Genomic DNA, 57,671 nt, shown 5'->3' with positions numbered 1-57,671 from the left:
GCGCTGCCCGCCGTCGAGGACGTGGACTACGCGCTGTCGCCCCCGCGCATCAAGCTGGACGAGGCCCTGGTGCACCGCGCGGTCGACGCCGGTGTCGAACTGCGCGAGGAGACCTCGGTCCAGGAGCTGCTGCGCGACGAGGACGGCACCGTGATCGGCGTCGCAGGCACCACCAAGGGCGCCGGCCGCTTCCAGGAGAAGGCCGCCGTCGTCATCGGCGCCGACGGCAAGAACTCCAAGGTGGCCCGGCTGGTCGGCGCCGAGCAGTACTGCGCCGAACCGGTGCTGAGCAAGAGCCTGTGGACGTACTGGGAGGGCATGCCGCAGTCGTCCCTCGTCCGTACCTACCGCAAGAACCGCCGGCACCCCTTCACCTGGCCCACCCATGACGGGCTGTCGATCGTCGGAGTGGCCTGGCCCACGGCGGAGTTTCCCGCACCGAACGGTGACGAGGCCACGGACCGGGCAGTCATCGCCGCTCTGGCCGATGCCGACCCGGACCTCGCCGAAGAGGTCCGGGCGGGCCGTCGGGCCGATCGCTGGCTCACCGGCTCCGTCCCCAACTTCCTGCGCACGTCGCACGGTCCGGGCTGGGCCCTCGTGGGCGACGCCTCAGCGACCCGGGATCCGATCACCGCCTCCGGCATCACGCACGCGGTGCTCAGTGCCGAACTCCTCGCGGACGCCGTGCACCAGGGGCTGTCCGGCGGCCGCGGCATGGACCTGGAGCTGGCGTCGTACGCCCGTGCCCGGGACGCGCTCGTCCGGGACCACTACGACTACACCCGCGACTACGCGCGCATCCTCGACCACACGGTGGAGGAGCGCGCGCTCATCGAGGCGATGAGCCGCAGCCCCTGGCATGCGCGCGGCATGATCGGCCTGTTCGCCACGGTCGTTCCACCGACGGAGTTCTACTCCCGTCGTACCTTCCGCGAGCTGTTCGACTTCCTCAACGAAGAGGGCGGACTGCCCCCGAAGATCCGCATGTTGCGCTGGCTGCTGCATGCCGTCCCCGGCCGGCCGGAGAGCACGGCCCGGCTCGCCGACCGGCTCCTCGCGGCCCGCCTCGGCCTGATGGGTGAGCTGCTTCTGCGCAGCCCGGCTGCCTGAGCCCGCGCCCAGGCCGCACCCTCTCCCTCACCCACCCTGACGACACGCACGCAACGCTCGCAACGCACGCAGCGTCGACGTCGTTGCGCGGCTGCCCGGGGCACAGCCCCGTGACACCTCGTTCTGGAGGAACCTCACCATGACCGGTACGCAGCAGTACACCGGCCCCGTCCTTCTCTTCCCCGGCCAGGGCGGCTTCGACGGTGTCGCGCTCCGCCGCGCGGCCGACGGCTACCCGCAGGTGCGGGCCGTCTTCGAACGGATCGACACCGTCACCCGGGAGGCACACGGCCGGGAGCTGTCCCCGACCCTGTTCCGCGACACCCCGGTGGAGCTCGCCGAGCTGCTCAAGGACGAGCCCTGGGTGTCGCAACTCGCCATCTACGGAACGGGTCTGGCGGCCCATCACATCCTGACCGAGCACGGCGTACGGCCGTCCGCCCTCATGGGCCACAGCCTCGGTGAGATCACCGCGCTGGTGGCCGCGGGCGGCTACTCCGTCGAGGACGGAGCCCGCATCGTCCTGAGCCGCACGGCCGCCATCGCCGGCCGGGACGGGGGCACCGGCGCGATGGTCGCGCTCGCCGCCTCGCCCGCCCGCAGCCGGCACCTGATCGCACTCGTCGAGAACGAGCGCCTGGCCGTGGCCACCGAGAACCACGCGGCCCAGACCGTGCTGAGCGGCCCCCGCGAGGCCATCGCCCAGGTCAAGGCCATCGCCGAGCACCTCAACATCGGCTGCGCCCCGCTGGACGCCGGATTCGCGTTCCACAACCCCGCACTCGCCTCGGCGACGCCCGACTTCGCCGCCGCCGTACATGGCCTGGCCCGCGGCCGGCTGGACACCCCCGTCTACTCGCCGATCCTCCAGCGCTTCTACGACCAGGACGAGAGCCTGGCCGACCGGTTGGCCGACCACTTCACCCTGCCCGTGCGGTTCTCCTCCGCCGTGGCCTTCCTGCACGAGCACGGTGCGCGCACCTTCGTGGAGGCCGGCGGACGCGCGGCCCTCACCTCGCTGGTGCCCAAGAGCCTGGGCACCGCCGACGGTCTCACCGTGCTGGCCACGCTGGCCATGGGCCGCGGCAACACCCTGCGCCTGTCCGACACCCTGGCCGAGCTGCGGCAGGCGGGGCTGGCGACCGGCGACGGCCTGGAGTCCCTGCGGCAGTATCTGGCGCCCGAGCTGTCCGCGGCGGAGTTCTCCACCTTCTGGACCACCACGGGCCACGAGGTCGCCGCACTGGTGAACCGCCGGCTGTCGGACTTCCGCACCGCGCTGGAGGACGGCGCCGGCGCTCAGGACAGCGCTCCCGTGGAGCCGGGTGCGTCTGCGGCCGGTGTTCCGGAGCGGGAGGAGGTGTTCGTGACGGTGCGGGGTCTGTACGCGCAGGCGTTGGAGTATCCGGAGGAGGTGTTCACGCCGGGTGTGCTGCTGGAGGCGGAGCTGGGCGTGGACTCGGTGAAGCAGGTCGAGTTGCTGTCGCGGGCGTCGGAGCACTTCGGGTTGCCGCCGCGGGGCTCGGACTTCCGGCTGGCGGACTACGAGACGCTCGACAAGATCGCCGACCTCATCCACCACGAACTGAACGGCCACCGCGGCGCCGCCGCCCAGGACACGGCTGCGGTCGAGCCGGCTGTCGTGGAGCCGGCCGGTGTGGAGCCGGGTGCGTCTGCGGCCGGTGTTCCGGAGCGGGAGGAGGTGTTCGTGACGGTGCGGGGTCTGTACGCGCAGGCGTTGGAGTATCCGGAGGAGGTGTTCACGCCGGGTGTGCTGCTGGAGGCGGAGTTGGGCGTGGACTCGGTGAAGCAGGTCGAGTTGCTGTCGCGGGCGTCGGAGCACTTCGGGTTGCCGCCGCGGGGCTCGGACTTCCGGCTGGCGGACTACGAGACGCTCGACAAGATCGCCGACCTCATCCACCACGAACTGAACGGCCACCGGCTCCAGGGCGCTTCGGCATGAGCGGGCCGACCGGAGGAACCACGTCCATGAAGGACCTCAGCGGCAAGATCGCACTCGTCACGGGCGGGGCCCGCAACGTGGGCAAGGCCATCGCGGCCACCCTCGCGGACCACGGCGCCCACGTCCTCGTCAACTACTTCCACTCGCACGAGCAGGCCAAGGAGACCCAGCGCGAGCTGCGCGCCCGCGGCGCCCAGGTGGACCTGCTGCGCGCCTCGGTGGCCCGGCCCGAGCAGGTCGACCGGATGTTCTCCGAGATCGAGCAGCGCTTCGGACGGCTGGACATCCTCGTCAACAACGCCGCCAACGGCGCGCTCGTCCCCGGCCCCGAGGTCACCGACGAGCTTCTCGACAAGGCCCTCGACACCAACCTCAAGGGCGGCCTGCGCTGCGCCCGGGCGGCCGCCGAGCTGATGCGGCGGGCCGGCGGCGGTTCCATCGTCAACGTCTCCGCCCTGGGCGGCTCCCAGCTCGTCATGGCCAACTACCTGGCCTGTGCGCCCGCCAAGGCGGCGGTCGAGGCCGCCGCACGCTACCTGGCCGTGGAGTTCGCGCCCTACAACATCCGGGTGAACACCGCCTCGGCGGCGATGCTCGTCAGCGAGGTCGCCGACGCCTTCCCCGACGCGGAGGCGATGCAGGAGGCCGTCGCGGCGAGCACCCCGCTCGGCCGGCTGGGCACGCCCGAGGAGTTCGCCGAGGTCGTCGCGTTCCTCGCCTCCGACCGGGCGCGCTGGATCACCGGCCAGGTGGTCCTGGCCGACGGCGGTCTGACCCTGGGCGCGCCCCTGCTGTCGCCGCCCGCGCAAGCGGCCACCGCCGGTACGGAGGGGGTCGCAGCGACCCCGCATGCCGCGCCGGCGGCGGCAACCGCCGGGATCGGTACGGCGAACACGTCGCCCGCGACCAGCCCCGCCCAGGCGGAGGACCCGGCCGCCGTCCAGGAAGACCCGGAGGACGACGAGATAGCCGTCGTCGGCATGGGCCTCGTCGTCAGCGGCGCCGACAGCCCCGACGCCTTCTGGCAGCTGCGCACCACCGGCCGCGAGCTGTTCATCGAGGTACCCGAGGACCGCTGGGACCGGGCCCGGTTCTCCTCGCCCGACCGGTCCGCCGAGGACAAGTCGTACCAGGACACCTGCGTGTTCATCACCGACTTCGAGCCGGGCCGCGCCGTCCTCGACGGCCTGTCCGGGGCACCGGACGAGACCGAGCTGACCACCCTGTGGCTGCGTCACTCGCTCGTCCAGGCCCTGGACGGGGTGCGCGTCGGCGACACCGACCGCTTCTCCTTCCACGTGGGCTACACCGCGGACGGCAGCCAGCACCTGGAGGAGGCGGGCGTGCTGCACGCCGCCCGGCACCTCACCGCGGGCATCGCCGACGGCCTGGACCTCACACCGGAGGCCCGCGCCCGCCTCGTCGGCCGGGTCGACAAGGTCCTGTCGGGCCGCTATCACCGGGGCGCCACCGACGCACCGCGGTTCCTGCCGCACCAGGTGGGCCGTACGGCGATGACGGGCATCCTGCCGGACGACACCCAGCTCCAGATGGTGGACACGGCCTGCTCCTCCTCGCTGTACGCGATCGACATCGGCATCAAGGGCCTGCTGATGGGCAAGCAGGACATCGCCGTGTGCGGTGGGGCCTTCGCGCTGGCACCGCGCGGGACCGTGCTGTTCTCCAAGCTGAAGGGGCTGTCCCAGCGCGGCGCGGTGCACGCGCTGGACGCGGAGGCGGACGGTGTCATCTTCGCCGACGGCGCCGGCGTCGTCGTACTGAAGCGGCTCAGCCGGGCCAAGGCCGACGGCGACCGCATCCTGGGCGTGCTCAAGGCGTTCGGGTCCTCCTCGGACGGCAAGGGCAAGGCGATCTACGCGCCCAGCTCCACGGGGCAGAACCTGGCCGTGGAGCGGGCCCTGGAGGCCGGCGGCCTCGACGGAGCCGAGATCGACTGGATCAACGCCCACGCCACCGGGACCCCGGCCGGTGACCTCGCGGAGTTCACCACGCTCCGGGAGCACTACGGCAGTGCCCGGTCCACCGCCGTCACCTCGAACAAGTCGCTGATCGGGCACACCGGCTGGGCCGCGGGCGTGGTCTCGCTCATCGAGTCGATCCTGGCGTTGCAGGGGGAGACCATCCCCGGCCAGTACCGGTTTTCCTCCGCTCCCAAGATGTTCGAACTGGACCGCACCCGGCTGGAGATCTCCGGCAGCCCGCGGCGGTGGCCGGCCACGCCCGGCCGGACGCGCACGGCGGCGATCTCCGGCTTCGGGTTCGGCGGCACCAACGCGCACCTGATCCTCACCGAGGGGCAGCAGCGCCGTACCTCCGGCGGGACGCCGCACCAGCCGGCCGGCCCGGTCCGGGCCGAGACCGACCGCATCGCCGTCGTGGGCTGGTCGGCCAAGCTGCCCGGGGTCGAGGACCGCGACCAGGTCCTCCAGTGGCTGTCCGGCTCCCGGGACATCGAGCCCGGGTTCGGCGAGCAGTACCCGGCACCGCCGTTCCAGCAGGTGCGGATGCCCCCGGCCACCGTACGGACCATCGACCGCTGCCAGTTGATGATCCTGGCCTGCGCCCACGACCTGCGCGACCAGCTGGGCGACTTCTGGCAGCGGCACACCGAGCGGACCGGCGTCGTCGTCGGTCACATGGGCCCCACCCGGGCCGCCATGCTCTACGCCAACCGCTGCTACCTGGACGACATCGAGCACGCCCTGCGCCAGGACCCCGAACTCGCGGGCAGCCCGCAGCTCACACCCCTGCTGGAGCGGATGCGCGAACGGGTCCGCTCCCTGGTCCCGCCGTCGAACGAGGACTCCTTCCCGGGCATGATGCCCAACATCATCTCGGCCCGGGTGGCGAACTACTTCGACCTCAAGGGCCCCAACATCACGGTGGACGCGGGACTGGCCTCGACCGTGGCGGCGTTCGCGACGGCCGCGCGCTACCTGCGCAGCGGCGAGCTGGACTTCGTGCTCGCCGGCGGCATCAACGGCAACAGCCTGCCCGAACTCCGGGGGCTGCTCAGCGATGTCTTCGAGGAGCCGGTCGAACCGGCCGAGGGCGCCTTCCTGTTCGGGCTGACCACCGAGCGCGCCGCCAAGGAGGCCGGACTGCGCATCCTCGGCATCGTCGACGAGGCCGATGTGCGCGCCGACCTGGACGGTGCGGCGCAGAACGTCCTCGACTGCGGCTCGCGTGGCGGCTTTGGCCACTACCTCGGCGCCGCGGGCGGGGTGCAGATCCTGCGGGCTCTCCAGCGAACCGGCAGCACCACCCGGATCCGCTGCCGCGAGAACGGCCACGACGCGGCCACCCACCTCGTGGTCCATGCCGGGGAGGCGGCGTCCGGCCCGGACACCCCGGGCCCCCGGGAGACCACCGCGCTGGACGGTGCGTCCACCGACCTGGTCGAGCGGTACGCCGTCACGCTCGCCCCGGCTCCCGCCGCACCCCGCGGCCCGGTGGCGGCGGCGGTGCCCGACGGCGCGCTGATCCTCACCGACCGGCCGGACCTCGCCGAGCGTCTCGCCGCCACGGCCGCCGGCTGCACGGTGTTCAGCACCACGCCGGTCACGGGCGACCGGCCCGCCATACGGCAGGTGACGAGCACGACCGAGGACGTGCGTGCGGCCCTGGACACCCTGGGACGCCCGGTGCGCCATGTGCTCCTCGTCACCGACCTGACCGCGTCCGCGCCGCCGAGCACCGCGCTCACCGCGGACCACCCCGGCCTGACCGCCCTGCACGACCTTGCCTTCCTCGTCGTACAGCAGCGCTACGCCGACCTCGGCGAGGCGCCCGCGTCCGTGGTGTTCGCCCTGCTCGGTGCCGAGCCGGAGGGCACCACCCATCCGCTCGCCGGGCTCTTCACCGGCCTGCTGAAGTGCGTGCGCCTGGAGCGTCCGGACGCCGACTGCTTCGCCCTGCTGACCCCCACCGGGGACCCGGACGCGGCCGTGGGGCCGATCGCGGCGGAGCGCGCCTGTGAGCGCGCCTTCCCGGTCGTCCACCGCGACGGCGACCGGCGCCGGATGCCCACCCTCACCGCACAGCCCGCCACCGCCCGCGAAGGCGGGCCGGGCCCGCTGGACCGGGAGTCCGTGGTGGTCGCCCTGGGCGGGGCCCGTGGCATCACCGCCGAGCTGCTCACGGCCGTCGCCGAGCGCCACGGCAGCCGTATCTACGCGCTGGGCAGCAACCCGGTGGACGACTACCCGGCCGAGACCTTCGAGGGCACGGACGAGGAGTTCGCCGCGACCCGGGCCCGCTACATCCGGGAACAGCTCAAGGCCGGCGGCCGCAGCGTCGCCGAGATCAACCGCAGCTTCGACCGCATGGCCGACGCGCGCGCCGCGCGCCGCAACCTGGACCGGATGGCCCGGCACAGCGGAGCCGGCCGGGTGACCTACCTGCACTGCGACGCACGCGACGAGGAGTCGGTGCGCCGCGCCCTCGACACCGTGCACGCCGCGCACGGCCGGATCGATCTGCTCGTCAACGCGCCCGGTCTGAACCGCTCCGCCCTGATCCAGGACAAGGATCTGGACGAGTTCCGGCGCATCCGCGATCTGAAGCTGGTCGCGCACCGCAACCTGCACCGCGCGCTCGCCGGCCGGCCGCCGCGGATCTGGTGCGAGTTCGGGTCCCTGCTCGGCTACTTCGGGCAGCGCGGCGAACCCGACTACGCGTCCGGCAACGACTACCTGGCCACGGCGGCGGCCTACGCCGCCCGCGCCACCGGCACCGACGAGTTCGTCATCGGATGGACGCTCTGGGACGAGGTCGGGATGGGGGCCAACGAGCTGACCCGCGAGTACTTCAAGCGGGCGGGCTCCTACAGCCACATGCCGGTCGCCGAGGGCATCCGGCACTTCCTGGCCGAACTCGGCACCGCGCACCGCACCCCCGCGCTGGTGCACATGGGGGCCGCGGAACGGGCCACCGTCGAGTCGTTCTACCCCGGCTACCTCGGCACGGACGCACCCTCGGGCACTGCCGCGCCGGCGGCCAAGGACGCCTCGGCCACCGAGGCGAAGCCCGTCCGCGGACGGTTCTATCTGCGCCGTACGGTCGCGGGGGGCACCGGCGAGCGGGACGGCACCGGCACCATGACCTTCGAGTGCCCCTTCGACCTGGACACCGACGGCTATCTCACCGGGCACCTGGTGCGCGGCGTACCGACGCTGCCCGGCACCTTCGTCACCGAGATCGCGGCCGAGGCCGCCCTTGCCCTCGTCCCGGGCGGCTGTGTGGTCGCCCTGGAAGACCTGCGCTTCCTGCACTTCCTCCAGGTGCGGGAGAACGTCTCCCAGGCGCCCAAGCGGATCACGGCCCGGATCACCGAACAGGTCGACAGCCTGACCACCGTCGAGGTCTCCGTCACCCATGACGTGATCGCCCCGTCCGGGGTGCTGCTGGTGGCCGACAAGCCGCACTTCACCGTGCGCGTCCTGGTCGCCGACGCCTTCCCCACGGCCCCCAAGTGGGAGCGGTGGGACGCGGTGGGCGAGGAGCCCGTCGTCGACCCGTACCACGTGCCCTCCGCCCCGGTCCTGCTGAGCGGCCCGTTCCGGGCCACCACCGACACCCGGCGCCACCCGCTGGGCGCCCGCTCGGTGTTCCGGCCGGACCTCGACCCCGCCACCGGCCCCTGGAAGCAGTTCCTGATGCCGACCGTGCTGCTGGACGCCCTGGCGCGGACCGGGGTGCTGGACCCGGTGGACGGGCTCGTCCCGGTCGCCGCCCCGCTGTCGATCCGCCGGATCGACCTCTACCAGAGCGCCAACGACCTGGAACTCGCGCAGACCCACGGGGCGCTGGACCTGTACGTCACCCAGCCCGGGTTCTCCACCGCGCCGCAGTCCGGCAACCGGTTCGTCGCCGTGGCCCCCGGCGGGCACGTGGTGGCCCAGATGAAGGACCTGGACGCCACCGTGATCGGGTACCTCGACCCGGAGACCGGCGTGGTGCATCCGCCCGTGCAGGGCCCGGCCGGGACAGGGGGCCGTACCTCGTGACCACGTTCGCCGACTCGCCGGTCCGCACCGGCCCGCCCGGGGCCGGACCGACGCCCGCCGCCGCGGGACCCGACCCCATGACCCGACCGGTGCGCCGCATGCTCTGGCGGCTCACCCCCGCCCCGGCCGGCGACCGCGTCCGCGGCGTCGCCGGAAAACGCGTGCTCGTCCTCGGTGGCACCCCGGCCGACGCGGAGCGGGTGCGCGACGAACTGCGCGCCCGGGGCGCGACCGTGCTGCCCGGCACGGCCGCCGCCGGCCCGGTGCCCGACACCGTGGTCGACCTGACGCTCGCCGAGCGGTTCTCGGCCGACACCGGCAGCGGCCAGTGGCGTACGGCACTGCTGCGCACCTTCGACGCCCTGCGGCACTGCTATGCCGAGTGGAGCCGGGAGACCTCGGCCGACCGGCTGACCTACCTTGCCGTCACCTACCAGGGCGGCGGCATGGGATACCACCCCGACGACGACCTCGCCCAGCCGCTCGGAGGGCTGTGGGCGGGCCTGGCCAAGACCCTGCACCGGGAGCTGCCCAACTGCCGGGTCCGGGTCCTCGATGTCGCCCTCGGCGCACGCGCGGCCCTTCCCCGGCTGGTCGGCGACGAGCTGGGCCGTCCGGGCCTGAGCGAGATCGGGTACCGGGACGGCCGGCGCTGGACCCTGACGCCGGCCGCGGTGCCGCCCCGGCCGCCCGCCCTGCGCTTCGGCCCCGAGGACACCCTGCTGATCAGCGGCGGCAGCCGGGGGATCGGCATGGCACTCGCCCGGCGGCTGTGCGCCGAGTTCGGACTGCGCGTGGTGGTGACCGGACGCGGTCGGCTGCCCGCCGAGGACACCTGGGACGAGCACACCCCCGAGCGGCTCGCCGCGCACCGGACCGAGCTGTGGGCCGGACACCGGCAGGGGCGCGCCGTGGCGGACATCCGCCGCGACATCGGGCGCGCGGAGAGCACCTGGGAACTCGTCGGCCATCTGCGGTCGGCCCGTGACGAGGGTCTGCGCCTGGAGTACCGGCAGTGCGACTTCACCGACCCCGCCCAGGTGGAGGCGCTGGTCGCCGGGGTTCCCGACCTCACCGCCGTGGTGCACAACGCGGGCGTCGACCGGCCCACCCGGCTGCCCAACAAGTCCGACGATGATGTCGTCGCCGTGGTCGCGACCAAGGTCGACTCGTTCACGCACCTGGTGCGGGCCGTGCGCGGCCGGCCGCTGAAGGTGCTGTGCACGGTCGGCTCGCTCACCGGCCGGCTCGGCGGCATGGTCGGCCAGTTCGACTACGCGGCCGCCAACGAGTGCCTGGCCCGTCTGGGCCTGTGGGCCGAACGGCAGCTGCCCTTTCCGGTGATGACGCTCGCCTGGCCGACCTGGGCCCGACTCGGCCTGATCTCCAACTTCGAGGCCAGCCTGCGCTACATGGCCGCCCTCGACGTGTCCGAGGGGCTGGACCACTGGCGTGCGGAGCTGCTCGCCGGCAGTCGCGGCGAGATCACCTTCGTCGGCCCGCTGGGTCGCGCGCTGGACCCGGTGCAGGCCACCGGCTACCCGATGCCGACATGCCTGCCCGGCTACGCCGAGACCTATCCGAAGGTCTTCCACCTGGGCGAACCCGAGGTGTTCCAACCGCACGAACGTCTGTGCAGCATCGTCACGTTCGACCCGGCGACGAGCCCGGCGATCGGCGACTTCACCGTCCACGGCACGCCTGCGGTCCCGCTCGGCATGCTGCTGGAGAGCGCCGTCCGAGGGGCGGAGTGGGTGACCCCGGCCGACCTGCCCGACCACGCCCTGCACGCGGTGGAGGACCTGCGCCTGCCCTGGAGCGTGCTGGCGTGCGCCGACGGCCGTCCCCTGCGGTTGCGCCGGGACATCCGGGCACGGCAGGGCACGGACGACCGCTGGCTGGTGGACGTCACCTTCCGTCCGGCGGGACCGCCGGAAGCCGCCGCAGCGGCAGAGGGCGGCGCCGACGACGCGGAGACCGTGCGCCTGCGGCTGGTGTTCGGCGCACCCGGCGCGGCGGCCCAGGACGCGGCCACGCCGTCCGCACAGCGCCCGGCCGCACGCGGCGCGGACGGCGCCGACACGACCCTGCTCACCGACGCGCCCGTCCTGCGCTGGCAGGGGCTGGTGGTGCCGATGGCGCGCTGGCGTCCGGACGGCAGCCACCGGGTCGTCGCCGAAGTGGGCCGCTGCACGGCTCAGGACCTCTGGGTGGTGCCGCAGCCGCCCGCGTGTCTGGTGCCGGTCGCCGCGGTCGAGAACATCGTGCGCGCGGTCACGGAACGCGCCCCGGGTCTCTCCGTGACCCCCGATCCATTGACTGTCCGTCAGCTCTCCTTCCCGCCGGCCGAGCCGGCCGGCGCCCCCGGCCCGGAACGCATCCGGCTCGAAGGAGATCCCGTACTCGGTGTCTGGAGTGCCCGGCACGAGGACACCGGCCGGACCGTGGTCCGCATCCGCGGGCTCATGGCCAACCGCATCTGAACCGCACCACGAGCAGTCCGCTCTCAAGGAGTCCACGACATGAGTGACACCACGACCGTCAGCGCCAACCGCAAGGTGCTGGAGCACTACTACGAGGAGTGCCTGAACAAGGGCAACCTCGACGCCGTCTACGACAAGGCCATCCCGGACCACATCAGCCACGGCACCCGCGCCGACGGCTTCGAGGGCGTGGAGCACCTCAAGGAGTGGGTCCGGATCCAGCGCGCCTCCTTCCCCGACCTGCACGTCGTCGTCGACGAGTGGATCGAGGAGGGGGACAAGGTCGTCCAGCGGTTCACCGCGCGCGGCAGCCACTCCGGTGAGGACTACTACGGCATCCCCGCCAGCGGCCGGAAGATCGAGATCTCCGGGATCGTCATCGACCACTTCGTCGACGGAAAGATCGTCGAGAGCTGGTTCTCCATGGACGGCATGGAACTCGCCCAGCAGCTGGGCGCGCTGGGCTGACCCGGGCGCGGAGCCGGCCCACGGCTTCGCCCGCAGACACGGACGGCCGGGGGTGCGACCCGTCGATGCCCCGCCCCCGGCCGTCCGTCACCCACCTCAGCCCCAGGAAGGGGAAGGCACGATGACACAGCGCTCGACCGCCCTCGTCACCGGGTGCTCGTCGGGGATCGGACGGGCCACCGCCCTTCGCCTGCACGCCGCCGGCCACCGGGTCTACGCCACCGCCAGGAAGCCCGAGACCCTCGCCGAACTCGCCGCGCAGGGCCTGCACACCCTGGCCCTGGACGTCACCGACCCCGACTCCGCCAAGGCCGCGGTCGAGGCCGTCGAGGCGGAACACGGCGCGGTGGACGTGCTTGTCAACAACGCCGGGTACGGACTGTCCGGGACCTTCGAGGAGACCTCGCTGGAGCAGGTCCGCGACCAGTTCGAGACCAATGTCTTCGGCCTGGTCCGGCTCACCCAGCTGGTGCTGCCCGGCATGCGTGACCGCGGCGCCGGCACCGTCGTCAACGTCTCCTCCATCTTCGGACGGTACGCGGCCCCGGGCGGCGGCTACTACCACGCGAGCAAACACGCGGTCGAAGCCCTGAGCGACGCACTCCGGCTGGAGGTGGCGGCCTTCGGCATCCGGGTCGTCCTCGTCGAACCCGGCCCCGTGCGCACCCCCTGGGGGCAGACGTTCATGGACCGCATCCCGAGCGGACGGGCCCGCACCGACTCCCCCTACCGCGGCTTCCACGAACGGACCGCCGCCTACTACGACGCCATCTACAACGGCACCCGCAGAACCCTCGCCGGCACCTTCGCCATCGAGGCCGAGCAGGTGGCCGACACCATCGTCCGGGCCGTCAGGTCCCGTTCCCCGCGCTCGCGCTATCCGGTCGGCTTCCTCGCGGCCAGCACCATCGCACTGCGCCGGCTCACCCCGGACCGCATCTTCGACAACGCGTTCATACGACGCCAGTTCCCGGTTCCGTGAGCGCCGGACTCGGCAGCTTCCCAGGCGAACCAACGAGGTGACGAGAGAAATGACCACCCTGGCACCGAACCCCGCGACCGCACCGCGCGGCGCGATCGCCCCCGGCCCACGGGGGGTTCCGCTGCTGGGCAGCCTGCCCCAGTGGAAGTCGGACACCGCCCAGTTCCTGCTGCGCGCCCAGCGCGACCACGGAGAGGTGTCCCGGCTGCGCCTCGGCCCGTACACGGTGCATCTGGTGACGGCTCCCGACGCCGTGGGACGCGTCCTGAAGGAGAACAGCGCCAACTACACGCGCGGTGTCCTCTACGAGCAGTTCCGCCTCGTCATGGGCGACGGGCTGCTCACCACCGACGGCGACTACTGGAAGGCGCACCGGCGGGCGGTCCAGCCGGTCTTCCTGCGCAAGGCGGTCGCCGCCATCGGCCCCAACGTGGTGCGCGCCACCCGGGAGATGCTGGACGACTGGGAGGTCCGCGCCCGCCGCGGAGAACCCGTCGACCTGGTCACCGAGACCCTGCGTCTGACCCTCGTCACGCTCAGCCGTTCGCTGTTCGGCTACGACATCCGGCCCGCCGCGCCGATCCTGAAGGACATCGTCGACAACGTCATCGAGGTGATGTTCAAGCACGGTTCGGTCGGCGAGATGCTGCCCTCCTGGCTGCCGACCCGGCGCAACCGGCTCATCGCCCGCGACCGGCGGATCTTCACCCGGCTCGTCACCGAGATCCGGGACACCCACGCGGCCACCGGGGAAGGGCCGCTGATGGAACTCATCGAGGCGGCCACCGACCCGGTGACCGGCGCCCGCTGGACCGACGACGAGATCCGCGACGAGATGCTGACCATCTATCTCGCCGGACACGAGACCACCGCCGTCGCGCTGCTGTGGACGCTGGTCTCCATCGCCAACCACCCGTCCGTGGCCGAGGAGCTGGACCAGGAGCTCGGGCAGGTGCTGGGCGGCGGCGAACCCTCTCCCGAGGACGTGGAGCGGCTGCCGTACACCTGCCAGGTCGTGGACGAGAGCCTGCGGATGTACCCGCCGATCTGGATCTATCCCCGGGACGCCGTGGCCGACGACGAGCTGGGCGGTTTCCACATCCCCGGCGGCTCCTCCGTCCTGCTCTCGCCCCTGGTCTCCCACCGCAACCCCCGCTACTGGGACAACCCCGAGGCCTTCGATCCGCATCGCTTCGACCCCGGGCGGGTCAGGGAGCGGCCCAAGATGACCTACTTCCCGTTCGGCGCCGGTGCCCGCATGTGCATCGGCAACTTCATGGCCCTGCTCGAACTGCGGATGATCACGGCGATGATCCACCAGCGGTTCCGGCTGCGGCTGGTACCCGGCGACTTCCTGCGCTACGGCGACACCTCCATCTCGCTGCGCCCGATGACCCAGGTGCTCGCCCTCCCCGAGCCGCGTGAGGCAGGTGCCCGGGCATGACCACGGTCACCGGCCCTGCCGCCGCGGCCTCCTCCGCCGCGGCCGACGTCGACGCCGTCGTCGCGGCCGCCCGCGCCGCCCAGCCCGGCTGGGACGCCCTGGGCTTCGCCGGGCGGCGCAAGGTGCTCCAGGCCTGGTGCGCGCTGATCCTGCGCCGCTCGGACGAGCTGATCGACCTCATCCGCGCCGAGACCGGCAAGACGGCCGACGACGCCCGTCTGGAAGTCGTCCTCGTCGCCCACCATCTGCGCTGGACCGCCGCCCATGCCGCCCGGGTCCTCGGCCGGCGCAGGGTCTCGCCCGGTCTGCTGATGTTCAACCACGCGGTCGAGGTGACCCACCGGCCGCTGGGGGTCGTCGGTGTCATCGGGCCCTGGAACTACCCGGCGTTCATCCCCGTCGGTCCCGTGTCCGCGGCTCTCGCCGCCGGGAACACGGTGGTGCTGAAGCCCAGCGAGCTGACCCCCGCGACCGGCGAGTGGCTCGCCGCCACCCTGGCCGAGGTCACGGGCGACACCCGGGTGCTGCACGTCGTCACGGGCGACGGGGCGGCCGGGGCGGCGCTGTGCCGGGCCGCCGTCGACAAGATCTCCTTCACCGGCTCCAGCGCCACCGGACGCCGTGTCATGGCCGCCTGCGCCGAGAACCTGACCCCGGTGGTGATCGAGGGCGGAGGCAAGGACGCCATGGTCGTCGCCGCGGACGCCGACCTCGACGCCGCTGCCGACGCCGCGGTCTGGGCGGCGATGACCAACGCCGGGCAGACCTGCGTCGGCCTGGAGCGGGTCTATGTCGAGGAGTCCGTCGCCGACCGCTTCCTCGACCTGGTCACCGAGCGCGCCGCCGGCCTCCGCGTCGGCGACGGGCCCGACGCCGATCTGGGCCGCATCGTGCTGCCCAAGCAGCTGGACGTCATCGCCGCTCATGTGCGCGACGCCCTGGCCCGGGGAGCCCGTGCGGTCCTCGGCGGCCCGCACTCCATCACCGCGCCCTACGCCGCCCCGATCGTCCTGGCCGATGTGCCGGAGGACTCCACCGCCGTCACCGAGGAGACGTTCGGACCGGTGCTCGTGGTGAACCGGGTGACCTCCGTGGAGGAGGCCGTCGCCCGCGCCAACGCCGGCGGCTACGGGCTGGGCGCCTCCGTCTTCACCCGCGACCGGCACCGCGGCCGGAGCGTCGCCGCCCGGCTGCGGGCCGGCATGGTGTCCGTCAACGCGGTGATCGCCTTCGCCGGAATGCCCGCCGTCCCCTTCGGCGGTGTCGGCGACTCCGGCTTCGGCCGGGTGCACGGCCCGGACGGGCTGCGCGAGTTCAGCCGTACCCAGGCCGTCACCAGTCAGCGGTTCCGGCCCCTGATGCAGCCCACGTCCTTCCGCCGGCGCCCGGGCACGATGCCGGCCCTGGTGCGCATGGTGCGCACCCTCTACGGCCGGTGACCGCCCCGTCGGCCATCGCGCCGACGGCCCCGCGCACCTGCCCCGAAAGGAGCACGCAGAACGTGACCACGACCCTGACCACCGGGCTGGCCCGGCTGGCCGACCACGCCTCCCGGGCCCATCCCTACGATCTGCTGGAGGAGTTGCGGGAGGCGTCCCCCTTCACCGACCCCGCCAGCGGGATCGTCGTCGTCGGCAGGCGCGCCGACTGCGAGACCGTGCTGCGCAGCCCCCGCGTCAGCAGCAACCGCATAGGCGCGGGGATCACCAAGGTTCCCCAGCAGCCCAACCTCATGAACCTGGACGCGCCGGACCACACCCGGCTGCGCAGGCTCGCCGGAAAGGCGTTCAAGCCGAGGGTCATCGAACGCTGGCGGCCCCGGGTGCGGGCCATCGTGCGCGAGCTGCTGGCGGACATCGCCGCGCGCGGCACCGGCAGCGTGGACATGGTCTCCGCCTTCGCCTACCCGCTGCCGGTCCGGGTGATCTGCGAGATGCTCGGTGTGCCCCGTGAGGACCACCCGGTCTTCGAGAAGTGGGCGCACTCCATCGCCTACACCGTCGACCCGCAGCTGGTGCCCGATCAGTTCACCACCGAGGTCGAGCAGAACGTGGAGGAGGCCCGCGCCGGATTCGTCGGCTACTTCTCCCGGCTGATCGAGGAGCGCAAGCGGGAGCCGCGCGCCGACATCCTGTCCGAGCTGATCGCCGCCGAGGAGGAGGGCGACCGCATCACCGAGCGGGACCTGATCCTCACCTGCATCCTGCTGCTGGTGGCCGGGCACGAGACCACCGCCAACCTGATCCTCAACGGTCTTCTCGGCCTGTTGCGCAACCCCGGCCAGTTGGAGCTGCTGCGCGAGCGGCCCGACCTGGCCGAGGCCGCGGTGGAGGAGGTGCTGCGCTACGACGCGCCGACCCAGATGATCACCCGGATCGCCCGCGAGCCGTTCACCCTGGGCGACACCGAAGTGGCCGCCGGACAGCCGCTGTTGCTGCTGCTCGCCGCCGCGAACCGGGACCCCGGGCAGCACAGTGATGCCGACGTGTTCGACATCACCCGGCGCGATGCGGGGCATCTGGGCTTTGCCGCGGGCCCGCACTTCTGCCTCGGCTCGGTGCTGGCCCGCATGGAGGGCGCCGAGGCCCTGAACGCCTTCGCCCAGGCGTTCGTCGCCCCGGCGCTGGACGAGGCGTCGCTGCACTACCGGCCGCATGTGTCCGTCCGCGGCCCCGACCATCTGCGGGTCACCTTCCAGGGCATCCGGCTGGACGGGCTGCCCGGGACCGACGCGGCCGGCGGAAGCGAGGCCGGACATGGCTGAGCCGAAGTGGGAGGTCACCGTCGATCCGGCGCGGTGCGTGGGTTCCGGAGTGTGTGCCGCCGTCGCGGCCGCCCATTTCGCGGTGCACGAGCGCCGGTCCCGTCCGGTGCACCCCGTCACCGAGCCCGACGACGCGGTGCTGGACGCCGCCGAGACCTGCCCGATGGAGGCCATCGTGGTCCGGGAGGCCGGCACCGGCACGCTGCTGGCCCCGGTGGAATGACCGTGCCCGGGGCGGTCGGACCGCATGACCTCGTCACGGTGACCCACGGGCCGCACCCGCTGTGCGGCCGACGGCTGCGGGTGCGTGCCATCCGCGGCCGGTATGCCGAAACGCTCCTCTGCGAACGTCCCGGCGGAGGACTGGTGACCGTCCTGCGGTCCTGGACGGACCGGGCGCCCGGCGCCGTCGGCCAGGACCGCGAGCCGTGCTGCGAGACGCGTCCCGGCATCCCCGACGGCGGTGGCTTCCAGGTCTCCGAGTCCGCCCTGCACCGGCTGCGGGCGTCCTGGGCGCTGTCGGTGGAACGCCTCGTCGGGATGGACTGACAGAGATACCGGCGGCGCGCCCCCCCGGGAAAGAACGGACTCCTCCGACCGGCCCGCACGGGCCGGTCGGAGGAGTCCGTGATGTGCGCGCCGTACTAGGCGAGCGCCGTGAGCCGCTGTACGGCTTCCTCCAGCACCGCCGTCCGCTTGCAGAACGCGAACCGCACAAAGGGCGCGCCCGCCTTCCGGTGGTCGTAGAAGACCGCGTTGGGGATGGCGACGACCCCGGCACGCGCCGGCAGCGTCCGGCAGAACGCGAAGCCGTCGCTCTCGCCCAGCGGGCGGATGTCGGTCGTGACGAAGTACGTGCCCACGGGCCGGAACACCTCGAAGCCCGCCCGGGACAGGCCCGTCGCCAGCAGGTCCCGCTTGGCCCGCATGTCCTCCCGCAGCGCCTCGAAGTAGCTGTCGGGAAGCGCGAGCGCCTCCGCCACGGCGTACTGGAACGGCCCCGACGAGACGTACGTCAGGAACTGCTTCGCGGAGCGGACCGCCGTGAGCAGATGGGGGGCCGCCGTCACCCAGCCGACCTTCCAGCCGGTGAAGGAGAACGTCTTGCCCGCAGAACTGATGGCGACCGTCCGCTCGCGCATGCCGGGCAGCGCGGCGAGGGGCTGATGCCGGACGCCGTCGAAGACCAGGTGCTCGTACACCTCGTCGGTCACCACGAGGAGGTCCCGCTCCACGGCGAGCTTCGCGATGGCGGTGAGTTCGGCGTGGTCGAGGACGGTGCCGGTCGGATTGTGCGGGGTGTTGACGAGGAGCAGCCGGGTGCGGTCGGTGACCGCGGCCCGCAGTTCGTCGGGGTCGAGGCGGAAGCTGCCGTCGTACGGCCTCAGGGTGACCGGCACCCGGGTGGCGCCCGCCATCGCGATACAGGCCGCGTACGAGTCGTAGTACGGCTCCAGGGCGATCACCTCGTCGCCCGGCTCCAGCAGGGCGAGCAGCGCCGCGGCGATCGCCTCGGTGGCTCCCGCGGTGACCAGGACCTCGGTGTCGGGGTCGTAGGACAGGCCGTACCACCGTTGCTGGTGGGCGGCGATCGCCGTACGCAGTTCGGGCACCCCCGGCCCCGGCGGGTACTGGTTGCCGCGACCGTCGCGCAGGGCCCGTACGGCTGCCTCCCTGATCTCCTCCGGGCCGTCCGTGTCCGGGAAGCCCTGGCCCAGGTTGATCGCCCCGGTCTGCGTGGCCAGGGCGGACATCTCCGCGAAGATCGTCGTCCCGAACTCGGCGAGCCGGCGGTTCAGCGGGCCGCGCGGCTGGGTCCGCGGCGGTGTCGCGGCGGTCACGGGAGTTCCAGCGGCAGCTGCATTCCGTCCAGCGCCGTGGAGCAACGGCACCGGCGCTGTTCGGGCAGGCGCTTGACGGCTTCGAGGACAATGCCGCGCAGGTGTTCGATGTTCTGTGCGAACACCTTGAAGACCTCCTCCTGGGCGACGCTCTCCTCGGCGTCGATGCCGGCGTCCAGGTCCGTCACCAGGGCCACCGAGGTGTAGCAGAGGGCCAGTTCACGGGCGAGGACGGCCTCCGGGTGCCCGGTCATGTTGACCAGGGACCAGCCCTGGGCGGCGTACCACTGGGACTCCGCACGCGTGGAGAACCGGGGCCCGTCGATGACCACCATGGCGCCACCGTCGATCGCCTCGGCGCCGCGGGCGGCCGCCGCCTTCAGAACGGTGTCACGGCCGTCCGCGCAGTAGGGATCCGCGAAGGACACGTGGACCGCGTTCTCGTCGTAGTACGTCTGGATCCGGCCGCCGGTGCGGTCCACCAGCTGGTCGGGCACCACCACGGACCCGGGACCCAGCTCGCGGCGCAGCGAACCGACCGCGCACGGTGCCAGGATCTGACGGACGCCGAGGGAGCGCAGTGCCCAGAGGTTGGCCCGGTAGTTGATCTTGTGGGCGGGGAAGGCGTGGTCCTTGCCGTGCCGCGGCAGGAACGCCACCCGGCGGCCCGCGACGCTGCCGACGGCGACCGCGTCCGACGGCCGGCCGTAGGGGGTCTCCACCTCGACGCGCTCGGCGTCGTCCAGCAGCTGGTAGAAGCCGCTGCCGCCGATCACCGCCACCTCGGCCACGGGGGTGTTATCGGATGTACCGCTCATGTGATGTCATGCCTCTTTGTGTCGAGTTCGTGATGATCGGGGGATCAGGGCCGCGTCCGCAGGTCCGCCGCGCCGAGGGTGAGCAGCTGGCAGATGGCCTCGAAACACTCCAGACGGTTGCGCGCCTGCGCGAGGTCCTCACCCCACACGGTGATGCCGTGGTCCACGATGAGCAGTCCCGGAACCACCTCCGTACGGCTGCTCACGTGCTCGGCGACCTCGGCTGCGATCCGCGGCACGTCCGGCCAGTTCGGGAAGACGGGCACGTCGGCCCGGGAGGGATCGGCGAGGCCGAGTCCCTTGAGGAGCTCGAAGTGCGTGAGTTCCAGCGTCGTACGACGGGACCGGTCACCCGCGCGGCAGGCCACCACGGTGGAGTACGGCGCATGGACGTGGATGACCGCGCCGGCCCGCGTGGTGCGGTAGACCGCGGAGTGGATCGAGGTCTCCGCCGACGCGCGCAGTCCGTCGGGCGCCAGGACCGTCTCACCGCTCTCGGCGCCGACGACGACCATGTGCTGGGCGGCGAGTTCGCCCTTGCCCAGCCCGCTGGCGGTGATCAGCGCCTTGTCCTGGTCGCTTCCGGCCAGACGCACCGACAGGTTCCCGGAGGTTCCCGGCATCCAGCCGCGCAGGTACAGGTCGCGGGCGAGCGCGGCCAGATCGGCCGCGGCCCGGTGGTCCCCGGGGTGTTCGCGGACGTCCCGGGCGTCGTGCCCGGTGGATGTCGTCATGCCGGCACCTCGCAGAGGGACAGCACCTCGTGCGACGCCAGCCGCTCGGCCCCGCCGAGTCCGGTGAGCTCGACCACCACCGCCATCCCGGCGACCTGCGCGCCGCAGGCTTCGGTCAGTTCGGCCGCGGCACCGAGGGTGCCACCGGTGGCCAGCACGTCGTCCACACACAGCACCCGGTCGCCCGGACCGATGCCGTCCTTGCGCACCTCCAGCCGGTCCTCCCCGTATTCCAGCGCGTAGCTCGCCGAGTGCACCGCCCCCGGCAGCTTCCCCGGCTTGCGCGCCAGGGTCAGCGGGACACCGGCGTGCGCGGCCAGGGCGCTGCCCAGCAGGAAGCCGCGGGCCTCGACGGCCAGGACCCGGTCGTACCGGCCACGGAACTCGTCCGCGACCCGGGCCGCCATCGCTGCCAGCAGCCCCGGTTCGGCGTAGAGACCGCCCAGGTCACGGAAGACCACGCCCGGGGTCGGATGGTCGGGAAACTCCTCCAGCAGCCCCGCTATCCGCTCCGCCAGAGCGGTGGTCCCCGCTGCCCGGCCGGCCGAGTGGCCCGGCCGGAACACCCGCTGCTCGGTCACGATCGCGGTGATCAGTTCGGCGGGTGTGACGTCGAAGGCGGGGTTGTACGCCTTGGCCCCGGCCGGTGCGCTCGGGCTCCCCTGCCAGCCGGTGACCTCGGCGTCGGCCCGCTCTTCGATCACGATCCCGGAACCGTCGGCCAGCCCCTCGTCCCAGGTGGACTCCGGGGCCACGACCACGAACGGGACGCCGTGCCGGGCCGCGGCCACGGCGAGCCCGTAGGTGCCGATCTTGTTGGCGGTATCGCCGTTCGCCGCGATCCGGTCCGCGCCGACCAGGACGCAGTCGACCAGCCCCTGCGACATGGCCGCCGCGGCGGCCGAGTCGATGCACAGGCGGTACGGGACCCCGGCCTCGCCGAGCTCCCAGGCGGTCAGGCGGGCGCCCTGGAGCAGCGGACGGGTTTCGTCGACGAGCACCTCGGCCACGCGCCCGCGCGCCGCGAGTTCCAGGATCGCGCCCAGCGCCGTCCCCACGGCGGCGGTTGCCAGCCGGCCGGTGTTGCAGTGCGTCAGGAGCCGCAGCGGCCGGGCGGGCGCGATCGACTCCACCAGCTCCACGGTCCGGGCGACGGCGGCCGAGTTCACCGCGATGTCCTCGTCCAGCATGGCCATGGCCTCGGCCAGCACGGCCTGCGGACCCTCGTCCAGTCTGCCGAGCACGCGGCGTACGGCCCAGGCGAGGTTCACCGCGGTGGGGCGTGCCGCGGCGATGCGTGCGGCATCGGCCCGCACCGCCGACTCGTCCCGGCGCCCGCCGGCCCAGTGCCGGTGGGCACTCTGGGCCACGCCCAGGGCCCCGGCCAGGCCGATGGCGGGGGCCCCGCGCACGGCGAGCGACGTGATGGCCTCGATGAGCTGGTCGGTGTTCTCCAGCCGCAACTGCCGGTACTCGTGCGGGAGTCCGCGCTGGTCGACGGCCACGATCGTGCCGTCGTCCCAGGCGAGTGACGCCTTGGAGGTGAGGGCGGCGCTCATGCCGACACCGCCGCACGGAGCGCCTCGGCCCGGTCGACCCGCTCCCAGGTGAAGTCGGGCAGTTCACGGCCGAAATGACCGTAGGCCGCGGTCCGGGCGTAGATCGGGCGGAGCAGGTCCAGGTCGCGGATGATCGCGGCCGGCCGCAGGTCGAAGACCTCGGTGACCGCCCGCTGGATCTCCAGCACCGGCACGGTCTCGGTCCCGAAGGTCTCCACGAACAGGCCCACCGGCTCGGCCTTGCCGATCGCATAGGCGACCTGCACCTCGGCACGCCGGGCCAGACCCGCCGCGACGATGTTCTTGGCCACCCAGCGCATCGCGTACGCGGCCGAGCGGTCGACCTTGGACGGGTCCTTGCCGGAGAAGGCGCCGCCGCCATGGCGGGCCATGCCACCGTAGGTGTCGATGATGATCTTGCGGCCGGTCAGGCCCGCGTCACCCATCGGGCCGCCGATCTCGAAGCGGCCGGTCGGGTTCACCAGCAGGCGATAGCCGGCGGTCTCCAGCTTGATCCCGTCGTGCTCGCACTCGGCCAGCACATGCTCGACGACATGGGTGCGGATGGCAGGCGTCAGCTGCGCGTCGAGGTCGACGTCGGCCGCATGCTGACTGGACACCACCACCGTGTCGAGACGAACGGCCCGATCGCCGTCGTACTCGATGGTGACCTGCGTCTTGCCGTCGGGGCGCAGGTAGGGAACGGTGCCGTTCTTGCGCACCTCGGTCAGCCGGCGGGACAGCCGGTGGGCCAGGGTGATCGGCAGCGGCATCAGCTCAGGGGTCTCGTCGCTGGCGTAGCCGAACATCAGCCCCTGGTCGCCGGCACCCTGCCGGCTCAGCTCGTCGGAGTCGCCCGGCCGGTCGGCGTCCTTGGTGCGGACCTCGTGTGCCGAGTCCACCCCCTGCGCGATGTCCGGCGACTGAGCGCCGATCGACACCGAGACACCGCACGAGGCGCCGTCGAAGCCCTTCTGCGAGGAGTCGTAGCCGATCTCCAGGATCTTGTCGCGCACCAGCTGGGCGATCGGCGCGTAGGCCGTGGTGGTCACCTCACCGGCCACATGGACCTGGCCGGTGGTGATCAGGGTCTCCACGGCGACCCGCGAGGACGGGTCGGCGCTCAGCAGCGCGTCGAGGATGGTGTCGCTGATCTGGTCGGCGATCTTGTCGGGATGTCCCTCGGTGACGGACTCCGAGGTGAAAAGGCGGCGGGACACGGTGCTCCAGGGATGTGATGAGGAAAGGGGGGATGACGTCCGCTCAGCCGGCGCTGTCCAGCGCTTCCAGGCCGAGACTCTCGCGGATGAGCCGCTGCACCGTGGCACGCTCGTCGTTGAGGAAGAAGTGGCCGCCGGGGAACACCTGAACCCGGCAGTCGCCGCTGGTCAGTTCGGCCCAGCGGGCCAGCGAGCCGACCGGCGCCAGGGGGTCGGCGTCGCCACCCATGACCGTGACGGGACAGGTGAGCTTCTCGGGCTGCTGCCAGCGGTAGTTCTCGTACGCGGCGAAGTCGGCACGGATCGACGGCAGCATGAGCCGCATCAGATCGGCGTCCTGCCAGATCACCTCGGGAATGCCGTCGTAGGTACGACGCACCTCCGCCAGGAACTCCTGGTCCGGCAGATGCGAGACCGGGGGTTCGTCCTCCAGACGATGCGGTGCGGACGAGGCGGAGGCGAACAGGTGGCGGGGCGCGGTCGGCAGCAGCTGTGCGGTCTCGTAGGCGATGACCGCGCCCATGCTGTGCCCCAGGAAGGCGAACGGCCGGTCCAGCAGGGAGCCGACCTCCTCCGCCACCCGCTTCGCGATCAGGTGGATGTCGTCGAGCGGCTGTTCGCGCAGCCGGGACTCGCGGCCCGGCAGGTGCACCAGGCAGACCTCCACGTCGGGCGCCAGTTCCGGGATCCAGCGGGCGAACGAGGAGGGGCCGCCACCGCCGTGCGGTACGCAGAACAGCCGTGCCTGCGCGTCGGGGAGCGGCCGCGGGCGCTTGATCCACAGCGAGGTCGTCACGCGACCACCTGCGCGACCCGGCGAACCGTCATGATCTCTTCCAGGGCCGTACACAACCGGGCCAGCTCCTCCGGCGAGTTGTAGTAGTGGGGGGAGATGCGGAGCAGGGTGCTCAGGTCGCGCTGCTGCATGTCGACGCAGGCCGCGTTCTCCAGACACACCCAGGTGTTGATACCGGCGCGCTGGAGGCCCTCCCGGACCTCGTACGCGTCACGGTCCTCGAACGTCAGCGCGATGTTGGCGCAGCGTTCCCGGCCCCGGTCCGCCACGATGACGCCCGGGATGCCGGCGAGATCCTGGCGCAGCTTCCGCGTGAGCCGCCGGAGCAACCCCGAGGTGCGCTCCACTCCCCAGCCGAGCGCGTAGTCGATGGCCACACCCAGGCCGATACGGGAGGCGCAGTTCGTCTCCCAGGTCTCGAACCGGCGGGCACCGGGGGCCAGCCGGTAGGTGCCGGAGAGCCACTCGGCGCCGTCGAGGCCGAGAATGGCCGGCGTCAGCTGGTGGGCGATCTCCTGGCGCACATAGAGGAAGCCCGTCCCGCGCGGCCCGCGCAGATACTTCCGGCCGGTGCCCACCAGCAGGTCACAGCCGATCTCGGCCACGTCCACCGGCAGTTGGCCCACCGACTGGCAGGCGTCCACCAGGTAGGTGATGCCATGCCGACAGGCGACCCGGCCGATCTCGGCGACCGGGTTGATCAGGCCGTCGTGCATCGGTACATGGGCCACGGCTATCAGGCGCACGCGTTCGTCGAGCCGCTGCTCCAGCTCCGCCACGTCGACGAGGCCGTCCTCGTCGACCGGCAGGACCTCCAGCTCCAGATCCAGCCGCTGGGCGAGATGGAGCAGGGATATGTAGTTGCTGCCGTACTCGACCGCCGAGGTGAGAATCCGGTCGCCCGCGCGCAGCGGGATGCTGGACAGCGCCATGGCCCAGGCCCGGCTGGCGCTGTCCAGGATCGCGACCTCGAACCGGGTGCAGTTGAGCAGTGCGGCGATGGCGTCGTGCGTGTGGTCGATCGCCTCCTGGGCGTGCTCGGCCGCCTCGTACGAACCGATGCGGCTCTCCAGGTTCAGATGGCTCGTCATGGCGTCGACCACCGGCCGCGGTGCCAGCGCGGCACCGGCGTTGTTCAGATGGACCACGTGCTCCACACCGGGTGTGTCCGCGCGTGCCCTGGCCAGATCGAACGTGTCGTAGAACAAAGAGGACCCCCGTCTGGTGTTTCTGCGTGAGGCATGGCGAGTTGCAAGCTCCTGTGGACCGGCCCTAGCCGACCAGGTAACGGAGCGCCTCCTGCCCGGCGTCTTCTGCGGCGTCCGTGTCCTCGGCGACCGGGGCGACGGCCTGCCAGCTCACCTCGACCAGTTCGCCGACGGTGGTACAGCCCCAGAACTCCGCCAGGGGCACCTTCGTCCGGAGGGCGCTCTCCACCCGGGTGACCACCTCGAGCAGAGCCAGCGAGTCGCAGCCGACGGCCAGCAGCTCGTCCTCGTCCGCCACGTCGCCCGCCTCGGTGACCTCGGAGACGATCCGGCGGACCGTCACCCCGACCTCCTCACGGGAGAGCTGGACCTGCGGCTCGGCGCCGGTCGCCACGGCCTCCCTGCGCCGGGCGAACGAGGCGTTCACCCGCTCGATCCGCTCCGCCAGCGGAACCGTCGACACCACGCACTGGGGTTCGCCGGACAGGACGATCGCCCCCAGCAGTTCCCCACCCTGATCGGCCCTGATCGCGGTCCGGGCCGCCGCGGCACCGATCCGGGCGCTGCCGGACGCGTCGAAGCGCCACGAGTCCCAGTCGATGCTCACCCAGGGAGCACCCTGCGCCCGCCGTCGGTGGGCGTAGCTGTCGAGGTAGCGGTTGGCCGTCGTGTAGATGCCGAACGCGATACCGCCCAGGAGGGTGTCGAGGCTGGAACAGAGCAGACAGAAGTCGAGAGGCTGCGAGCGGGTGACCCGGTCCAGCACGGCGATGCCGGGAACCTTGGGCCGCAGCGCGGCGACCGCCCGTTCGGTGCTGGTGTCGGCGATGAGCGAGAAGTTCTGGCCCTCCTCGATACCGGCCGCGTGCACCACGCCGTTGATCGGCCCCCATCGCTCGTTGACCTCGGCCACCACCCGGCTCATCTGCTCTTCGTCGGCGACGTCCGCGGCGAAGGCGGCGACCTCCGCACCCAGGTCACGCAGCCGGCGAAGCGGATCCGGGGCGTCGTCACCCTGCGCCGGCGCGCCACGACGGGAGACCAGGGCGATCCGCACGTCGCCCGACCGGGCGAGCTGCTCCGCGATCACCTGCCCGATCCGCCCCGATCCACCGGTGATCAGATAGACCCCGCCGGACTGGAGGGGGAGCGGCGCACCGGTCTTGGCCTCGACCGGTTCCACGGTGCCGACCAGGCGATCCACCCCGCGGTACACCACTTCCAGCTCGTCGTCCGGGTTCGCGATCTCGGCCAGCAGCCGCGGCACCACGTCCGTCTTGGTGCTGCCGGTCGAGAAGTCGACGCAACGGCAGCGGATACCGGGGTGCTCCTGCGGGATGACACGGCACAGACCGAGCAGAGCGGAGGCCTCCAGATGGAGGGAGTGCGCGGCGCCCTGGGCGGCCTGGGCGTTCTCGGTCACCACCCAGAGCTCGGGAGTCTGGCGGGCTGCGGCGAGGGCCTGGACCACGGCCAGCATGGTCAGCGTGCCCCGTCGTATCCCGGCGTCCTGGCCGCCGAGCTGCGGGCCGTACGACCAGAGGTGGATCACCTTGCGGACCGGACCCGTCCCGGCCACGGTCCACTCGACCAGCCTGGCCGCGTCCCGCGCCTCCCCGGGGCGCACACTGACCCGGTCGGCGGCGAGGACCTGGAACCCGTCTCCCTGCTCGACGAGCACGGTGGTCAGACCCGCCGCGGCCAGCTCCGCGCGGAGCGCCTCCGTCAGCTGTCCGCCGTCGCCGAACACCAGGCATGCGCCGTCGGTCTCCGGCAGGTCGCCCAGATGGTACGGACGTGGCAGCGAGGTCCGGGACCAGGCCGGACGGTAGAGCCATTCGGCGAGCGGTGCCTGCTCCTCGGGCTCGAGCAGTCCGGCGGCGTCGGCGCTCGCCCCCGCGGCGCTCTCCACCCAGAGCCGCTCGCCCTGCCAGGGGTAGGTCGGCAGCGGAACCCGCCGGCGCCGCTCGTCCCGGTAGAGCACGGCCCAGTCCCTGGACTCGCCGCGTACCCAGCTCAGGGCGAGGCTCTCCGGCGTGACCTCGTCCGGCTCCGCGCCCTGCGCGCCGGTGTCGGGGCTGTCGCCCGTCTCGAGCCCGGGTATGTCCCCGGTGCCGTCGAGAGCGGCCGCCAGTTCCTCGGCCGAGCCCACCACGGCCGCCCAGCGGTGGGCCAGCGGGCGGCGGCCCACGGCGAGCGTGAACGCGATGTCGGCGAGTTCGGCGTCGGGCCGGGCGGTCAGCCAGGTGCGCAGCCGCCCCTTCACCTCCGCCAGCGCTTCCTCGGTCCGGGCGGACAGCAGCACCGCGTGGCGCCGCACCGCGCTCGGCGCGGCCGGCTGCGGCGCGGGCGCCTGCTCCAGCACGAAGTGGGTGTTGGTGCCGCCCATGCCGAAGCTGCTCACGCCGGCCCGGCGCGGGCTCTGTTCCCAGGGACGCAGTTCACGGTTGAGGTAGAACGGCGTCGCCTCGAAGTCGATGTCGGGGTTGCTCTCCTCGAGGACGGCCATCGGCGGCAGCTCGGCGTTCTTCAGACAGAGAATCGCCTTGAGCAGACCGGCGATGCCGGAGGCGAAGCAGAGGTGTCCGATGTTCGCCTTCACCGAACCCAGCGAGCAGTAGCCACGCTCGTCCGTGTGGCGACGGAACGCGCGGGTCAGCGCGCGCACCTCGATCGGGTCGCCGACGAGGGTGCCCGTGCCGTGTCCCTCCAGCAGCCCGATGGACTCGGCCGACACCCCGGCTTCGTCGAGCGCGGCCTGGATGACCCGGGCCTGCCCCTCGACGCTGGGCGCCGAGAAACCCGCCTTCACCCGCCCGTCGTTGTTCATGGCGCTGCCCTTGATGACCGCGTGGATGTGGTCGCCCGCGGCCAGCGCGTCCTCCAGGCGGCGCAGTACCAGCACGCCGACGCCGTCCCCCTCCACATACCCGGACGCCTTGCTGTCATAGGCCCGGGTGCTGCCGTCGGCGGAGAGGATGAAGCCTTCCTGGTGCTCGTAGGCGAGGGTCTCCGCGGTGCCGATGCTGGCGGCGCCCACCAGCGCCATCCCCGCCCGGCCCTCGCGCAGTGCCTCACAGGCGAGGTGTACGGCGGCGGCCGCGGAGGAGCAGGCGGACTGGACGTTGACGCTCTCGCCGGTCAGGCCGAGCTTGTAGGAGATCCTGGTCGGGACGGTGTCCGGACCGTTGGAGAGCTGGATCAGCATCCGCTCGGCGGCCGAGCGCTGACCGAAGTCCCGTCCCTCGTAGTAGGTGTTGGGCCCGACCGAGGTGTAGACGGCGACGTCCTGGCCCACGCGGTACGGGTCGTAGCCGGCGTCCTCCATCGCGTTCCAGGCGCACTCCAGCAGGTGCCGGTGTTGCGGGTCGAGCACCTCGGCCTCGCGCCGCGGGATGCCGAAGAACTCCGCGTCGAAGCGTCGGATGTCCTCCAGCACACCCCGGGCGAAGACCCAGCGACGGCCGCTGCTGTCCTCCTTGACCCGGGGAGAGCCGTGGCGGATGGATTCCCTGCCCGCGCGGATGTTGGCCCAGAAGTCGTCCAGGTCCGCCGCGTCGGGAAGGGTGGCTGCCATACCGATGACGGCGATCTCGGGTCGGTTCCGGCCTGTGGTCCGGTTCACTGTCGTCTATACCTCGGAGTTCTTGATGGCCTGGGCCAGGTACCGGACGGTCGGGTACTCGTAGAGCGCGGTGCTGGGCAGCCTGATGCCGAGCCGTGCCTCCAGCTGCGTCTGCGCCTGCTTGATCGAGAGTGAAGTCCCGCCCAGGTCGAAGTAGTTGTCGTCGATACCGATGGCCGGCGTCTTCAGGATGCCGGACCAGATCTCGCCGATGATCTGCTCCAGCTCGGAGACGGCGGGGATGAACGCGACGCCGAGGGGCAGTTCGTCCGCCGGCACACCGGCGCGCAGTGCGTTGCGGTCGGTCTTGCCGTTGCCGTTCATCGGCAGTCGGCCGAGACGGAACAGCTTCGACGGGATCATGTACTCGGGGAGGCGCTTGGCCAGCCGTTGCCGGAGGTCGGTGACGGTGGGGCTGGTTCCTTCGGCGGGGACCAGATAGGCGACGAGGACGCGTTCGGCGCCCTGCTGCCGGTCGACCACGGCGGCCTGCTGCACCTCGGGCGCCTCCAGCAGCGCCGACTCGACCTCGGTCAGTTCGACTCGGTTGCCCCGGATCTTCACCTGGCTGTCCAGGCGGCCCAGGATCTGGATCAGGCCGCCGGGCAGCGCACGGGCGAGGTCGCCGGAACGGTACACGCGCGCCCCCGTGCCGTCCTCGAACGGGTTCGGCAGAAAGGCCTTCTCGGTCAGGTCCGGCCGCCGGTGGTAGCCGTGGGCGAGGGCGTCGCCGCCGATGTACAGCTCGCCCAGCTCTCCCTCGGGCACCGGCCGGAGCTGTTCGTCCAGGACCCAGACGCGGGTGCCGGGCAGCGGCGGGCCGACCGGCGGCGGCGAGTACGCCAGGTCGGACTCCTCGAACACCTTGCAGCAGGTGAACACACCGGCCTCGGTGGGGCCGTAGCCGTTGGAGAAGCGGATGTCCGTCGTGTGCATCGCCTTGGCCAGGTGCGGGGTGGAGACCACCTCGCCGCCGATGACGACCTGACGCAGACCGGTACCCACGAGCAGACCGTCGTCGACGATCTGGTTGAACAGGGTCGGCGTCAGCCACAGCGTGGTGACTCCGTAGCGGCGCACGGCGTCGATGACGGCGTCGGACGAGACCCGCTGATCCGGCAACAGCACCAGTCTGCCGCCGTTCGCCAGGGCGCCCCACACCTCGAGCACCGAGGCGTCGAACGAGAGGGGACAGGCCTGGAGAAAGGTCTGCTCGGCGTCGAAGTCCCCGTAGACGCCGCTACGGACGATCCTGGCGGCGGCCCGGTGCGGGACGGCGACGCCCTTGGGGGTGCCGGTCGTGCCGGAGGTGTAGATGACGTAGGCGAGATTCTCGGCCGTGGGGTGGTCCCAGGACTCGGCGGAGCCGGTCCCGGAGATCTCGGGTGCGGCGTCCGCCCGGACCCGGGTGCCGTCGAAGGCGGCCAGCCGGCCGTCCGTCGTGGCAGAGGTCAGCACCACCTCCACACCGGCCTCGCCGAGAATGGTCGACACCCGCTCGACCGGGTCGTCGGTGCGCAGGGGCAGATACGCGCCGCCGGCCTGAAGGATCCCCAGCATGCCGGTCACCATGGCGATGGAGCGCTCGACGTAGAGCCCGACGACCACATCGGGGCCTACGCCCAGCTCGCGCAGTCGCGAGGCGAGAAGGCGGGCCCTGGAATGCAATTCTCCGTATGTGACGGACTCTTCACCATGGACGACGGCGGTGGCCTCCGGAGCCGTTTCTGCATGCTTCGCAAATTGTTCATGAAGGCAGGATGTCGACCTTCCCTGAACCCGTATATGAGCGTCCTGAATCATCCAGACATCTCCCCCGTTATGTCCCACATAAGCACGCTGAATTGTCGATCCGATCTGAAGTGGACAACAGGATTATTCGCTCCGTCAAGGAGATTCCCGAGGCGAGTGGCTTGAGTCACAACGTCGGCTCGGTCGAGTCAATGGCTTGTTTTTGCCCATCCGTAAAGGGTGGAAAACTGGACAAAGGGATCCCTGTTATCTGATTCGGGGACGCCGAGTCCGGCGGTAGGCGGAGGTGATTTTCGACGTGACACAAAGCTGAAACATTTGCCCTCGCGCAAGGTGTGGGGTACGTATAGTTTCACGGGGGAGGTATCCAGTTCGTATTCGGGCCGGGTGGTACGCCCCTACGTTCCGAACCACTGGAGACTTCAATGACTCTGCTGACCACATGGGTGGATTCCGAACCGCGGAAAGCCGTCCTCCGTACGACTGATCCATCCGAGATCGCTGCCGCTCTCTCGGGGATCGGTGTGCGCTATGAACAGTGGCCGGTCCGCGACGACCTGCCCGACGGCTCCGACAGCGCCACCGTGCTGGCCGCCTACCGCGCCGAGGTCGACAAGCTGGTGGCGGAGGAGAGCTTCACCACGGTCGACGTCGTCTCGCTGTTCCCCAGCGACGCACCGGACTGGCCGGACACCGCCAAGGCCGCCCGGGAACGGTTCCTGCGCGAGCACACCCACGACGATGACGACGAGGTCCGCTTCTTCGTGGCCGGTGCCGGCATCTTCTACCTGCATGTGAACGGCGAGGTGCACGCGGTCTACTGCGAGAAGGGCGATCTGCTCGGCGTACCGCGCGGAACCACCCACTGGTTCGACATGGGCACGGTGCCCGCGTTCACGGCGATCCGCTTCTTCCACGAAGAGGACGGCTGGATCGGCAACTTCACCGGCAGTGACATCGCCGCCCGCTTCCCCGACTTCGACGAGATCCACGCGGGGTACCGGGGAGAGACCCCTTGAGCCAGCGGTTCGAAGCGGACTGTGTCGTTCTCGACATCGAGGGCACCACGAGTGCCACGGGCTTCGTCGTGGACGTGCTGTACCCCTATGCGCAGGCACGGTTCGGCGCACTGCTCAGCGAGCGTGCCGACGACCCCGATGTCCGGGACGCCGTCGACCGGATCCGGGAACTGGCCGGGGAACCGGATGCCGACGCCGCACGGATCGAGCAGGTGCTGGGCGCATGGGTGAGTGAGGACCGCAAGGCCTCGCCGCTGAAGAAGCTCCAGGGCATCCTGTGGTCCGAGGGCTTCGCCAAGGGCGAGCTGGTCTCGCACTTCTACGACGATGTCATCCCGGCGATACGGGCCTGGCACGCCCGGAGGGTCCGGCTCTTCGTCTACTCCTCCGGGTCGGTCGCCGCCCAGCGGTCGTGGTTCGCGCACAGCCCCCACGGCGACCTGATGCCGCTGGTGGAAGGGCTCTTCGACACCGAGAACGCCGGGCCCAAGGTGTCGTCCGACTCCTACCGGGCGATCTCCAAGTCCATCGCCGCGGCCCCGGAACGGACTCTCTTCCTGTCCGACCGGACAGCCGAACTGGACGCCGCCCGGTCCGCGGACTGGCTGACGCTGCGGATCCGGCGCCCGGGGGAGCCGTACTACGAACAAGACACCGGTGAACACCCCGAGGCCCTGTCTTTCGCCGACATTGACGTCACCAGCGCAAGGAGTGCCCGATGACAGCGGAACACATCGATCCGGCCTCGGCCGGGTCCCAGCCGGTCGCGGTGGTCGTCGACAGCTACACCACGGCCAACCACCTGCCTCCGGCCTTCGCCCGGCTCGGCGTGGCCGCTGTGCACGTCCAGAGCACCCCCGAGCTGCTGACCTCCATGCCGGCCCCGAACCTGGCCGCCTACCAGGCCAACTTCATCTGCGACACGCCCGAGGACACCGCCGCCCGGCTGGCTCCGCTGGACCCCGTCTGTGTCGTGGCCGGCCAGGAGGGGCCAGGAGTGAACCTGGCCGACACCCTCTCCGCGCTGCTGGAGGTCCCGACCAACGGAACCGCTCTCTCCCTCGCCCGGCGCGACAAGTTCCTGATGATCGAGACGCTGCGCCGGGCCGGGGTCCGCTGTGCCGACCAGTTCCGCAGCAGCGATCCCGGCGACCTGGTGGCCTGGGCCGAGGAGCGCGGCTCGTACCCCGTCGTGGTGAAGCCGCTGCGGTCCGCGGCGAGCAACGGTGTGGCCGTGTGCGCAGGCCCGAGCGAGATCCGCAAAGCGGCCGAGGAGATCCTCGGCGTACCGGACTTCTTCGGTCAGCCCAACCGGGAGGTGCTGATCCAGTCCTACCTGGCGGGCGAGGAGTACAAGGTCGACATGGTCTCCTACGAGGGACGCCGGTACACCTGTGGCGTCTGGCGGTACGGAAAGAGGCTCGTCGGCACCCGCAACATCTACGACCGCGACTCCCTGTGCGCGCCCGATGAGGGTCCGGTGCCCGAGATCATCGCGTACGTGGACACCGTACTGGCGGCTCTCGGCATCGAGTTCGGCCCCAGCCATGCCGAGGTCATCGTCACCCCCGAGGGTCCCACCCTGGTCGAGGTCGGCACCCGGATCGCCGGGGGCACGGTCCCGGACTTCCACGACCTGTGCCTGGGTACCAACCAGGCCGATGCGACCGCCCTCGCCTACGCCAGACCGCAGGAGTTCCTGAGCCGTCTCGCCGGACGCTCCTACCGGCGGCTCCGGCACGCGAGCCAGTACCTGGTGCCGACCACTGCGGAAGGCGTGGTCGCGGGCGTCGACGAGCAGGTGGTCCAGGAGATCGAAGCTCTGGAGACGGTCTTCCGGCTCACCGTCAAGCTCACGGCGGGGGACCGGATCCGGCCGACCGTCGACCTGCCCAGCGCGACCATGGTGGTCCACATGGCCGGTGACCACCCCGCCGCCCTGGAACGCGACCACGAGCGCATCCGGCAGCTCAAGGACCGGGTCTACCGGCTCGCCTAGGGCCTTTCTTTCGGATCAGGTCGGCTTCGGCTGGCGGCGCCTTCTCGGCCGACCTGTGCGTGCCAGGGCCCGCGACGCCGGCACGATCCGAAAGAGAGGCCCTGGTTCGCACCGGAGCACGGCCGGGTCTGGTCCGCAGCCGCTTCCCACCCTTACCGAGCCACCCAGGCAGAACCACCCAGGAGACCTCAGCATGCCCACAGAACCGAACCCCTCTACGTTGCTGCTGGTCGGCGGGGCCCGAGCGATTCCGCTCAGCATCGACATGACGGTCCAGGCCCTGTCCCAGGCCGGTTCCCGCGGGATTCGTGCCCATGTGACCAGTGAGGCGGCCTCGCTGGCGGGCACGCCGGACGTCGTGGCGCTGGCGGACGCCGCTTCCGCGGTGGACTTCTCGCAGCCCGGGACGACCGCGCAGTGGGCCGCGGACCGGGTGGCCGAGGGCGACCGCTTCGACCTGGTGTTCGGCATCCAGGAAATGGCACAGACCGCGGTCGCCGAGACCGCCGAGGCGATCGGCGCACCGGGCAACCCGCCCGAGGTGATCCGGCGGATCCGCACCAAGGACGCCTGCCGGGAGGCACTTGCCGCGGCGGGGTTCCCGCAGCCCGCCGTACGGCTCTGCGCCGACCAGGCGGAGGCGGCCGCGTTCCTGAGGGAGACGGCCGGCCCCTGGATCGTCAAACCCCGCGACGCGATGGGCAGCGTCGGGGTGAGCCAGGTCTCCGACCCCGCACAACTTCCCGCGGCGCTGGCGCTGTTGCCGAGCGCCGAACCGTTCCTGGTGGAGGAGTTCGTCGAAGGCCCGGAGTACAGCGTGGAGGGCGTCTTCCAGGGCGGGAAGCCCACCATCCTCGCCATCACCGCGAAGGAGAAGGTCGCACCGCCGTTCTTCGTCGAGGTGGGGCATGTGCTGCCGGCCGAGCTGGATCCGGCCGTGCAGACCGAGATCGAACAGCAGGTCGGCGACGCTCTGACCACGCTGGGGCTGCGCTTCGGAGGCTTCCACGTCGAGCTGTGGCTCACACCGGCCGGCGTGGTGCTCGGCGAGGTGCACGGCCGGTTCGGCGGCGACTGGATCCACCGGATGCTCGCCCACGCCATCCCCGGACTGGAACTCTTCGGCGTCATCTACGACGACATGCTCGGCCGAGCCGGCACCTCCCACGAACTGCGGCCGGTACGCGGCGCGGCGGCCCGCTATCTGACACCACCTCCCGGCCGGCTGACGGCAGTCGAGGGCTGGGACGAGGTGCGGGCGCATCCGGCCGTGCTGTACGCCGCCCGCACGGTCGAGGTCGGTGACCGGATCAACCCGGTCCAGAAGTCCGGCGACCGGGTGGGAGTGGTGGTCGTCGGAGCGGACACCCCCGCCGCCGCCCGGGAACTGGCGCTGGAGCTGACGTCCTCCGTGCGTTTCGTGGTGGAGTCATGAGCACCACCACACCGGCCCGGCCGAGCAGGGGACCGGTGGCCAAGGCCTTCGGCTCACTCGGCCGTTCGCTGGTCCCGGGCTCGAAGCAGGGACGTATCGTGGCCGTCGGCGCGGCGGCGGACTCGATCGCCAACGGCCTCTATCTCGCCGCGGCGACGCTCTACTTCGTGCACTTCCTCCATGTGTCCGCCGTGGCCATCGGCAGCGCCATCGCGCTCGCGAACGTCGTCGGCCTGGCCACGCCGATGATCTTCGGTCCGCTGGCGGACCGGTACGGCTCGCGCACCGTCTACGTGGGGCTGACCCTGGTCCGGGCGGCCGGCTTCGTCGCCTACGGGTTCGTCACGAACTACGTCGGCTACCTGATCGTCACCTGCCTGGTCACCGGTGCCACCCGGGCCTGCTCACCGCTGCTCCAGGTCATCGTGGGCGAGTTCGAGGCGGGCACCGAGCGGACCCGGACGATGGCGTCGCTGCGTGCGATCGGCAACATCGGCCTGACCGTCGGGTTCTTCCTGGCGGCCGTGGTGCAGGCGGCCCAGTCCCGGATCGCCTTCATCGCGTTCTTCTGCTTCAACGCGGTCGTGTTCGTGGGCGTCGCCCTCTCCGTGGTGACGGCGGGACGGGTGGCCGCCCCCGCCGCTCCGGCGCCCGTCGAGGCCACGCCGCACGGCGCCGATACACCCGCCGCGCCCGCCAGGTCGCCGTACCGCGACCTGAGGTTCCTCGTCGTCACCTGCGCCAACGGCGTGCTGATGCTGCACGACTGCGTGCTGTTCATCCTGCTGCCGCTGTGGATCGTGCAGCGGGCCGGGCTGCCGGCCAGCGTCAGCTCCGGGCTGCTGGCCGTGAACACCGTGCTGACCGTCGTCTTCCAGATGGCCATCGGCCGGCTCGCCCAGGGCGTGGACAAGGCGCTGCGCATCCTGCGGTTCGCCTGTGTGTGCCTGGTGCTCGCCTGTGCCTGCTTCGCGGGCGCGGACGGGCGCAGCACACTGCCGGCGCTGGGCGGAGCGGTCGTGGCCGTCGCCCTCCTCACCGCGGGGGAGAACCTGCACGCGGTCGCGCGCTGGGAACTCTCGTACGAGATGTCACCGCCCAAGGCCCGCGCCCAGTATCTCTCCCTCTTCAGCACGGGCATGAGTGTGCAGCTCGTGGTGGGCCCCTTCCTGATGACCGCCGTCCTGCTGCCGATCGGTGCCCTCGGCTGGCTCGCGCTCGCCGGACTGTTCGCCGTGGCGACTCTGGTCACCGTGGTCGCGGCCCGGCCCGCGTCCGTGGCCACGGAAGGCAGCGGTTAGGATGCCGGCCGGGTGCCCCGGCTTCTGCTGTCCTTGTCTTCTTCAGGACAGACGGCATTTCCCAGAGCGAAGCAAGTGAAGAGCGAACTCGCGCGAGAGGCGGCTCGTCTTGGCTGTTGATTTCGATGCGCTCCGTAAGGACTTTCCGATCCTCGAGCGGAGGATCCGCGACGGAGCGCGCCTGGTCTACCTGGACTCCGGTGCGACCACCCATAAGCCGCTCCAAGTCCTCGACGCCGAGCGGGAGTTCTACGTGACGCGGAACGCCGCTGTGCACCGGGGCGCGCACCAGCTCGCGGAAGAGGCCACAGAGGCCTACGAGGAGGCGCGGGCGACGATCGCCCGATTCATCGGGGCCGCGGAGAACGAGATCGTCTTCACCAAGAACGCGACCGAGAGCATCAATCTCGTCGCCTACGGGCTCGGCAATTCCCGATTCGTCGGACCCGGTGACAAGATCGTGGTCACCGAAATGGAGCACCACGCCAACCTGGTGCCCTGGCAGCAGCTGGCCGAGCGGACCGGGGCCCGGCTCGCCTGGTTCGGGCTGACGGACGACGGACGGCTCGACCTGGACGGTATCGACCGGCTGATCGACGACCGCACCAAGGTCGTCGCCCTCACCCACCAGTCGAACGTCCTCGGCACGCTCAACCCGGTCCGGCTCATCGCCGACCGAGCGCACGCGGTGGGTGCGCTCGTGCTGGTCGACGGCGCCCAGTCCGTGCCGCACCGCCCGGTCGACGTCACGGAGCTCGGCGCGGACTTCGTCGCCTTCTCCGGCCACAAGATGCTCGGTCCCAGCGGGGTCGGCGTCCTGTGGGGCCGGCGTGCGGCTCTGGAGTCCCTGCCGCCGTTCCTCACCGGCGGTTCGATCGTCGAGATCGTGGAGATGGACCGGACCACGTTCCTGCCGCCGCCGCAGCGGTTCGAGGCCGGTGTGCCGATGACGGCACAGGCGGTGGGGCTGGCCGCGGCCGTCGACTACCTGAGCGCGGTCGGTATGGCCGAGGTGGCGGCGCACGAGGAAGCGCTGACCGCGCGCACCCTGGAACTCCTCACCGAGATCCCCGGGGTGCGGATCGTCGGCCCGACCGACCTCGTCGACCGGGGGTCTGCGGTCTCCTTCACCGTCGAGGGCATCCACCCGCACGACCTCGGGCAGGTGCTGGACGACCGGGGCGTGGCCGTCCGGGTCGGTCACCACTGCGCCCGCCCGATCACCCGCCGCTACGGCGTTCCTGCCACGGCCCGGGCCACCTTCTATCTGTACAACACCTTGGACGACGTGGACGCGCTGGCGGCCGGCGTCCGGGCGGCGCAGGCGTACTTCGGCTGAGACGGCGACCGGCAGCCCCCATCAGCCGTACGTGCGTGAGCAGGTGAGGTGGCGCCGCTGCGGGCAGGCGCCGAACCGGCGGCGCGCCGAGCGCGGGCGGGTCACGGGGCCGTGCTCCGGGTGAGGATCACGGCGTACCGGCACTCGGTGTCGGTGGTGTTGGCGAAGACGCGGTCGGTGGGCTCGCCCAGCTCGACGGTGTCGCCCGCGTCGAGTTCGTGCACCGTGCCGCCGTCGTGGAAGGTGAGGCGGCCGTCGAGGACCCAGACGAGCTGTCGTACGAAGGCGAAGGCGGCGGCCGGATACGGCACCCGGGCGCCGGCCGGCAGCCGGATCTCGGCGACCTCGGCGGGGAAGCGCGCGCTGGTGATCTGGCGGCGCCGGTAGCCGGTCGCCGGGTCGCGCCACTCCGCCCGGTCCGCCACGCGGAGTACGCCCGCCACCGGCTCGCCGTCGTCCGGTGTCCCCTCGGCGAGGGCGAGCAGCGAGGCCACGCTGAGCCGGAAGGCGGCGGACAGCTTGCCCAGCACGACCGCGGTGGGGCTGCTCTCCGCGCGCTCGATCCGGCTGATCATCGCCTGCGACACCCCGGAGGCCTCGGCGAGCTGGGCCAGCGTCCACCGGCGGCGTTCCCGTTCGGTCCGGACACGGGCTGCGATCCGCTCCACCAGGGGATCTACTATGTTGGACATGGCTGCAATATACGCAAGAGACGGTGCCGTCGTGACGGTGCGTCCCGCCCGGCCCGGCGACGCGGAGGCCGTCCGCGCGATCCGCAACCACGCCATCGAGCACTCGACCGCCCTGTGGACGCAGACCCCGCAGACCTCCGCCGAGGCGGTCGCCTGGCTGGCCGCCCACCTCGCACGCGGTTCGGCCTTCGTCGCCGAGACCGGTGGCGAGGTCGCCGGGTTCGCCGTCTACGGCCCCTGGCGGCCGCTGGACGGCTACCGCCACACGGTGGAGAACTCGGTCTACGTCCGCGAGGGCCGGCACGGACTCGGCATCGGCTCCGCCCTGCTGGCCGCCGTCGTCGCCGCCGCCCGGGACGCCGGCCACCATGTCATGATCGCCGGCATCGAGGCCGGGAACACCGCCTCGATCCGGCTGCACGAGCGGTTCGGGTTCCAGCACGCCGGCACGGTCGCCGAGGCCGGCACCAAGTTCGGCCGCTGGCTGGACCTGACGCTCATGCGGCTGGCGCTGGACTGAGCCGAGGGCGCGTGCCCGGGGCCGCGCGGCCACCGGCGTTCGCCGCCGACGGCCCCAACCCTGCACGTCCGTACGCATGTTGCCCGGTCCACGCGGCAACAAGCGTACGGCGTACGGAGATCCACGACACCTCGGCAAGTGCTTGACGGAATTTCCACCACCGGGTGACACTGCTGCTGCTTTTGACGTCCCTCGCTACGTCAGTGCACAACCTGGAGAGCTCATGTCCGTGGAACAGCCCGCCCTCCCCTTATCACGAAGCGCCACCGAGGTTCGCCAAAGCGACCTACCCGCCGTGCTCGACGGGTTCGACCTCAGCGATCAGGACCGGTTCGGCGACGGTTTTCCCCACGAGGTCTTCGCCCGGCTCCGCCGGGAAGCCCCCATCCTGCTGCACCCGCCCGGCCGTACCCGCGACGGCGAGAACTTCTGGGTGCTCTCCCGCTACGCCGACGTGGTCGAGGCCGCGGCCCATCCGCTGCTGTCCTCCCAGGGCGGCGGCGACCGCAAGGGCGGCGGAACCCACCTCGACGACCTGCCCGCCGGCACCTACTCCGGCGCGATGCTCAACATGATGGACGACCCGCGCCACCGGCTGCTGCGCGACCTCGTCACCCCCTCGGTCACCGGCCCCGTACTGGACGCCCTGACCCCGCTCATCACCGAACGCGCCGAGCGAATCGTCTCCGAGGTCGTGGAGCGCGGCTCCTGCGACTTCCAGAACGACGTCGCCGGCCGGTTCTCCGTCGAGGTCATGGCCGCACTGCTCGGCGTACCGCGCGCGGACTGGCCGCAGTTCGTCGACTGGACCGAAGTGGTGATGGGCTACGAGGACCGTGAGTCCGGCGAGGCCTCCTCCCGCAGCCAGGCCGCCCTGCTGGCCATGTACGAGTACGGCGTGAAACTGATCGCAGAGAAACGGGCGAACCCGGCACAGGACTTCCTGTCCCTGGTCGCCGTCGGCGACCTGCCCGCGGACCAGGGCGAACCGCCGCTGCGCGAGTACGAACGCGAGGTGTTCGTCAACCTGCTCACCCTGGCCGGGAGCGAACCCACCCGCAATGTGATCGCGGTGGGACTTCAGGCCCTGGCCGAACGGCCGGACCAGTGGCAGGCGCTGCGCGCCGACCGCTCCCTGCTGGGCAGCGCGGTCGAGGAGATGATGCGCTGGTCCACGCCGACGCCGTACAACCGGCGGACCGCCACCGAGGACTTCACCTTCCGCGATGTGCAGTTCCGCCGCGGGGACAAGGTGACGCTGTGGTGGTCCTCGGCCAACCGGGACGAGAGCGTGTTCACCGACGCCATGACCTTCGACGTGCGCCGGGACCCCAACCCGCACCTGGCCTTCGGCTGGGGGCCGCACAGCTGCCTCGCCACCGATCTGGCCCGCCTCGAACTACGCACGCTGTTCGGCGCGTTGCTCGACCGGGTCGCCGAGGTGCGGCTCACCGGCCCGGTGCCCTGGGCCAACAACAGCAAGCACACCGTGGCGCTGCGCGTGCCGGTGGAGTTCGTCCGGGCCTGACGCCGGCCGGGCCCTGGCGGCAACGCCCTGAGCGGAGAGACGCCGAGCACACGGGCGTCGAGTAGACAGGCGGCGAGCGGAGAGGCACCGGGCGGAGCGGCCCCTTGGCGGGGCCCAGGCCGCCCCATGCCCTGCCGCACGCGGCGGACGCCGTGACCACGACCGCCGCGGCGGTCCGGGGAACCGTGGTCACGGCGCGCCCGCCGCCCGCACGCGCCGGGTGGGGAGCGCCCGTACGACCGGACGCTCCGGCCTGCCCGCGACGCCGCCGGCGCGGTCCGCCCCGAGCGCGCGCCTGCCCGGCAGTTCCGACGTGTCGCCGTCGAGGCGACCTGGGGGGAAATTCAGGTGGGTAACCGAGTGGGTAACGCTGCTGTCCAGGAACCGGTCGCGATCGTCGGCCTGGCCTGCCGGCTGCCGGGGGCGCCGGATCCGGCCGCGTTCTGGCAGCTGCTGCGCGACGGCCGGGACGCCCTCGGCGAACCCGGTCCGCGGCGCTGCCGTCCGGACGGCCCGGCCGCGCCCGCGCTGCCCTCCGGCGCGCCGGTACGGGCCGGATTCCTGGACCAGGTCGACTCCTTCGACGCCTCCTTCTTCGGCATCTCACCGGGTGAGGCCGCGGTGCTGGACCCCCAGCAGCGGCTGGCGCTGGAGCTGGCCTGGGAGGCCTTCGAGGACGCCGGGATCGTCCCCGGCGACCACGGCACCGACGGCGGCACCGGGGTGTACATCGGCGCCACCTACGACGACTACGCCGCCCTGCGCGGCACCCGGCTCAGCCCGCACTCGGCGACCGGCCGCAACCGGGCGATGATCGCCAACCGGGTCTCCTACGCCCTGGGCCTGGGCGGACCGAGCCTGGTGGTGGACAGCGCCCAGTCCTCCTCGCTGCTCGCGGTGCACCTGGCCTGCCGCGCGCTGGCGGCGGGGGAGTGCACGGTGGCGCTGGCCGGCGGCGTCCAGCTCAACATCACCCAGGACGGCTATGACCTGACCCGGGCGCTCGGCGCGATCTCACCGGACGGCCGCTGCCACACCTTCGACGAACGGGCCAACGGGTTCGTGCGCGGCGAGGGCGGCGCCGTGCTGGTGCTCAAACCGCTCGCGGCGGCCCTGGCCGACGGGGACACCGTGCACGCCGTCATCCGGGGCAGCGCCACCAACAACGACGGCGGCGGAGACACCCTCACCGCCCCCCGCCAGGAAGCCCAGACGGAGGTGGTGCGGCTGGCCTGCGCCGCCGCCGGGATCACCCCGGACGAGCTGCGCTACGTCGAACTGCACGGCACGGGAACGCCGTTGGGCGACCCGGTCGAGGCCGCGGGGCTCGGCGCGGCGGCCCGCCGCGCACAGCCGCTGGCGGTCGGCTCGGTGAAGACCAACATCGGCCACCTGGAGGGCGCGGCCGGCATCGCCGGACTCCTCAAGACGGTCCTCTGCCTGTCCCACCGGGAACTGGTCCCCAGCCTGAACTTCCGCACCCCCAACCCGCGCATCCCGCTGGCCGAGCTGGGGCTGCGGGTGGTCACCGAGACCGGGCCGTGGCCCGCCGGGGACGGCCCGCTGCTGGCCGGGGTGAGCGCGTTCGGCATGGGCGGCGCCAACTGCCATGTCGTCCTGGCCGAACCGCCGGCCCCGGAGACGGCGCCGCCCAGCGAGACCGGGCGGTACGACGGCCCGGTGCTCGTGCCGCTGTCCGCGCGGTCCCCGGCGGCGCTGACCGAGCTGGCCGGCCGGCTCGCCGAACCGGCCGCCGCGAACCCGGTGGATGTGGCCTACTCGCTGGCCACCACGCGCACCCCGCTGGACCGGCGCGCCGTGCTGGTCGCCGAGTCGGCCGAGGAGGTGCCCGGCCTGCTGGCGGCGCTGGCCGGCGACACGGCGAACGCACGGGTGGTGCGCGGCACCCCGGTCGAGGGGCGGACCGTGTTCCTCTTCGCCGGCCAGGGCAACCAACGGCCGGGAATGGGCCGGGAGATCTACCGGCGCCACCCCGTGTTCGCCGCCGCCGTGGACGAGGTCTGCGCCGGCCTGCGCCCGCATCTGCCCCGGCCGCTGCCGGAGGTGCTCTTCGCCCCGGAGGGCTCCGCCGAGGCGGCGCTGCTGGACGAGCCGCTGTACACCCAGCCGGCGCTGTTCGCCGTACAGGTCGGGCTGTTCCGGCTGGTGGAGAGCTGGGGGATCACCCCGGACGCGGTGCTCGGCCACTCCTTCGGCGAGCTGGCCGCCCTGCATGTCGCCGGGGCGATGTCCCTGTCCGACGCCTGCGCGCTGGTCGCCGCCCGCGGCCGGCTGATGCAGGACATCCCGCCCGGCGGGGCGATGGTGCTGGTGGAGGCGTCCGAGGCCGAGCTGCTGCCGGACGTCGAAGGCACCGCCGGACTGGTGTCGGTCGCCGCCCTCAACAGCCCCACGGCGACCGTGATTTCGGGCGACGAGGACGCCACGCTGGCGATCGCCGGCCGCTGGGCCGCGCAGGGCCGGCGGACCCGGCGGATCCAGGTCCCGATGGCCAGCCACTCGGCCCATGTGGACGGCATCCTGGACGGGATGCGCGCGGCCGCGGCCCGGGTGGACTGGCGGCGGCCGGACCTGCCCGTCGTCTCCTCGCTGACCGGCGCCGAGCTGGACGTGACCGGGCTGGACTGGCCGGAGTTCTGGGCGCGGCACACCCGGGGCACGGTCCGGTTCGCCGACGCGATCGCCACGGCCTGCGCGGGCGGCGCGCGCACCTTCCTGGAGCTGGGCCCGGACGGCACGCTGTGCGCGATGGGCCCGGGCAGCGCACCGGAGGACGTCGCGTTCGTCTCCGCGCTGGCCGGCGGGGAACGCCCGGACGAACGGTCGCTGCTCACCGCGGTCGCCCGGCTGCACACGCGCGGGGTGCCGGTGGACTGGGCGCGGTTCTACGCCGGTTCCGGCGCCCGGCGGATCCCGCTGCCCACCTATCCGTTCCAGCGGCGCCGGCACTGGATCACCGGGGTGACGGGCACCGACAGCACGGTGCCCGCCGCGTCGGCGGCGCCGGCGCCCGAGGTGTCCCGGCTGGCGGCGCTGCCCGCGGACGAGCGGGAGCAGGCGGTGCGCGCGCTGGTGCGGGCCGAGGTGGCCGCCGCGCTGGAACTGGACTCCGCCGAGGCCGTGGACGGACACCGCCCGTTCCGGGAGCTGGGCTTCGGTTCCCTGATGGCGGTGGAACTGGGGCAGCGGCTGGCCGAGTCGGCCGGACTGCGGCTGCCCGCCACCGTCGTACTGGACCACCCGACCCCGGAGCGGATCACCGCGCACCTGATCGACCGGGTGGCCGCCCAGGCCCCGGCGACCACCGAGGCACCGGTGGCCACCGCGCCCGCCGCAGAGGCTCCCGCCGTACCGGTGACCGCCGACGAGCCGATCGCCATCGTCGGGATGGCCTGCCGGTTCCCCGGCGGGGTCGGCTCACCGGCGGAGCTGTGGGACCTGGTGGCCGCGGGCGGCGACGCGATCGGCGGCTTCCCCACCGACCGCGGCTGGGACCTGGAGGGGCTGTTCGACCCGGACCCGGACCGGCCGGGCCGCAGCTACGCCCGCACCGGCGGCTTCCTGTACGACGCCGCCGAGTTCGACGCGGGTCTGTTCGGCATCTCGCCGCGCGAGGCGCTGGCCATGGACCCGCAGCAGCGGTTGCTCCTGGAGACCTCCTGGGAGGCGCTGGAGCGGGCCGGGATCGACCCGCTGTCCCTGCGCGACACCGCGACCGGGGTGTTCGCCGGGGTGATGGCGCAGGACTACGGCCCGCGGATGCACGAGGGCGCCGCCGGCCTGGACGGCTATGTGCTCACCGGCACCACGGCCAGCGTCGCCTCCGGCCGGATCGCCTACAGCCTGGGCCTGCGCGGCCCGGCCGTCACCGTGGACACCGCGTGCTCCTCGTCGCTGGTCGCGGTGCACCTGGCGGCGCAGGCGCTGCGCGCGGGGGAGTGCTCGCTGGCCCTGGCCGGAGGAGTGACGGTGATGTCCACGCCGGGCATCTTCGTGGAGTTCTCCCGGCAGCGCGGCCTCGCGCCGGACGGGCGGTGCAAGTCCTTCGCGGCCGCGGCCGACGGCACCGGCTGGGCGGAGGGCGCCGGACAGCTGGTGCTGGAACGGCTCTCCGACGCGCGGGCCAACGGCCACCCCGTGCTGGCGGTGCTGCGCGGCTCGGCGGTGAACCAGGACGGCGCCTCCAACGGGCTCACCGCCCCCAACGGCCCCGCACAGGAGCGCGTGATCCGCTCCGCGCTGGCCGCCGCCGGTCTCTCCCCGGCCGACGTCGACCTGGTCGAGGCGCACGGCACCGGCACCACCCTCGGCGACCCGATCGAGGCCCAGGCCCTGCTCGCCACCTACGGCCAGGGCCGCACCGGTGAGCCGCTCTGGCTGGGGTCGCTCAAGTCCAACCTGGGCCACACCCAGGCCGCCGCCGGCGTCGCCGGGGTGATCAAGGTCGTGGAGGCGCTGCGGCACGGGGTGCTGCCGCGCACCCTGCACGTGGACGAGCCCTCGCCGTACGTGGACTGGTCGGCCGGCGGGGTACGGCTGCTCGACGAGGCCCGGCCGTGGCCGGAGCACGACCGGCCGCGCCGCGCCGCGGTGTCCTCCTTCGGCATCAGCGGCACCAACGCCCATGTCGTCATCGAACAGGCCGCGCCCGCGACCGTCTCCCCGGCGACACCGCACCCCGTGCTGCGCTCCGGCCCGGTGCCGGTGGTCGTGTCCGGGCACAGCGCCGCCGCGCTGCGCGCCCAGGCCGAGCGGCTGGCCGTCCATCTGGAGCAGCTGGAGCCGGAGTCCGCGCCGGCCCTGGCGGACATCGCGCGCGCCGCCGCCACCGGCAGGGCCGGGCTGGCCCACCGCGCCGTGCTCACCGCCACCGACCACGCCGACCTGGTACGCGGCCTGCGCACCCTCGCCGCCGACGCCGACGCGCCTGCCCTGGTGCGCGGAGTCGCCGACGCGGACGGCCGTACGGTGTTCGTGTTTCCGGGGCAGGGGGCGCAGTGGGCCGGGATGGCGGTGGAACTGCTGGACTCTTCCCCGGTGTTCGCGGCGCGGATGGCGGAGTGTGCGGAGGCGTTGGGGGAGTTCGCGGACTGGTCGCTGCTGGGTGTGTTGCGGGGGGAGGCGGGTGAGCCGGGGCTGGACCGGGTGGATGTGGTGCAGCCGGTGTCGTTCGCGGTGATGGTGTCGTTGGCGGCGTTGTGGCGGTCGTTCGGGGTGGAGCCGGATGCGGTGGTGGGGCATTCGCAGGGGGAGATCGCGGCGGCCTGTGTGGCGGGGGCGCTGTCCCTGCGCGACGCCGCCGCGGTGGTGTGCCTGCGCAGCCGCGCGCTGACCCGACTGTCCGGCCAGGGCGGCATGATGTCCGTGTCGCTGCCGGTCGCCGAGCTGGAACCCCGGCTGGCCCGCTGGGCGGACCAGGTGTCGGTGGCCGCGGTCAACGGGCCCGCCGCGGTGGTGCTGTCCGGCGCCCCCGGCCCGCTGCGCGAACTCGCCGCCGAGCTGACCGCCGACGGAGTGCGGGCCCGGCTGGTCGCCGTGGACTACGCCTCGCACTCCCCGCAGGTGGAACGTATCCGCACCGAACTGCTGGACCGGCTCGCCGGCATCCGCCCGCGCACCGCCGAGATCCCCTTCTACTCCACGGTGACCGGCGAACGGCTGGACACCGCGGGCCTGGACGCCGACTACTGGTACCGGAACCTGCGCGGGACCGTCCGCTTCGAGGAGACCGTCCGCGCCCTGGACCGGGCCGGGCACCGGGTGTTCGTGGAGGCCAGCCCGCACCCCATCCTCACCGCCGCCGTGCAGGACACCGTCGAGTCGGCGGGCAGCACCGCCGTGGTGGTCGGCTCCCTCCGTCGCGACCAGGGCGGCCCCGGCCGGTTCCTGCTGTCGCTGGCCGAGGCCCATGTGCGCGGCGTCCGGGTCGACTGGACCGCCGCCCTCGGCGCCACCGGCCGACGGGTGGAACTGCCCACCTACGCCTTCCAGCGGGAGCGCTACTGGCTCGCCACCCCGGCGGGCGGCACGGACCCGGCCGGGTTCGGACTGGACGCCACCGCACACCCGTTGCTCGGCGCGGCCGCACCGGTGGCCTCCACCGGGGAACTGCTGCTGACCGGGGAGCTGTCCCGGCAGCGCCACCCCTGGCTTACCGACCACACGGTGTTCGGAACCGCCGTGCTGCCCGGCACCGCCTTCGTCGAACTGGCCGTACGGGCCGGGGACCAGGCCGGCTGCACGGTGCTGGAGGAGCTGACCGTGCACGCCCCGCTGCCGCTGCCGGAGCGTGGCGGCGTACGGGTGCAGGTGGTGCTCGGCGCGCCCGGCGAGGACGGCGGCCGCACCGTGGACGTGTACTCCCGGCCGGGCGGCGCCGAAGCGGCCCTGGCACCGGGGTCCGGCGGCCCGCAGTGGACGCACCACGCCACGGGCCGGCTCGGCGTGGCCGAGGCACCCGCACCCGTAGCCGGCGGCCGGCTGCCGGACGGCGCCACCCCGGTCGATCTCACCGGCCACTACCCGGAGCTGGCGCGCCGCGGCTACGGCTACGGACCGGCGTTCCAGGGCCTGCGCCGACTGTGGCGGCACGGCGAGGAGCTGTACGCCGAGATCGCCCTGCCCGAGCCGGAGGCACCGGACGCGGCAGCCTTCGGCCTGCACCCGGCACTCCTGGACGCGGCGCTGCACGCGGCCGTCCCGGCCGAGGGCACCGGTGCGTCCGCCGACGGCACCGCCGCCCTGCCCTTCGCGTTCTCCGGGGTCCGGCTGTACCGGAGCGGTGCCGCCGCGGCCCGGGTGCGGCTGCGGCCCGCGGGCGCGGGAGCCGTGTCGCTCACCGTGACCGACGCGGCGGACCAGCCCGTCATGGTGATCGACTCGCTGGCCTTCCGGCCGGTGCACGCCGGACAGCTCGCCGCCGGCCGCCGGGACCACCTGTACCGCACCGACTGGGTGCCCGTGCCGGCCCCGGCGCAGGCCGGCGCCGTACAGCTGACGGCGGGACCGGAGGGGCTGGACGAGCTGGGCGACCGGGTGCCCGCCGCGGTGGGCGTTCCGGTGGCCGACGTGACCGAGGCCCTGGTCGTGGCCCAGCGCTGGCTGGCCGAGGAGCGGTTCGCCGCATCCCGGCTGGTGCTGCTCACCCGCGCCGCGGTCGCCACCCGGACCGGGGATCCGGCCGACCCCGACGCCGCGGCGGTGTGGGGCCTCGTCCGCAGCGCCCAGACGGAACACCCGGACCGTTTCGTGCTGCTGGACAGCGACGGCAGCGTGCCCGACGGGGTCGCCCTGGCCACCGGTGAGCCCCAACTGGCGGTGCGAGACGGACAGTTGCTGGTGCCTCGGTTGGTGCGGGTGACGGAGGTGGCGCCCGAGTCGACGCCCTGGTCGGCGGATGACACGGTGCTGGTGACTGGGGCGAGTGGCACGCTCGGTCGGCTGGTGGCGCGGCATCTGGTGGAGCGGCACGGGGTGCGTGCCCTGGTGCTGGCGTCCCGGCGGGGCGGTGACGCGCCCGGCATGGGTGAGCTGCTCGCCGACCTCGCGGAACTCGGCGCCTCGGCGCGGGCTGTGGCCTGCGACGTGGCCGACCGGGACGCGGTGGCCGCGCTGCTCGCCGAGCACCCGGTCACGGCCGTGGTGCACACCGCCGGAATCCTCGACGACGGCGTACTGGCCGCGCTCACCCCGCAGCGGGTGGCCGAGGTCTGCCGCGCCAAGACGGACGGCGCCCGGCACCTGGCCGAGCTGACCGGCCCGGACCTCACCGCCTTCGTCCTGTTCTCCTCGGTGGCCGGCACCCTGGGCAACGCCGGGCAGGCCGCCTACGCGGCCGCCAACGCCGCACTCGACGCCCTGGCCGCCCAGCGCCGCGCCGCCGGACTCCCCGCCACCTCGGTGGCCTGGGGACTGTGGGCCGAAACCAGCGGGATGACCGGCCGGATGGCGGACACCGACCGGACCAGGCTGGCCCGCGCCGGGGTCGTACCGCTCGACTCCGGCACCGCGCTCGACCTGTTCGACGCGGCCACCGCACGGGACGAACCCGTGCTGCTGGCCGCCCGGCTGGACCCGGCGGCCCTGCGCGAACGGGCGGCCGAGGGCGTGCTCGCCCCGGTGCTGCGCAGCCTCGTACCGGCGGTGCGCCGTACCGCAGCCGCGGACGGGGCGGCGGACGGCGGGGACGCCCTGCGCCGGCGGCTGGCCGAGGGCGAGCCGCTGCGGGTGCTCCAGGACCTGGTGCTGACCCAGGCCGCGGTGGTCCTCGGCCACACCGACCCCGGCGGCCTGTCACCGGACCGGCCCTTCAAGGACTTCGGCTTCGACTCGCTCACCGCGGTGGAGCTGCGCAACCGGCTGGGCCGCGCCACCGGGACCCGGCTGCCCGCGACGGTCGTCTTCGACCACCCCACCGCCGCCGCACTCGCCGCCCACCTGCACGCCGAACTCGTCGGCGACACCGCCCCCGCGGCCCACGCCCCGGCGCCGGCCGTGACCGCGGACGAGCCGATCGCGATCATCGGCATGGCCTGCCGGTTCCCGGGCGGCATCGCCTCTCCCGAGGACCTGTGGAACCTGGTGGCCGCCGGCGGCGACGCCATCGGCGGCTTCCCCACCGACCGCGGCTGGGACGTGGCCGGCCTGTACGACCCGGACCCCGACCGGGCCGGCCACACCTACACCCGGCACGGCGGCTTCCTCCACGACGCCGGCCTCTTCGACGCCGGACTGTTCGGGATCTCGCCGCGCGAGGCGCTGGCCATGGACCCGCAGCAGCGGCTGCTGCTGGAGACCTCCTGGGAGGCGCTGGAGCGGGCCGGGATCGACCCGACCTCCCTGCGCGGCAGCCGCACCGGCGTGTTCACCGGCGTGATGTACCACGACTACGCCAGCACGCTGCGTGAACTGCCCGAGGGCGTCGAAGGACACCTGCTCACCGGCACCGCCGCGAGCGTCGCCTCCGGCCGGGTCGCCTACACCCTCGGCCTCCAGGGCCCCGCGGTCACCCTGGACACCGCCTGCTCCTCCTCGCTGGTGGCCCTGCACCTGGCGGCGCAGGCGCTGCGCGCGGGCGAGTGCACGCTGGCCCTGGCCGGAGGCGTCACGGTGATGGCCGAGCCGACCACCTTCACCGCGTTCTCCCGGCAGCGCGGGCTGGCCGTGGACGGCCGGTGCAAGTCCTTCGCCGGGGCGGCCGACGGCACCGGCTGGTCCGAGGGCGTCGGCCTGCTGCTGCTCGAACCGCTGTCCGCGGCCCGCCGGGCCGGCCACCGCGTGCTGGCCGTGCTGCGCGGCTCGGCCGTCAACCAGGACGGCGCCTCCAACGGCCTGACCGCCCCCAACGGCCCCTCCCAGGAACGCGTGATCCGCGCCGCGCTCGACGCCGCCGGACTGACCCCCGCGGACGTCGACGCCGTCGAGGGCCACGGCACCGGCACGCCGCTCGGCGACCCCATCGAGGCCCAGGCGCTGCTCGCCACGTACGGCGCCGAGCGCGACCGGCCGCTGTGGTTGGGCTCGGTCAAGTCCAACATCGGGCACGCCCAGGCCGCCGCCGGCGTCGCCGGGGTGATCAAGGTCGTGGAGGCGATGCGGCACGGGGTGCTGCCCCGCACCCTGCACGTGGACGAGCCGTCCCCGCACGTCGACTGGGCGTCCGGCGAGGTGCGGCTGCTCACCGAGGAACAGCCCTGGCCGGACACCGGCCGCCCGCGCCGCGCCGCGGTGTCCTCCTTCGGCATCAGCGGCACCAACGCGCACGTCGTCGTCGAGCAGGCCGACGACACCGAACCCGCCGCGCCGGCACCGGCCACCGGGCCGGTGCCGCTGCCGCTGCCGGTCGCGCTGTCCGGCCGGACCGAGGACGCCCTGCGCGCCCAGGCCGCCCGGCTCGCCGGCCATCTCGCCGGCCACCCGGGCACCCCGCTGCTGGACATCGCCTGGTCCAGCGTGACCGCCCGGGCCGCCCTGGAACACCGCGCGGTCGTGCTGGCCGACGGCAGGGAGCAGCTGGCCGAGCGGCTCGGCGCGCTGGCCGAGGGCCGGGACACCCCGGGCGTGCTACGCGGCACCGCGGCCGACGCGGCACGAAGGGTGGCGTTCGTGTTCCCCGGGCAGGGCGCGCAGTGGGCCGGCATGGCCCTGGAACTGCTGGACTCCGCACCGGTGTTCGCCGCCCGGTTCGCCGAGTGCGCCGCCGCGATCGAGACCCACGTGGACTTCTCGGTGCTGGACGTCCTGCGCGGCGCCCCCGGCGCGCCCCCGCTGGAACGGGTGGACGTGGTGCAGCCGGTGACCTTCGCCGTCACCGTGTCGCTGGCCGCGCTGTGGCGCGCCTACGGCGTCGAACCCGAAGCGGTGATCGGCCACTCGCAGGGCGAGATCGCCGCGGCCTGCGTAGCCGGGGCGCTGTCCCTCGCCGACGCCGCCGCGGTGGTGTGCCTGCGCAGCCGCGCGCTGACCGAGCTGTCCGGCAAGGGCGGCATGATGTCGGTGGCCCTGCCCGCCGAGGAGGTCCGCGCGCTGTTCGCCGACGACCGGCTCGCGGTGGCCGCGGTCAACAGCCCCACCTCCACCGTCGTCTCCGGCGACCCGACCGCCCTGGAGGAACTGGCGGCCGACTGCGCGGCCCGCGGCGTGCGGACCCGGCGCATCGCCGTGGACTACGCCTCGCACTCCCCGCAGGTCGCCGCCGTCGAGGACAGCCTCGCCGGGCTGCTCGCCGGGATCACCCCGCGCGCCGCCCGCACCGAGCTGTACTCCACCGTCACCGGGCAGCGGCTCGACACCCGCGAGCTGACCGGCGCCTACTGGTACACCAACCTGCGCGAGACCGTCCGCTTCGCCGACGCGGTACGCGCCGCGCTGGACGCCGGGATCGGCACCTTCCTCGAGGTCAGCCCGCACCCGGTGGCCGCCCCGGGCGTCCAGGACACCGTGGACGCCGCCGGCGCGCGGGCCGCCGTACTGTCCACGCTGCGCCGCGACGACGGCGGCTGGCCGCGGTTCGCCCAGGCACTGGCCGAGGCGCAGGTGCGCGGGGCCGGGGTGCGGCTCGCCGAGGTGTTCACCGGCACCGGCGCCCGGCCGGCGGACCTGCCCACCTACGCCTTCCAGCACGAGTGGTACTGGCTGGCCGAACAGGCCCGCTCCCGGACCGACTCCTGGCGCTACCGCGTCGAGTGGCGCCCGGCGGACACACCCGAACGCACCGCACCGGACGGCGTGTGGCTGGCCCTGGTGCCCGGCTCCGGCGCGGACCGCACCTGGCTGGAGACCCTCACCGGCGGCCTCCCGGTGCGCGTCGTCACCGTGGACACCGAACACGCCGACCGCACCGCACTGACCGGCCTGCTGCGCCGCGCGCTGGCCGAGCACACCCCGCGCGGCGTGCTGTCCCTGCTCGCCGCCGACCGCCGCCCGCACCCCCGGCACCCCGTGGTACCGGCCGGGGCGGCCGCCACCCTGGCCGTCGTCCAGGCCCTCGGCGACCTGGCCGCGACCCTCCCGCTGTGGCTGGTGACCTCCGGCGCCGTGGCCACCGGCCAGGCCGATCCGCCGCGCGAGCCGAGCGCCGCCCAGGTGTGGGGCCTGGGCCGGGTCGCGATGCTGGAACACCCGGCGTTCTGGGGCGGCCTGGTCGACCTGCCCGCCGGCCTGGACGAGGCCGCACTGGACCAGCTGCGCGCCGTACTCGCCGGCGGCCGGGGCGACGAGGACCAGCTCGCGATACGTGCCTCGGGCACCCTCGTACGACGCCTGGTGCACGCCCCGCCCACCCCTGGCGCCGCCGGCCGCTGGCAGGCCCGGGACACCGCGCTCGTCACCGGCGGCACCGGCGCCCTCGGCCCCGAGGTCGCCCGCTGGCTGGCCGGGCTCGGCGCCCGGCACGTCGTCCTGGTCAGCCGCAGCGGCCCGGACGCCGAAGGGGTCGCCGACCTCGCGGCCGAACTCGACGGCCTGGGCGTACGGCTGACCGCCCACGCCTGCGACATCGCCGACCGGGACGCCGTGGCCGCACTGCTGGCCGGGCTGCGCGAACAGGGCGAGACCGTGCGCACCGTCGTGCACGCCGCCGCCCTGATGCGGCTGGCCGCGCTGCCCGACACCGACCTCGCCGAGTACGCCGATGTCCTCACCGCCAAGGTCCAGGGCGCCCGGAACCTCATCGAACTCCTCGACCCGGCCGAACTCGACGCGCTCGTCCTCTACTCCTCCATCGCCGGGGTCTGGGGCAGCGGCGACCACGGCGCCTACGCCGCGGCCAACGCCGAACTGGACGCCCTGGCCGAGCAGGCCCGCGCCGCCGGACTGCCGGTGACCTCGGTCGCCTGGGGCGTCTGGGACGGCGCCCGCTTCCCCGACGGAGTCGACGCCGACCAGCTGCGCCGCCAAGGCCTGCCGCTGATCGCCCCCGGCCCGGCGCTGGACGCGCTGCGCACCGTCCTCGAACACGCCGAGACCGGACTGTCGGTCGCCGACGTCGACTGGGCCAGGTTCATGCCCCTGTTCAGCTCGGCCCGCACCCGGCCGCTGTTCGCCGAGATCCCCGAGGCACAGCGCGCCCTGCACACCACCGCCACAGCGGAGGAACGGCCGTCCGGTTCCGGCTGGGCCGAACGGCTGGCCGGACTGCCGGACACCGAGCGCCGCAACGCCCTGATCCGGCTGGTGCGCGAGCAGGCCGCCGTGGTGCTGGGCCACTCCGGCGCCGGCGCGATCGGCGCCGACCGGGCCTTCCGCGACCTGGGCTACGACTCGCTGACCGGCATGGAACTGCGCAACCGGCTCGCCGAGGCCACCGGCCTCACCCTGCCGGCCACCCTGGTCTTCGACCAGCCCACCCCGGCCGCGGTGGCCGACTATCTGCGCACCCGGCTGGCGCCCCCCGAACCACCCCTCCTCGCCGAACTCGACCGGCTCACCGAACGGCTGACCACGGTGGCCGACGACGGCGACCGGGCCGAGATCGAACGGCGGCTGCGGGCGATGCTCACGCTGGTCGGCGGCGACGAGGACGACTTCGACCCCGCGTCGAACGAGGAGATCTACGACCTCATCGAACGCGAACTCGGTGAGAGCTGAAGGGCGTTGGACATGTCCGAGGAAGAGAAGCTCCGGGGCTATCTGAAGCGGGTCATGGTCGACCTGCGCAAGGCCAACCGCCGCCTGGAGGAGGCCGAACGCTCCCGCACCGAGCCCATCGCCGTCGTCGGCATGGCCTGCCGCTACCCGGGCGGGGTGCGCTCACCGGAGGACCTGTGGCGGGTGCTGGCCGACGGCCGGGACGTCACCGGCGACCTGCCCACCGACCGCGGCTGGGACATCGAGGCCCTCTACGACCCCGACCCGGACCGCTCCGGCCACACCTATGTGCGCCGCGGCGGCTTCCTGGACGACCCCGGTGACTTCGACGCAGGCTTCTTCGGGATCTCCCCGCGCGAGGCGCTGGCGATGGACCCCCAGCAGCGGCTGCTCCTGGAGACGTCCTGGGAGGCGCTGGAGCGGGCCGGGATCGACCCCACCTCGCTGCGCGGCAGCCGCACCGGTGTGTTCGTCGGCCAGAACCACCAGGAGTACGGCACCCGGCTCGCCGAGGCCCCGGCCGGCGTCGAGGGCCACCTCGTCACCGGCGTGGTCTCCAGCGTGCTGTCCGGCCGCGTCTCCTACACCCTCGGCCTCGAAGGCCCCGCGATCAGCGTCGACACCGCCTGCTCCACCTCGCTGGTCACCCTGCACCTCGCCGTGCGCTCGCTGCGCGACGGGGAGTCCTCGCTGGCCCTGTCGGGCGGAGTGACCGTGCTGGCCGGCCCCGGGCCGCTCGTCGAGTTCAGCCGCCAGCGGGTCCTGGCCCCCGACGGCCGCTGCAAGGCGTTCTCCGCCGCTGCCGACGGCATGGGCATGGCCGAGGGCGTCGGCGTGCTCGTCCTGGAACGGCTGTCCGACGCTCAGGCCAACGGGCACCCGGTGCTCGCCGTCATCCGCGGCTCCGCCGTCAACCAGGACGGCGCCTCCAACGGACTCACCGCCCCCAACGGCCCCTCCCAGCAACGGGTGATCCGGGCCGCGCTCGGCGCCGCCGGGCTGTCCCCGGCGGACGTCGACCTGATCGAGGCACACGGCACCGGCACCGCCCTCGGCGACCCGATCGAGGCCCAGGCACTGCTGGCGACGTACGGCGCCGACCGCGACCGGCCGCTGTGGCTGGGGTCGGTCAAGTCGAACATCGGACACACCCTCGCCGCCGCCGGCGTCGCCGGTGTCATCAAGTCCGTGCTGGCGCTCCGGCACGAGACCGTGCCCAGGACGCTGCACGCGGACACCCCGTCCCCGCACATCGACTGGTCCTCCGGCACCCTGTCACCGGCCACCGAGCCGGTGCCCTGGCCCCGCGCCGAACGCCCGCGCCGCGCCGCGGTGTCCGCCTTCGGCATCAGCGGCACCAACGCCCACGTCATCCTGGAGGAAGCCCCCGTCACGGAGCCCGTCGCCGAACCGCCTGCGGTCGCGGGGCCGGTGCCGGTGGTGGTGTCGGGGCGCACCGCGGAGGCGCTGCGGGACCAGGCGGCGCGGCTGCGCGAGTTCGTCGCGGGGGACTCCGGGGTGCCGGTCGCGGGGGTGGCGCGGGCGGCCGGTGTGTCGCGGGCCGCCCTGGAACACCGGGGCGCGGTGGTGGCGGGTGATCGGGAGGAGTTGCTGGCCGGGCTGGCGGCGCTGGCGGAGGGCCGCCCGGGGGCGGTCAGCGGGGTGGCTGACCGGAGCGGGCTGAGCGGGTTCCTGTTCTCGGGTCAGGGGTCGCAGTGGTCGGGGATGGGCCGGGAGCTGGCCGAGCGATATCCGGTGTTCGCGGAGGCGTTCGGTGATGTCTGCGGGCGGTTGGAGGCGGTGCTGGGCCGTCCGGTGCGGGATGTGGTCCTGGACGGTGGGGAGCGGCTGGAACAGACCTTGTTCGCGCAGTGTGGTCTGTTCGCGTTCGAGGTGGCGTTGTTCCGGCTGCTGGAGTCGTTCGGCGTGGTACCGGACTTCGTCGTCGGCCACTCGGTGGGTGAGGTGGCGGCCGCGCATGTGGCGGGGGTGTTGTCGCTGGATGACGCGGTGGTGTTGGTGTGTGCGCGGGCTGGGTTGATGCAGGAGCTGCCTCCGGGCGGGGCGATGCTGGCGGTGAACGCCCCCGAGGGCGAAGTCGCCGGCATCCTGTCGGGTGAGGTGGGGGTTGCGGCCGTCAACGGGGTGCGGTCGGTGGTGGTGTCGGGTGCGGTGGCGGCGGTGGAGGATGTTGCGGAGCGGGCGGGGGAGCGGGGGTGGCGGCACACTCGGCTGCGGGTGAGCCATGCCTTCCATTCGCCGCTGGTGGAGCCGGTGTTGGAGCGGTTCCGTGCCGCGATAGCCGGTGTCGAGTTTGCTGCCCCGCGTATTCCGTTCGTGTCGACGGTGGATGTCGGTGCGGTTCCGGTGGATGCCGATTACTGGGTGCGTAATGTCCGGGACACCGTTCGCTTTGCCGATGCGGTGGCTCATCTGCATGCGCAGGGTGTGACGCGGTTCGTGGAGGTCGGTCCGGACACCGCGCTCACTGCTGCGGGTCCGGGGTGTGTGCCGGAGGACAGTACGGCGGTGTTCGTGCCGTTGCTGCGCCGTGAGCAGCCGGAGGTGCGTGCGCTGGCCGCGGGGCTGGCCCGGTTCCATGTGTATGGCGGTACGGTCGACTGGGCGTCGTATCTGCCCCCCGCCCAGCCGGTCGAGCTGCCTACCTACGCCTTCCAGCACCGCCGCTACTGGCTGGAGTCCGCCGCACCGGCCGATCCGGCCGAGCTCGGCGCCCAGCCCGCCGGGCACCCGCTGCTCGGTGCGCTGGTCGCCCTCCCCGGCCCCATCGACACCGTCCTCACCGGACGGCTGAGCCTGCGCACCCAGCCCTGGCTGGCCGACCACCGGGTCACTGGCACCCCGCTGCTGCCCGGCACCGCGTTCGTGGAACTCGCCCGGCACGCCGCCGAACTCCTCGGTGACGCCCGGATCGACGAACTGACCCTCGAGGTCCCGTTGGCGCTGCCCGCCGACGGCGCCCTCGCCCTCCGGGTCGGCATCGGAGAACCCGACGACACCGGGCGCCGCGGCATCGAGGTGCACTCCCGGCCGGAGGGGACCGCCCTGCCCTGGACCCGGCACGCCACCGGCGTCCTGGCCGAGGACACACAGGACACGGGGGACACGGAGGACGGGTTCGGCACGGACCTGGTGCAGTGGCCCCCGGCCGGCGCCGAAGCCCTCCCGCTGGACGCGTTCTACCCCCGGCTCGCCGACACCGGTCTCGGATACGGTCCGGCCTTCCAGGGGCTGCGCGCGGCCTGGCGACGCGGCGACGCGACCTACGCCGAGATCGCCCTGCCCGAGCAACTGACCGGTCAGGCCGACGAGTTCGGTCTGCATCCCGCCCTGCTGGACGCCGCGCTGCACGCCCTGGCCCTGCGCGGCGACGACGCCACCCTCCGGCTGCCCTTCGCCTTCCACGGGGTCCGCTGGTACGCCGAGGGCGCCGCGGCCCTGCGGGTCCGGCTCACCGTCACCGGGGACGACGCGGTCCGGGTCGACCTCGCCGACGACAGCGGCGCCCCCGTCGGCACCGTCGAGCGCGTGGTGCTGCGCGCCCTCACCGGCACCCTGCGCCCGCCCGCGGGACAGGACTCGATGTACCGGCTGGACTGGACGTCCGCCCCTGCCGGGGGGAACCGCGACACCGGTGCCGACGTGCTGGTCGGGGTCGAGGGCGGCCCGGTGGCCGAGTGCACCGCCGCCGTGCTGGAGCGCGTGCGTGGTTGGCTGGCCGAGGACCCCGCGCCCGGTGCCCGGCTGGCCGTGCTCACCCGCGGCGCGGTCGCCGCCACCGCCGCGGAGGTGCCCGACCCGGCCGGTGCCGCCGTCTGGGGCCTGGTGCGCTCGGTGCAGGCCGAGTGGCCCGACCGGTTCGTGCTGCTGGACAGCGACGGCAGCGTGCCCGACGGGGTCGCCCTGGCCAC

General features: G+C 73.1%; 30 protein-coding genes and 1 pseudogene (2 of these 31 cut by a window edge). 21 read left to right on the top strand and 10 right to left on the bottom strand.

Annotation, left to right across the window (positions count from 1 at the left end; genetic code table 11):
• The 11 genes from ACZ5CZ_RS34745 to ACZ5CZ_RS34695 all read left to right on the top strand — a co-directional run.
• Positions 1–1,113 carry the 3' portion of an NAD(P)/FAD-dependent oxidoreductase gene (locus ACZ5CZ_RS34745; RefSeq protein ID WP_385842857.1) on the top strand. It extends 303 nt beyond the left edge of the window, so only the last 1,113 of its 1,416 coding nucleotides appear in the window; its start codon lies beyond the left edge, outside the window; the stop codon is at positions 1,111–1,113.
• 139 nt (positions 1,114–1,252) lie between these two features.
• Complete coding sequence (locus ACZ5CZ_RS34740) at positions 1,253–3,076, top strand: acyltransferase domain-containing protein (protein ID WP_468948584.1); 1,824 nt, start codon at positions 1,253–1,255, stop codon at positions 3,074–3,076.
• 26 nt (positions 3,077–3,102) lie between these two features.
• A complete protein-coding gene (locus ACZ5CZ_RS34735) occupies positions 3,103–9,105 on the top strand; it encodes an SDR family oxidoreductase (RefSeq protein ID WP_468948581.1) in 6,003 nt (2,000 codons plus the stop codon).
• Complete coding sequence (locus tag ACZ5CZ_RS34730) at positions 9,102–11,588, top strand: KR domain-containing protein (RefSeq protein ID WP_468948579.1); 2,487 nt, start codon at positions 9,102–9,104, stop codon at positions 11,586–11,588. Before ACZ5CZ_RS34735 ends, ACZ5CZ_RS34730 begins: the two co-directional genes overlap by 4 nt.
• Before the next feature lie 39 nt (positions 11,589–11,627).
• On the top strand, positions 11,628–12,056 hold the full coding sequence (locus ACZ5CZ_RS34725; protein ID WP_385842852.1) for an ester cyclase: 429 nt from the start codon (positions 11,628–11,630) through the stop codon (positions 12,054–12,056).
• Between the two features lie 121 nt (positions 12,057–12,177).
• Positions 12,178–13,038, top strand: coding sequence for an oxidoreductase (locus ACZ5CZ_RS34720; protein WP_385842851.1), 861 nt, complete (start codon positions 12,178–12,180; stop codon positions 13,036–13,038).
• 49 nt (positions 13,039–13,087) lie between these two features.
• Positions 13,088–14,482: a cytochrome P450 gene (locus tag ACZ5CZ_RS34715; protein WP_385842850.1), complete on the top strand. Its 1,395-nt coding sequence runs from the start codon at positions 13,088–13,090 to the stop codon at positions 14,480–14,482.
• Positions 14,479–15,921 carry an aldehyde dehydrogenase family protein gene (locus tag ACZ5CZ_RS34710; protein WP_468948574.1) on the top strand — a complete coding sequence of 481 codons (1,443 nt, stop codon included), beginning with the start codon at positions 14,479–14,481 and terminating at the stop codon, positions 15,919–15,921. Before ACZ5CZ_RS34715 ends, ACZ5CZ_RS34710 begins: the two co-directional genes overlap by 4 nt.
• Before the next feature lie 62 nt (positions 15,922–15,983).
• Positions 15,984–17,246 carry a cytochrome P450 gene (locus tag ACZ5CZ_RS34705; RefSeq protein ID WP_468948571.1) on the top strand — a complete coding sequence of 421 codons (1,263 nt, stop codon included), beginning with the start codon at positions 15,984–15,986 and terminating at the stop codon, positions 17,244–17,246.
• The gene (locus ACZ5CZ_RS34700) at positions 17,239–17,469 is read left to right on the top strand and encodes a ferredoxin (RefSeq protein ID WP_385842847.1); all 231 of its coding nucleotides are present in this window, start codon (positions 17,239–17,241) and stop codon (positions 17,467–17,469) included. Before ACZ5CZ_RS34705 ends, ACZ5CZ_RS34700 begins: the two co-directional genes overlap by 8 nt.
• 143 nt (positions 17,470–17,612) lie before the next feature.
• The gene (locus ACZ5CZ_RS34695) at positions 17,613–17,795 is read left to right on the top strand and encodes a hypothetical protein (protein ID WP_385842846.1); all 183 of its coding nucleotides are present in this window, start codon (positions 17,613–17,615) and stop codon (positions 17,793–17,795) included.
• Between the two features lie 95 nt (positions 17,796–17,890).
• Here the strand turns inward: ACZ5CZ_RS34695 and ACZ5CZ_RS34690 are convergent, their stop codons facing one another.
• From ACZ5CZ_RS34690 to ACZ5CZ_RS34650, 9 genes are all read right to left on the bottom strand, one after another.
• Complete coding sequence (locus ACZ5CZ_RS34690) at positions 17,891–19,087, bottom strand: pyridoxal phosphate-dependent aminotransferase (protein ID WP_468948567.1); 1,197 nt, start codon at positions 19,085–19,087, stop codon at positions 17,891–17,893.
• Positions 19,084–19,905: an S-methyl-5'-thioadenosine phosphorylase gene (locus tag ACZ5CZ_RS34685; protein ID WP_468948564.1), complete on the bottom strand. Its 822-nt coding sequence runs from the start codon at positions 19,903–19,905 to the stop codon at positions 19,084–19,086. Before ACZ5CZ_RS34685 ends, ACZ5CZ_RS34690 begins: the two co-directional genes overlap by 4 nt.
• A 44-nt stretch (positions 19,906–19,949) precedes the next feature.
• Positions 19,950–20,639, bottom strand: a complete 690-nt coding sequence (gene mtnB, locus ACZ5CZ_RS34680) for a methylthioribulose 1-phosphate dehydratase (protein WP_385842843.1) — start codon at positions 20,637–20,639, stop codon at positions 19,950–19,952.
• A complete protein-coding gene (mtnA, locus tag ACZ5CZ_RS34675) occupies positions 20,636–22,198 on the bottom strand; it encodes an S-methyl-5-thioribose-1-phosphate isomerase (protein ID WP_468948561.1) in 1,563 nt (520 codons plus the stop codon). Before mtnA ends, mtnB begins: the two co-directional genes overlap by 4 nt.
• Positions 22,195–23,418: a methionine adenosyltransferase gene (metK, locus tag ACZ5CZ_RS34670; protein ID WP_385842841.1), complete on the bottom strand. Its 1,224-nt coding sequence runs from the start codon at positions 23,416–23,418 to the stop codon at positions 22,195–22,197. The genes mtnA and metK overlap by 4 nt, the downstream gene beginning before the upstream one ends.
• A 43-nt stretch (positions 23,419–23,461) precedes the next feature.
• Complete coding sequence (locus tag ACZ5CZ_RS34665) at positions 23,462–24,214, bottom strand: thioesterase II family protein (RefSeq protein WP_468948557.1); 753 nt, start codon at positions 24,212–24,214, stop codon at positions 23,462–23,464.
• On the bottom strand, positions 24,211–25,422 hold the full coding sequence (locus ACZ5CZ_RS34660) for an aminotransferase class V-fold PLP-dependent enzyme (RefSeq protein WP_385842839.1): 1,212 nt from the start codon (positions 25,420–25,422) through the stop codon (positions 24,211–24,213). The genes ACZ5CZ_RS34665 and ACZ5CZ_RS34660 overlap by 4 nt, the downstream gene beginning before the upstream one ends.
• 64 nt (positions 25,423–25,486) lie before the next feature.
• Positions 25,487–29,047 carry an SDR family NAD(P)-dependent oxidoreductase gene (locus tag ACZ5CZ_RS34655; protein ID WP_468948554.1) on the bottom strand — a complete coding sequence of 1,187 codons (3,561 nt, stop codon included), beginning with the start codon at positions 29,045–29,047 and terminating at the stop codon, positions 25,487–25,489.
• Positions 29,048–29,053: 6 nt separating this feature from the next.
• Entirely contained in the window at positions 29,054–30,850 is a 1,797-nt protein-coding gene (locus ACZ5CZ_RS34650; RefSeq protein ID WP_468948551.1) for an amino acid adenylation domain-containing protein, read from the bottom strand.
• Between the two features lie 374 nt (positions 30,851–31,224).
• On the opposite strand from ACZ5CZ_RS34650, the gene ACZ5CZ_RS34645 reads away from it, so the two are divergent.
• The 6 genes from ACZ5CZ_RS34645 to ACZ5CZ_RS34620 all read left to right on the top strand — a co-directional run bounded on the left by ACZ5CZ_RS34645 (position 31,225) and on the right by ACZ5CZ_RS34620 (position 37,892).
• Positions 31,225–31,818, top strand: coding sequence for a 1,2-dihydroxy-3-keto-5-methylthiopentene dioxygenase (locus tag ACZ5CZ_RS34645; protein WP_468948548.1), 594 nt, complete (start codon positions 31,225–31,227; stop codon positions 31,816–31,818).
• A complete protein-coding gene (mtnC, locus tag ACZ5CZ_RS34640) occupies positions 31,815–32,540 on the top strand; it encodes an acireductone synthase (RefSeq protein WP_385842835.1) in 726 nt (241 codons plus the stop codon). Before ACZ5CZ_RS34645 ends, mtnC begins: the two co-directional genes overlap by 4 nt.
• Positions 32,537–33,817 carry an ATP-grasp domain-containing protein gene (locus ACZ5CZ_RS34635; RefSeq protein ID WP_468948545.1) on the top strand — a complete coding sequence of 427 codons (1,281 nt, stop codon included), beginning with the start codon at positions 32,537–32,539 and terminating at the stop codon, positions 33,815–33,817. The genes mtnC and ACZ5CZ_RS34635 overlap by 4 nt, the downstream gene beginning before the upstream one ends.
• Positions 33,818–34,010: 193 nt before the next feature.
• Positions 34,011–35,252 (top strand): ATP-grasp domain-containing protein, encoded by a 1,242-nt coding sequence (locus tag ACZ5CZ_RS34630; RefSeq protein WP_468948543.1) that lies wholly within the window; start codon positions 34,011–34,013, stop codon positions 35,250–35,252.
• Positions 35,249–36,553: an MFS transporter gene (locus ACZ5CZ_RS34625; RefSeq protein ID WP_468948541.1), complete on the top strand. Its 1,305-nt coding sequence runs from the start codon at positions 35,249–35,251 to the stop codon at positions 36,551–36,553. Before ACZ5CZ_RS34630 ends, ACZ5CZ_RS34625 begins: the two co-directional genes overlap by 4 nt.
• 109 nt (positions 36,554–36,662) lie before the next feature.
• A complete protein-coding gene (locus ACZ5CZ_RS34620) occupies positions 36,663–37,892 on the top strand; it encodes a cysteine desulfurase (protein ID WP_468948539.1) in 1,230 nt (409 codons plus the stop codon).
• Between the two features lie 101 nt (positions 37,893–37,993).
• On the opposite strand, the gene ACZ5CZ_RS34615 is transcribed toward ACZ5CZ_RS34620, so the two are convergent.
• Positions 37,994–38,584, bottom strand: a complete 591-nt coding sequence (locus ACZ5CZ_RS34615) for a helix-turn-helix domain-containing protein (protein ID WP_468948537.1) — start codon at positions 38,582–38,584, stop codon at positions 37,994–37,996.
• Here ACZ5CZ_RS34615 and ACZ5CZ_RS34610 point away from each other — a divergent pair.
• The 4 genes and pseudogenes from ACZ5CZ_RS34610 to ACZ5CZ_RS34595 form a co-directional block, all read left to right on the top strand.
• The gene (locus tag ACZ5CZ_RS34610; RefSeq protein WP_468948536.1) at positions 38,583–39,104 is read left to right on the top strand and encodes a GNAT family N-acetyltransferase; all 522 of its coding nucleotides are present in this window, start codon (positions 38,583–38,585) and stop codon (positions 39,102–39,104) included. The genes ACZ5CZ_RS34615 and ACZ5CZ_RS34610 overlap by 2 nt on opposite strands.
• A gap of 295 nt (positions 39,105–39,399) precedes the next feature.
• Positions 39,400–40,632 (top strand): cytochrome P450, encoded by a 1,233-nt coding sequence (locus ACZ5CZ_RS34605; RefSeq protein WP_385842828.1) that lies wholly within the window; start codon positions 39,400–39,402, stop codon positions 40,630–40,632.
• Between the two features lie 360 nt (positions 40,633–40,992).
• Positions 40,993–53,739, top strand: a complete 12,747-nt coding sequence (locus tag ACZ5CZ_RS34600) for a type I polyketide synthase (RefSeq protein ID WP_468948534.1) — start codon at positions 40,993–40,995, stop codon at positions 53,737–53,739.
• Between the two features lie 6 nt (positions 53,740–53,745).
• Positions 53,746–57,671 (top strand): annotated as a pseudogene (locus ACZ5CZ_RS34595) (SDR family NAD(P)-dependent oxidoreductase) (its annotated part continues 6,148 nt past the right edge of the window); the annotation flags it as partial.

The sequence above is a fragment of the Streptomyces sp. NPDC031418 genome, assembly GCF_055581605.1.
The sequence above is the reverse complement of the archived record's forward strand: the minus strand, read 5'-3'. Positions and strand labels throughout refer to the sequence as shown.

Excerpts from the sequence above, each read along its gene's own strand:
- ACZ5CZ_RS34615 (WP_468948537.1), bottom strand. The coding sequence starts at position 38,584 with ATGTCCAACATAGTAGATCCCCTGGTGGAGCGGATCGCAGCCCGTGTC.
- ACZ5CZ_RS34630 (WP_468948543.1), top strand. The coding sequence starts at position 34,011 with ATGCCCACAGAACCGAACCCCTCTACGTTGCTGCTGGTCGGCGGGGCC.
- ACZ5CZ_RS34725 (WP_385842852.1), top strand. The coding sequence starts at position 11,628 with ATGAGTGACACCACGACCGTCAGCGCCAACCGCAAGGTGCTGGAGCAC.
- ACZ5CZ_RS34735 (WP_468948581.1), top strand. The coding sequence starts at position 3,103 with ATGAAGGACCTCAGCGGCAAGATCGCACTCGTCACGGGCGGGGCCCGC.
- ACZ5CZ_RS34740 (WP_468948584.1), top strand. The coding sequence starts at position 1,253 with ATGACCGGTACGCAGCAGTACACCGGCCCCGTCCTTCTCTTCCCCGGC.
- ACZ5CZ_RS34710 (WP_468948574.1), top strand. The coding sequence starts at position 14,479 with ATGACCACGGTCACCGGCCCTGCCGCCGCGGCCTCCTCCGCCGCGGCC.
- ACZ5CZ_RS34635 (WP_468948545.1), top strand. The coding sequence starts at position 32,537 with ATGACAGCGGAACACATCGATCCGGCCTCGGCCGGGTCCCAGCCGGTC.
- ACZ5CZ_RS34645 (WP_468948548.1), top strand. The coding sequence starts at position 31,225 with ATGACTCTGCTGACCACATGGGTGGATTCCGAACCGCGGAAAGCCGTC.
- ACZ5CZ_RS34650 (WP_468948551.1), bottom strand. The coding sequence starts at position 30,850 with ATGATTCAGGACGCTCATATACGGGTTCAGGGAAGGTCGACATCCTGC.
- ACZ5CZ_RS34685 (WP_468948564.1), bottom strand. The coding sequence starts at position 19,905 with ATGAGCGGTACATCCGATAACACCCCCGTGGCCGAGGTGGCGGTGATC.
- ACZ5CZ_RS34625 (WP_468948541.1), top strand. The coding sequence starts at position 35,249 with ATGAGCACCACCACACCGGCCCGGCCGAGCAGGGGACCGGTGGCCAAG.
- mtnA (WP_468948561.1), bottom strand. The coding sequence starts at position 22,198 with ATGAGCGCCGCCCTCACCTCCAAGGCGTCACTCGCCTGGGACGACGGC.
- ACZ5CZ_RS34610 (WP_468948536.1), top strand. The coding sequence starts at position 38,583 with ATGGCTGCAATATACGCAAGAGACGGTGCCGTCGTGACGGTGCGTCCC.
- ACZ5CZ_RS34715 (WP_385842850.1), top strand. The coding sequence starts at position 13,088 with ATGACCACCCTGGCACCGAACCCCGCGACCGCACCGCGCGGCGCGATC.
- mtnB (WP_385842843.1), bottom strand. The coding sequence starts at position 20,639 with ATGACGACATCCACCGGGCACGACGCCCGGGACGTCCGCGAACACCCC.
- ACZ5CZ_RS34720 (WP_385842851.1), top strand. The coding sequence starts at position 12,178 with ATGACACAGCGCTCGACCGCCCTCGTCACCGGGTGCTCGTCGGGGATC.
- ACZ5CZ_RS34700 (WP_385842847.1), top strand. The coding sequence starts at position 17,239 with ATGGCTGAGCCGAAGTGGGAGGTCACCGTCGATCCGGCGCGGTGCGTG.